Here is a 54,750-nt window from a genome sequence, read left to right as displayed (position 1 = left end):
CGTTGGCGCAGCGTGACGACCGGAGTCCTGGCCAGCCGACCACGGTAGGTGCGGGTCCGGATCGTGTGTGCGTCGACGAACGCGAAGTCATCCTTGCGCCAGACGACCGACCTGGTGCCGGCAGCGAAGATGCCGAAATCGGGTGCCAGGCGCCGGAACGTCCGGCGCGCCGGACGCTGGAGCTCCTGGAGGCCGGCGACGTCGATGCCGCTCCTGCGGAACAGCTTCACGGCTCGTTCGGTGCGCACCGTCGAGTGTGCGAACGCGGCGCGCCGAGGGTGGCGCCCGTCGGTGTGCGAGGCGAACAGGACGTTGAAGGTCGCCACCTTGAAGGGCGGACGGACAGGTCCAGCCGCCGTGGCTTCGCTCGTGGCTGACTGGGGCAGCGCCGCACCCGGTGCAGCGGTAGGGACCATCACCACGGCAACAGCCGAGGTGGCCAGGAACAGCAGCGCAGCCGTACGCGCCGCGGTCGCGACGGCGCCGGTTCTCCCATGGATGCTCATGGCCTCAGGCTGGGAGCTGCCGGTGAGTCGGCGGTGAGCATGACGTGAACGCCTTCTCACGCTTCGCGTTCTGGTCGGGGCAGCGTCCACGGCGTCACCGAGCTTCGCCGGATCACGCGGTCGACCTCGCATCCTCTTCCAGGAGCTGCCGACCCCTCAACGAGGGGAGGTGGCACCCTCGGGAATGCGCGGAGTCAGCCGACGTCCACGTTGACGCGCATGCTGACTCCACCGTCGCCCAGTCCGACGTAGCCACCCAACGCTCCTACGAGCACGCCGATCGCGACCAGCTGGCCGATGGGGGCCCCCTCGCGGGCGGCGGGCCGCGTCCGCTGCCAGGCGTACCAGTCACTGCGTCGGAACGTCGCGAGCCCGAGGAGGGACGCCACACTGGCTGCGAGCATGAGCACGGCATGGACCAGCCCGCCCGGGTCGTGCGCCCAGATCACCTCGGCGAGACCACCGACGAAGCCCAGCGTCAGCACGACCCACGCAAGGACGATCCGGATACGGCGGGCCCGGACCACGCCGGCGGACACGTAGCCGACGAGGAGCGCGCCTAGGACCATCGACACGACCTGCGACACGTCGTCGTCGACGCGGCCTCCGTTCCGGAGCACCAGCAGCGCCTGACCGGCCAGCGAAGCCCACGCGACCACCCAGATCGACCGGGGGAGCGGGGGTGCGCTCTCAGGCATCCCGCGCAGCCCGGCTCGCCGTACGCGTCACGAGGAGGGCGCCGAGCAGCACCGCGGAGTAGCCGAGGGCGAAGAGCCCGACGGTGACCGGGTGCGGCTGCTCGCCCTGGGGCAGCAGCGCGGAGACCGCGAGCGCGACGGCGAGTCCGACGACCACGCGGGCCAACGTGCGCGCCGGCCCGGCCGCGGCGCGATGGCCGGCAGCCCAGGCGCGGTCCGAGGCGCGCGTGGTGGACGTACGGATCCCGACGAGGCCGTTGCGGGGCAGGTCGCCCCGCTCGCCGACCCGCGCGACGAACCACATCGCCGCGGCGACCGTGACCAGTCCCCACGCACCGACCAGTGCCAGCACCATCGCCCCGTCCCCCTCAGTCCGTCGGCGTACCGCGTCCAGTCTCGCAGCAGGAGCCCCCGACCTGAGAAGTTCCTGTGGCGGGAACAGCGGGCCCGCGGTGCACGTTTGAACTGGTGTCACCCCGGCTAGAGTGGTGTGACGCGACAGGTGCCGTCACCATGACGGCGTCGGAGCCCCGGACACACAGGGGCGGCCTCCAAGGAGAGACCATGAAGAGCAGCAATCCCATTTTCAACCGTTCCGAGGAGTTCAACCGCTCCTCGAACGCCTACGGCAACCAGACGTACGCCGGTGGGGGCGCCGCCTACCCCGGCTACGGCGAGACCTCGAACGACCCCGCCACCTGGGGCACCGGCACGCCCGGCCAGGTCGACCAGGGCCGGATGAGCATCGACTCGGTCATCCAGAAGACCGCCATCTCGGTCGGGCTTGTCTTCGCGACCGCCATCATCACGTGGTGGTGGATCGGCGACTTCACCGGCACTGACGCCGAGGCCAACGCTGCCGCGTCTCGTGCCCTGACGCTGGCGGGCCTTGGCGCAGGCGGCGCGTTCATCCTGTCACTGGTCAACTCGTTCAAGAAGATGATCAGCCCGGCCCTCGTGCTGGCGTTCGCCGCTGCGGAGGGCGTGGCCCTCGGTGCGATCAGCAAGGTCTTCGAGGCTCAGTTCGACGGTGTCGTGACCAGCGCGGTCATTGGCACGTTCGGTGCCTTCGCCGGCACGCTCGCTGCCTACAAGTTCCTCAACATCAAGGTCGGAGACAAGTTCCGACGTGGCGTCGTGGCCGGCATGTTCGGCATGGTGGGTCTCGGCCTGCTGTCGCTGGTGCTCAGCTTCTTCGGCATCAACACGGGCCTCTACGGCATGGGCGGCCTCGGCTTCGTCTTCGCTCTCGCCGGCCTCGTGCTCGGTGTCTTCATGCTGATCCTCGACTTCGACTTCGTCGAGAACGGCGTTGCCGCCGGTCTCCCGGAGCGCGAGTCGTGGCGTGCGGCCTTCGGCCTCACGGTCAGCCTGGTGTGGATCTACACCAACCTGCTCCGCATCCTCGCGATCATCCGCGGTGGCGACTGATCACTGATCGGCCCCGCTGATCTACCTGCCTGATCCGCCGGCCCGCCCGAGTCCTCTCGGGCGGGCCGGCGGCATTTCAGCAGGGGGCGGACCTCAGGCGTCCTGCTGGACGGCTTCGTCCTCGTGCTCGCCCGGGGACTCCGCGTCCGTGGAGGGGCGACGACGGCGGTGGCGCAGCTCGACCCAGCGTCCGCGCAGGCCGCGCTGGTTGCCGCCGACCTCGGTGCCGTCGACCTCGGTGCCGGGCGTACGCGCGGCGCGCACGGCTGCAGCCGCCACGGGCAGGATGCCCTCGCGACGCAGCGGCTCGGGCTGGGCCTCGTCCTCGGGCAGCAGGTCGAGGGCCGCGAGGCAGGAGGGGACCAGCACGGAGGCGAGCTGCTCGTAGCCGTCGGCCGAGGGGTGGAAGCGGTCCGGTCCGAAGAGCACGGCAGGGGCGGCCTCGAACTCCGGGCCGAGGACGTCGCCGAGGGAGACCGTGCGACCGCCGTTCTCGACGACGGTGATCGTCTGCGCAGCCGCCAACCGACGCGACCACTCCCGCGCCACCTGCTTGAGCGGCGGCGGGATCGGGCGGATGGTGCCGAGGTCGGGGCAGGTGCCGACCACGACGTGGATGCCCTCCTCGCGCAGGCGGCGTACGCCCTCGGCGAGGTGGCGCACCGATGCCGACGGCAGCACGGTGTGGGTGACGTCGTTGGCCCCGATGAGCACGACGGCGAGGTCGGGGTGGGTCGCGATCGCGGTGTCGACCTGGTCGGCCAGCGCGCTCGACATGGCACCGACGACGGCGAAGGAGCGCAGGTGCACCCGTCGGTGGGCCTGGGCGGCGATGCCGCTGGCGAGGTGGGCGCCCGGGGTCTCCTCGACCCGCTCGACGCCGTAGCCCGCAGCGCTGGAGTCGCCCAGCAGGGCGATCCGGATGGCCGGGCCGGGGCGTCCGCGGCCGTACCAGCCGGTCGCGTCGGGCGGCGGGCCGTCGCCGATCACGCCGATGACCTTGCGCGCGAACCTCGCCTCGGCGACCAGGACGCCGTAGAGCCCGGCCCCGAGCACGGACAGTCCGCCCCCGCCCAGGGCGGCGGCCGACGCCAGCTTGCGTGCTGCTCCAGTTGCCCCCACGACCACGATGCTACGCAAGCGTCGTTGCGCGCTCCGGAGCGGTGGATGGGTAGCCTGACCGGGTGCAGTACGCGAACTCCGTCCTCGACCTCATCGGCAACACCCCGCTGGTCCGGCTCAGCCGCACCCTCGACCTCGCAGAGGGGGGTGACACGACCGCCGAGGCAGGCCCGCTGGTGCTCGCCAAGGTCGAGTACCTGAACCCCGGCGGGTCGGTGAAGGACCGCATCGCCACGCGGATGATCGAGGCGGCCGAGGCCTCGGGCGCGCTCCAGCCCGGCGGCACGATCGTCGAGCCCACCTCCGGCAACACCGGTGTCGGCCTGGCGATGGTGGCGCAGCAGAAGGGCTACAAGTGCGTCTTCGTCTGCCCCGACAAGGTCAGCGTCGACAAGCGCAACGTGCTCAAGGCCTACGGCGCCGAGGTCGTGGTCTGCCCGACCGCCGTCGCGCCGGAGCACCCGGACTCCTACTACAACGTCAGCGACCGGCTCGCCTCCGCGCCCGGCGCCTGGAAGCCGGACCAGTACTCCAACCCCCACAACCCGCGCTCGCACTACGAGACCACCGGTCCGGAGATCTGGGCGCAGACCGAGGGACGCATCACGCACTTCGTGTGCGGCATGGGCACCGGCGGCACGATCAGCGGTGTCGGTCGCTACCTCAAGGAGCAGGCCGCTCTCGTCGGGAGGGACGTCCAGGTGATCGGCGCCGACCCGGCCGGCTCGGTCTACTCCGGCGGCACCGGTCGCCCCTACCTCGTCGAGGGCGTCGGCGAGGACTTCTGGCCCGACACCTACGACCGCGGGGTCGCCGACCGCGTCATCGAGGTCTCCGACGCCGACTCCTTCGCCTTCACCCGCCGCCTGGCCCGTGAGGAGGCGCTGCTCGTGGGCGGCTCGTGCGGCATGGCTGCCTGGGCGGCCCGCCAGGTGGCGCAGGAGCTCGCCGGCACGCCGGAGGGCGAGTCCGCGGTCATCGTGGTGCTCCTGCCCGACTCGGGCCGCGGCTACCTCACCAAGATCTTCAACGACGAGTGGCTCGCCCAGTACGGCTTCGCGACCGGCTCCGGCGACGACTCGCGCACGGTCGGCGAGGTGCTGCGCGGCAAGTCCGGCCAGCTGCCCGACCTGGTGCACACGCACCCCGGCGAGACCATCGCCGAGGCTGTCCACATCCTGCAGGAGTACGGCGTCTCCCAGATGCCCGTGGTGCGGGCCGAGCCGCCGATCGTGGCCGCCGAGGTCGCCGGGTCGGTGTCCGAGCGGACGCTGCTCGACGCACTGTTCACCGGCACCGCCAAGATGACCGACCAGGTGGAGGACCACATGTCCGCGCCCCTGCCGACCGTCGGCTCGAGCGAGTCGGCCGCCGACGCCGTCTCCCTGCTGGAGAAGGCCGACGCGGTCCTGGTCCACGAGGACGGCAAGCCCATCGGGGTGCTCACCCGCCAGGACCTCCTCACCTTCGTGGCGGCGTCGTGAAGCGCCTGACGCGGGTGCTGCTCGCCCTGACGTGCCTCGGCGCCCTCGCGGCCTGCGGCGACGACGTGAACACCAGCACCGACCCGGTCGAGGTCGAGGTCGGCGAGGCCTTCGAGTGGAACGGCTTCACCGTCGACGACGGCTGGGAGATCAACGGGATCGACCGCGCGGTCAACATGGAGGAGGTGACCACCCCCGAGGTCAAGGGCACGATCACCAACACCCTCGAGGAGGAGCGCACCGCCATCTTCGAGATGGTGTTCTCCACCGATGGCGAGCCCGTCGCGACGCTCAGCTGCTCGGCCGCGAGCATGGTCACCGACCAGTCCCAGCAGTTCCTCTGCCCGGGCCTGAGCGCCGTCATGCCCGAGGACTACGACGCGGTGGTCGTCCAGGAGCTCGTGCGCTGACGTGGGGGACCTCTCGGGCGAGGTCATCGGCTTCCTGGTCCTCGCGGCCCTGGTGGCTGGCTTCGTCGACGCCGTCGTCGGCGGTGGCGGGCTGGTCCAGCTGCCCGCCCTGCTCGTCGGCCTGCCCGGGGCCTCGGTCGTCCAGATCGCGGCCACCAACAAGCTCGCGTCCTTCTGCGGCACGTCGATCAGCGCGGCGACGTACGTCCGGCGCATCCGCCCCGACCCACGGACGTTCCTGCCGCTGATGGGTGCGGCGTTCGTCGGCTCGGCGGGTGGCGCCCTGGTGGCATCGCTGCTGCCGCGCAGTGCCTTCGACCCGATCATCCTGGTCGTGCTGGTGCTCGTCGGCGGCTACGTCTGGTTCCGCCCCAGCGTCGGTGAGCTCACCAGCCTGCGGTTCGCCGGCGGCCAGCACCTGACCGCGGTCCTGCTCACCGGCCTGACGATCGGCTTCTACGACGGCGCCATCGGGCCCGGCACCGGCTCGTTCCTCGTCTTCGCCCTCGTCGGGCTGCTCGGCTACAACTTCCTCGAGGCCTCGGCCAAGGCCAAGCTCGCCAACTGGGCGACCAACCTGGCCGCGCTCATCGTCTTCGTGCCGCAGGGCGCGGTCATCTGGCAGCTGGCCCTGCCGATGGCCGCGGCCAACATCGCCGGCGGCTACCTCGGGGCCCGGCTGGCGATGGCGCGCGGCGCGAAGTTCGTCCGCGCGTTCTTCCTCGTCGTCGTCACCGGCTTCGTGGTCCGACTCGGCGGGCAGCTGCTCGGCTGGTGGTGAGCAGGCGCCGCTCACCCAGGCGGTAGCCTCCCCCCGTGGGAGCCGTGGAGTCAGTCGACGCGTTCCAGCGCCGCCACCCCGTCCTGGGCTTTCCCCTCGCGGTGATCTACAAGTACTTCGACGACCAGGGCCCCTACCTCGCGGCGGCGCTCACCTACTACGCCTTCATCGCGATCTTCCCGCTGATGCTGCTCGGCACGTCGATCCTCGGCATCATCCTGCGCGGAGAGCCCAACTGGCAGGAGTCGATCCTCGACTCCGCGCTCGCCCAGTTCCCGATCATCGGTGACGAGCTCGGCCGACCCGAGGGCCTCCAGGGATCGTTCGCCGGTGTCGCGGTCGGTGGCCTCGCCGCCCTCTACGGCGCGCTGGGGCTCGGCCAGGCGCTGCAGAACACCCAGCACGTGGCGTGGTCCGTCCCGCGCAACAGTCGCCCCAACCCCTTCTACGCCCGGGTGAAGACGCTGTTGCTGCTCCTGACCGCAGGCCTGTCACTGCTCGCCGTCACGATCGTCTCCACCATCGCCAGCACCACCGACGTGTTCACCGAGGTCATCGGCGACGGCATCAAGGGGGTGCTCCCGGTGATCACGGTCCTGGTCGTCGGCACCGGGCTGACCTACCTGTTCCGCTTCGCCGCGACCGGCCAGCACTCGTTCTGGCGTGCCGCGCCCGGCGGCTTCACCCTCGCCGTGCTGTGGCAGCTGCTCCAGCTCGGCGGCGCCGCCTACGTCGACCGGGTGCTGGTCAACACCTCGTCGATGACCAGCACCTTCGGGCTGGTCCTGGGCCTCATCGGCTTCCTCTGGATCGGCGCGGTCATGGCGGTGCTCTCGACCGAGGTCAACGTGGTCCTCGCGCGGCGGCTGTGGCCACGAGCCCTGCTCACGCCCTTCACCGACAACGTGCAGCTCACCGACGCCGACCGTGAGGCGTACGCCCTCTATGCCCGCATGCAGCGGCACAAGGGCTTCGAGAAGGTGGTGGTGCGCTGGGAGCCGGGGCCGGCCGAGCGGGAGCCCGACGAGGCGTCCGACAAGCCGGCGTGACGAGCTATCTCACCGTCGCCCGCGACGCCACCGGCGAGGTGGAGGACCGCGGCTCGCGCTTCCTGTGCACGCTGCGCCGCGTCGCCGACGAGGACGAGGCTCGTGCGCTCGTGGCGTCGCTGCGGCGCGAGCACTGGGACGCCCGGCACCACTGCTCGGCCTTCGTGCTCGGCCCGGACGGTGCCCTCCAACGCTCCTCCGACGACGGCGAGCCGGCCGGGACGGCCGGCGCGCCGATGCTGGACGTGCTCCGCGGCGCCGGGGTCACCGACGTCGCGGCGGTGGTCACCCGGTGGTTCGGAGGGACGCTGCTCGGCGCCGGCGGCCTGGTGCGGGCCTACGGGGACGCCGTACGCGCCGCGCTGGCCGAGGCGGGCACGCTGCGACGCGCACTGCTCACCGAGCTCGCGCTGGACCTCGACCACGCCGATGCCGGACGCGTGGAGGGCGAGCTGCGGTCGCGGGGCGTGACGGTGCTCGCGACGACGTACGACGCCCGGGTCCGGCTGCTGCTCGCCGCACCCGCCGACGAGGTGGACCGCGTGGCGGAGCTGGTCGCCGCCGCCACCGGCGGCGCATCGGCGCCCGAGGCCGTGGGCGAGCGCTGGGTCGACCTGTCTACGTGACGTCGCCGTCGACGTAGACCCACCGTCCGGCGCGCTGCTCGAACCGGCTCACCTCGTGCATCGAGCCGCCGTCCCAGGACGCCACGAACTCGACCGTGTCGCCCTCCGCGGCGAGGACCCGGAGACCGGTCCAGCGGATCGCCGGGTCGGGCGCGACGTCGTCGGGACGGGTGCGCGGGTGCCAGGTCCGGAAGAGGTGGTCGGCGTCGCCGCGGACGTTGGCGGTGTAGCGCGAGCGCATCAGCTGCTCCGGGCAGGTCGCCTGCACGGTGTTGGCCAGCAGCGGTCCGCAGCAGGCGTCGTACGCCTCGCCGGTGCCGCACGGGCAGGGGGTGGTCGGCACGGAGGTGAGCCTATCGACGTCGTTTGTGTTGCGATGTAATCATGTAAGCATGAAGACAGACGAGAGCCGCCGCGGTCGCCGCGGCGGGTGGCAGGTCGCCGACCTGCCCGACGCGAGCAGTGCGTCCGAGTGGTTCCACGGGCGCCTGCCCGAGGCATGGTTCAGCGCGGTCGACGTCACCGTCGACCGCGAGGAGATCCTGGTGGTGGGCACGCTCGCCGCCGACGACGTGAGCGGCGCCGAGGCGGAGGGCCGGATCAGCCGGTTCCGCTCCGAGACCCGCGCCGAGCGGATCGAGGTCGCGCTGGAGGCGCAGGAGCGCTACCAGCGCAAGGTCTCGTGGGGGGTGCGGCTCGGCGACACCGAGGTGCTCTTCACCCACGTGGCAGCGCCGGTGATGACGCGGCTGCGCCAGCCCGAGCGTCGGGTGCTCGACACCCTGGTCGACGCCGGGGTCGCGCGGTCGCGGTCCGACGCGCTCGCGTGGTCGGTCCGTCTGGTGGGGGAGCACGCCGACGAGTGGCTGGGACAGCTCCGGGACGCGATGGCCGAGGTCGACAAGCTCCGCGGCGAGGGGCCGGTGCTCTGACGCACTAGGTTCGGGCCATGACGATCGAGCGGCCCGCACCGCCCTACAGTGCCGACGAGGTGGGGATGCTGCGCGGCTTCCTCGACCACTACCGCGCGACGATCCGGCTCCAGGCCGCCGGCCTGAGCGACGCCCAGCTCGACCAGTCGCTCGCGCCGAGCGACCTCACGCTCGGCGGCATGCTCAAGCACCTCGCCTTCGTCGAGGACTACTGGTTCTCCTACAACCTCGCCGGCCGCGAGCCGGCCCCTCCGTGGGACACCGCGCCGTGGGACGACGACCCCGACTGGGACTGGCACAGCGCGTCGGGTGAGGCCCACGCCGAGCTCGACGCGCTGCTCGCCGCCGCGATCGTGCGCTCGGACGCGTGCCTCGACGCCGCGCTGGCCGCCGACCCGGACCTGGACCGGCCGGTCGCACGTCCGCGCGACCCGGCGAAGGGCGACACCGCGACCGTGCGGTGGGTCCTGGTGCACATGCTCGAGGAGTACGCCCGTCACGCCGGTCACGCCGACCTGGTCCGGCAGTCGATCGACGGCGCGACGGACGTCTGAGCCGTCAGGTCTGCTGCCCCGATCTCTCCCACCACGGACGGCTTGTCTGGTGGAATGTGCCGCATGGCCGAAACGATCCGCGTCTACCTCCTCGACGACCACGACGTCGTACGCCAGGGGCTGAGGTTCCTGCTCGAGCAGCAGGACGACATCGAGGTGGTCGGTGAGTCCGCCAGCGCCCTCGAGGCCACCGCGCGGATCCCCGCGCTCCGGCCCCACGTGGCGGTCCTCGACGCCCGCCTGCCCGACGGCTCGGGCATCGAGGTGTGCCGCGCGGTGCGGGCCGTCGACCCCACGATCAACGCCCTCATCCTCACCTCGTACGACGACGACGAGGCGCTCTTCGCCGCGATCATGGCCGGCGCCTCCGGCTACGTCCTCAAGGAGATCCGCAGCTCCGACCTGGTCACCGCGGTGCGCCACGTGGCGTCGGGGAAGTCGCTCATCGACCCGGCGATGACCGCGACCGTCCTCGAGCGGATCCGCAGTGGGCCGAGCACGCCCGACGAGCTGTCCTCGCTGACCGACCAGGAGCGGATCCTGCTCGGCCACATCGCCGAGGGCCTGACCAACCGGCAGATCGCCGAGAAGATGTTCCTCGCCGAGAAGACGGTCAAGAACTACGTCTCCAGCATCCTGGCCAAGCTCGGCCTCGAGCGGCGCACCCAGGCCGCCGTGCTGGCCTCCAAGCTGCTGGGGGACCAAGGTCCCTCCGGACGGTGACCGGAGACCCTGCTGCGCGCCTGCTCCTCACGCGACTCTGGTGGTGACCCAGAAAACACACCACAGAAGGAGGGGATGACGATGAGCGTCATCCACCGTCGCAGCGACGAGACCGATGCAGTTCAGGTTCCGGCCCACCACGACCAGAGCACCTGGTTCGACCGGGCCCTGGCCACCCTGCGGATCGCCTTCGGGATCACCTTCCTGTGGGCCTTCCTCGACAAGACCTTCGCGCTGGGCTTCCACACCGGCTACGACCAGGAGGGCAACCTCGACCGGTTCGGCGACGCAGCCTGGATCAACGGGGCGAGCCCCACCGAGGGATTCCTCAGCTTCGCCATCCCGGAGAACAACCCGTTCAAGGGCTTCTTCAACGGCCTCGCCGGCAGCGCCGTGGTCGACTGGCTGTTCATGCTCGGCCTGCTCGGCATCGGCGTCACCCTCCTCCTCGGTGTGGCCATGCGGATCGGCACCGCGGCAGGCGCGCTCATGTACGCCTTCATGTACGCCGCCGCGCTCCCGCTGGAGAACAACCCGGTCGTCGACGATCACCTCGTCGGCATCATCGTGATGGCGGTGCTCGCGCTCGGCGCGGCCGGCACCACGTGGGGGCTGGGTCACTGGTGGAACCGCACCGAGGTGGTCGAGAACCACCCCGTCCTGCGCTGACACCAGGCCCCCAGGGGCCCGGCGCCTCCCCGGCGCCGGGCCCTTCGGCATGTCCGGAGGTCCGGCTCAGCCCAGCGGGACGCGCCAGACCAGCACGGTCCCGCGATCGCCCAGCCGGGAGATCTCCAGCGTGCCGTCGAGGTCGGCGGCTCGGCGGCGTGCGTTGCGCAGCCCGCTCTCGGTGAGGTCGTCGGGCAGCCCGACGCCGTCGTCGGCGACCCGCAGCTCGAGCTGGTCGGAGGTCACCGAGACGTCCACCTGCGCGCTGTCGGCCAGTGCGTGCCGGGCCACGTTGGAGACCGCCTCGCGCAGCACCGCGAGCAGCTGCGTCCCGACCGCGGGCGGCACGACGGTGTCGACCGGTCCGGAGGTGCGCACGGCCGGCGCGAACCCCAGCACCGGGACGTACTCCTTGACCAGGCGGCGCACCGACGCGCGCAGCGAGTCGCCGCGGCGGTCCTGCAGCTCGAAGATCGTGCCGCGGATCGCCTTGATCGTGTCGTCCAGCTCGGCCACGGAGCTGTCCAGCCGCTCGGTGACGGCGCCGTCACCGGCCATCGCAGCGACGCCCTGGAGCTGGAGGCCGGTCGCGAAGAGCCGCTGGATGACGACGTCGTGCAGGTCGCGGGCGATCCGCTCGCGGTCGGAGATCAGGGCCAGCTCCTGCCGGTCGGCCAGCGCCTGGGTGCGGTCGAGGGACAGCGCGACCTGGTCGGCGAAGCCGGCGAAGAGGTCGCGGTCCTGCACGTCGAGCAGGCCGGCACCGTGTTTGGTCACCGCGACCAGCGCGGTCACCGGCGCGAGGTGGGAGCGCAGCGGCACGACCACCACGGGAACGCCGTCGACGGTGCTGGTGTGCACCGGCCCGCCCGCCTCCGGGGTGGCGTCCAGCCGGACGCGGGCGAGCAGCTCGTCCACCCGGTCGGGATTGGCGTCCGGGGCCACGCTCACGGTGTCGTGCTCCGGGCCACGCGAGGACCACAGGGCGACCGCGCGAGCGTGCGAGACCTGGCGTGCCGTGGACACGATCTGGTCGAGGGCGGTGGGCAGGTCCACCGGCGGCTGGAGCAGCTCGGACAGCTCGGCGGACGCCTCGAGCCACTGGCGGCGACGCTCGCTCAGCGCGAACGAGCGGGCGTTGCTGATGACGTAGCCGGCGGTGCGGGCCAGCTCCTCCACGAGGCGCTCGTCGGCCGCGGTGAACGGGCCGTCGCCGGCCTTCTCGGTGAGGTAGAGGTTGCCGAAGACGGTGCCGCGGATGCGCACCGGCATGCCGAGGAAGGACGTCATCGGCGGATGGTTCGGCGGGAAGCCGACCGAGGAGGGGTGCGCCGACAGGTCGGCCAGGCGCAGCCCGGACGGGTCGTCGATGATGACGCCCAGGATGCCGCGCCCGCGCGGCAGGTCGCCGATCAGCGCGCGGGTCCGCTCGTCGAGGCCGGTGGTGACGAACTCGACCAGCTCGCCGGTGCTGCCGAGCACGCCGAGAGCTCCGTAGCGCGCCCCGGTCAGCGCCGTGGCGGCCTCGACGATGCGGGTCAGCACGCTCGCGAGGTCGAGGTCGCTGGAGATCGCCGTGACTGCCTCCAGCAGCAGGCGTCCGTCGGCTCCGAGGTCGGGGGTCTGGGAAGGCGTCACGGACCCCAGTCTGTCCTCCGCGGGCGCGTGGTGTCAGCGCTCAGGCGAAACGGCGTACGGGCAGGTGCTCCCAGGGGTCCCAGCCGCCGCCGAGCTGGCGCCCGGTGACCTCGGTCCACGGGATGCGTACGACGAGGTGGCGCTGGCCCGACGCCCACGGCCGGGGCTGCCAGGTGCGGGCGATCTCGGCGAGCTCGTCCTGGTCGTCGACGAACGACGCCCGCCCGCGCACCACGACGCTCCAGCCGCGCTTGAGCTCGTAGTCGAACTGGTCGACCTCGAAGCACAGCAGCGCGTCGCGGCCGTAGGTCCCCAGCAGGCTGTAGGCGCTGGTGCGCAGCAGGATCGACTCGCCGTCGACGGCGTAGTTCACCGGGACGATGTGCGGACCGGTCGGCGTGACCATGGCCACCCGGCCGGCGACGCCGGCGGTGAGCAGACGCGCACAGTCCTCCCGGGAGAGGTCAAGGGTCGTGGTGGTCATCGTGCCTCCTTCAGCTGGACCTCCAGCCTTGCCCGGACCCGGGACACCGGGCAGGGTCGAAGGTCCCGAGGGGGAGGGGCCGGAGTCAGTCACTGGGCCGCCGGCCGCTCGGTCCCGCCTGCTTCGAGCGCGCTCGACGTTGACCCGCCGGTCTAGCGTGGAGGACGTGACCGACCTGCAGCAGACCCCGAGCCACCAGACGCAGCCTCCCGCAGCCAGCACCCTCGGCGAGCTCCGCGCGAGCGGCCACGAGCTCAAGCCGCTGCGCCAGGAGATCCGTGACAACCTCCTCGCGCGCCTGCGCGCCGGCGAGGACCCGTGGCCGGGGCTGCACGGCTTCGCCGACTCGGTGATCCCGCAGGTCGAGCGCGCGCTGCTCGCCGGGCACGACATCGTGCTGCTCGGCGAGCGCGGCCAGGGCAAGACCCGGCTGCTGCGCTCGCTGGTCGGCCTGCTCGACGAGTGGAGCCCGGTGATCTCCGGCTCCGAGCTCGGCGAGCACCCCTACGACCCGATCTCGGTGACCTCGCAGCAGGCCGTGGCGACCTACGGCGACGACCTGCGCGTCTCGTGGCGCCACCGCGACGAGAGGTACGCCGAGAAGCTCGCGACGCCGGACACCTCGGTCGCCGACCTGATCGGCGACGTGGACCCGATGAAGGTCGCGGAGGGGCGCCACCTCGGCGACCCGGAGACCATCCACTTCGGCCTCATCCCGCGCAGCCACCGCGGGATCGTCGCGATCAACGAGCTGCCCGACCTCGCCGAGCGGATCCAGGTCGCGATGCTCAACGTGATGGAGGAGCGCGACATCCAGATCCGCGGCTACGTCCTGCGGCTGCCGCTCGACGTGCTCGTGGTGGCCAGCGCCAACCCGGAGGACTACACCAACCGCGGGCGCATCATCACCCCGCTCAAGGACCGGTTCGGTGCGGAGATCCGCACGCACTACCCCCGCGAGATCACCGAAGAGATCGCCGTCGTGCGGCAGGAGGCCGACCTCGTCGCCGAGGTGCCGGCCTACCTGCTCGAGGTGCTGGCCCGCTTCACCCGCAAGCTGCGCGAGTCGCAGGCCGTCGACCAGCGCTCGGGCGTGAGCGCGCGGTTCGCCATCGCCGGTGCGGAGACCATCGCGGCGGCGGCGCTGCACCGCGCCACCACCCAGGGCGAGGACGAGGCGGTGGCCCGCGTGGTCGACCTCGAGACCGCGGTCGACGTGCTCGGCGGCAAGATCGAGTTCGAGACCGGCGAGGAGGGTCGCGAGACCGAGATCCTCACTCACCTGCTGCGCACCGCCGTCGCGGAGACCGTCCGCGCGCACCTCGCCGGCATCGACCTGCGCCTGCTCGTCGACGCCATCGAGGCCGGCGCCATGGTCAGCACGGGTGCCAGGGTCGGCGCCCGCGACTTCCTTGCCGGCCTGCCGGTGCTGGGGGAGTCGGAGCTCTACGACGAGGTGTGCGACCGACTGGGCGCCACCAACGACGGCGAGCGCGCCGCCGCCCTGGAGCTCGCCCTCGAGGGGCTCTACCTGGCCCGCAGGATCGGCAAGGACACCGAGGCCGGGGAGACCGTCTATGGGTGACTCGGCCGTTGCAGGGTCGGCCGTCCGGCTGCGTCCCGGCACGGCCGCGGACATCCCGGCCTTCCGCGCGCTCGGCGAGGCGGTGGTGCCGGTGACCTACGGGCCCATCGACGCTGCGTACGCCCAGCGGATGCTCGACGAGTGGTGGATCCCCGAGGTCTTCGAGAAGTCCCTGGAGCGCAACACCCACCTCGTCGCCGAGCGCGACGGGCAGGTCGTCGCGCTCGCCAACCTGGGCCGCCTGGCGAGGTCCTACCGGGAGTTCCCGCACGTCACCGGCGACCGCGAGGTGATGTGGAAGCTCTACGTCCACCCCGACCACCAGGGCCTCGGCATCGGCAGCCGGCTGCTCGCCGAGGTCGAGGCGCTCGTCGAGGGCGACGAGCTGTGGCTCGAGGTCGTCGACGGCAACGACCAGGCGTACGACTTCTACCTTGCGCGCGGGTTCGTCGAGGTCGAGCGGGTCAGCGACGGCCGCTGGCCCGACGACGTCTGGCTCCGCAAGAGCCTGGGGCGGACCGAGCGATGAGTCGCTTCACGAAGTACGACGGCGGCGACCCGCTCGCCCCGCCCGTCGACCTCGCCGAGGCACTGGACGCGATCGGCCAGGACGTGATGGCCGGCTACTCGCCCGAGCACGCGATGCGCGAGTTCCTGCGCCGCGGCAGCAGCGACCAGGCGGGCCTCGACGAGCTCGCCCGCCGGGTCGCGGAGAAGCGCCGCGAGATCCTCCAGCGCAACAACCTCGACGGCACGATGCGCGAGGTGCGCGAGCTCCTCGACAAGGCGGTGCTCGCCGAGCGCGGGCAGCTCGCCCGCGACACCACGATGGACGACTCCGACCGCATGCTGCGCGAGATGACGCTGGACAACCTGTCGCCGTCGACGGCAGCCGCGGTCAGCGAGCTGACGTCGTACGACTGGCAGTCCTCGGAGGCGCGAGAGGCATACGAGGAGATCAAGGACCTGCTCGGCCGCGAGCTGCTGGACCAGCGCTTCGCCGGCATGAAGCAGGCGCTCGAGGGCGCGACCGAGGAGGACCGTGCGGCCGTCAACGAGATGCTGTCCGACCTCAACGACCTGCTCGAGAAGCACGCCGCCGGGGGCGTCACCGACGAGGAGTTCGGTGACTTCATGGACAAGCACGGGGACTTCTTCCCCGACAACCCCCGTGACATGGACGAGCTGCTCGACTCCCTCGCCGAGCGCGCGGCCGCGGCCCAGCGGATGATGAACTCGATGACGCCCGAGCAGCGCCAGGAGCTCATGGAGCTCTCGCAGCAGGCGTTCGGCTCCCCGCAGCTGATGGAGCAGCTCGCGCGGATGGACGCCAACCTCCAGGCGCTGCGGCCGGGTGAGGACTGGTCGGGCTCGGAGAGCTTCGAGGGAGAGCAGGGCATGGGGCTCGGCGACGGGAGCGGTGCGCTGCAGGACCTCGCGCAGCTCGACGCGCTCGCCGACCAGCTCGCCCAGTCGCACAGCGGCGCGCGGCTCGACGACGTCGACCTCGACGCGCTCGCCCAGCAGCTCGGCGCCGACGCGGCCGTCTCGGCGAAGGCCCTCCAGGACCTCGAGCGGGCGCTGCGCGACAGCGGCTACCTCAAGCGCGGGTCCGACGGTGAGCTGCGGCTGTCGCCGCGCGCGATGCGCCAGCTCGGCAAGGCGCTGCTGCGCGACGTGGCGGAGCGGATGAGCGGACGCTCCGGCGCTCGCGAGACGCGTACGACCGGGCTCGCCGGCGAGCCGTCGGGCGCGAGCCGGCGGTGGGAGTTCGGCGACACCGAGCCGTGGGACGTGCCGCGCACCATCACCAACGCGGTGCTGCGCCAGCACGGCTCCTCGCCGGTGCGGATCCAGGTCGACGACATCGAGGTCGTCGAGACCGAGGCGCGCACCCAGGCGGCCGTCGCGCTCCTGGTCGACACGTCCTTCTCGATGGCGATGGACGGGCGGTGGGTGCCGATGAAGCGCACCGCGCTCGCCCTGCACCAGCTCGTACGCTCGCGCTTCCGCGGCGACGACCTCCAGCTGATCGCCTTCGGCCGCCACGCCCAGGTGATGGAGATCGAGGAGCTGACCGGCCTCGACGCGCGCTGGGACAAGGGCACGAACCTCCACCACGGGCTGCTGCTCGCCAACCGCTTCTTCCGCAAGCACCCCAACGCCCAGCCCGTGCTGCTGGTCGTCACCGACGGCGAGCCCACCGCGCACCTCGAGGCCGACGGCGAGGTGTGGTTCTCCTACCCGCCGCACCCGCTGACGATCTCGCACGCGGTCCGCGAGCTCGACGCGGCCGCGCGACTGGGCGCCCAGGTGACCTTCTTCCGGCTGGGCGAGGACCCCGGGCTGGCGCGCTTCATCGACTCGATGGCGCGTCGGGTCGACGGCCGCATGGTCAGTCCCGAGCTCGACGACCTCGGCGCCGCGGTCGTCGGGTCCTACCTCGGCTCGCGCGGTCCCGCGTCGTCGTACCGCGAGCACTTCGGCGACTGGGGCGGCGGGCGCGGGTTCTGGGTCTAGCGGATCAGTGGCCCGCGGCCTCGAGCATCCGCAGCAGCTCGGCGCCCATGTGCTCGATCACGGCCTGGAGCGCCTTGGCGGGGCGCACCATGACGGTGAAGTCGACGACCTGCCCGGCGGCGTCCCACGTGATCATGTCGATGCCTGAGACGTCGAGGCCGCCGACCTCGGTGCGGAACTGCAGCACGGCCGAGTCCTCGCCCAGCCACTCGCGCTCGTAGGTCAGCGCCGGGCCGAGGACGGTGAAGGCGGCGGTGAGGTAGCCGACGACGGTCTCGCGCCCGACCTGCGGGGTGTGGACCGCCGGGCTGCGGAAGACCGCGTCCTCCGCGATCAGGCCCGGCAGGCCGGCCGGGTCGCGGCTCTCGACGACGGCGTGCCAGCGGGCGAGGGCCTGCTCGGCCGGGGTGGCTGGGTCCATGCGCGCCATCGTGCCACGCCCCTGGCGCAGGCGACCGGCTGTGCGGTCACCGTGGTGCGCCTCCCGCACCACGGTGACCGCACAACGGTCGGGATCACCGCGTGGCCGGTGGACTACGGGGATCAGGCCTCCGCGAACCCCGGCAGCGACTCCTCGAGGATCTCGCGGAAGGGCGCGGTCGCCCCGAGCTGGCTGAGCAGGCCGATGGCGCCGATCCAGGTCCGGTGGATGAGGAGGTAGGACGTGGGGAGGTTGAGCTTCATCGCGAGCGTGAACTCCTCCGACCGGGGGTCGTTGACGCGCTCGAACTGCTCGCGCATCCACTCCCTCGTGAAGGTGAAGCGCTCCTGCGCGGCGGGCTCGACGAAGGGTGCGAGGTAGTCCATCACCTGGCGCGCGTCGACCTCGATCCGCTCCTTGATGAAGCCCTCGGCGCGCAGCCCGGCCACGAGCGACTCCTCGTCGGCGTCGAGCGCGATCCGCATCAGGCGGCCCGTGGCCGGTGGCATGCCGCCGTCCTCGAGGCGGGCCACGGCGCCGAAGTCGAGCACGCCGAGCCGGCCGAGGCCACCGTCGGGCCCGGGCAGGATGCGGAAGTTGCCGGGGTGCGGGTCCGCGTGGAGCATCCCGGTGAGCCGGGGACCCTCGAAGAGGAACCGCACGAACAGCTCGCCGTAGTGGTCGCGCTCCTCCTGGGTCCCCTCGCGGATGACGTGGGCGAGGGAGTAGGCGGAGTCCATCCACTCGGTGACGAGCACCTCGCCACCGACGGCGACCACCGGCGGCACCGAGATGTCCGGGTGCCCCTCGAACGCCTCGGCGTACGCCGACTGCGCCTCCGCCTCGAGGTGGTAGTCGAGCTCGTCGGCGGCGCGGGCCTGGAGCTCGGCCACGAGCGGCTTGATGTCGAGCCCGGGGAAGACGGGGGCGACGCCGCGCGCGAGCCGGGAGATCTGGCGCAGGTCGCTCATCAACGCCTCGCCGGCGCCGGGGTACTGCACCTTGACCGCGACCTCCCGCTCCTCGCCAGTCGTGTGGTCGAGCCACCGGCCGCGGTGGACCTGGCCGATCGAGGCGGCGGCCGTGGGTGCGCCGTCCAGCCACACCAGGCGCTTGGCCCAGTCGGCGCCGAGGTGGGTGGCGAGCTGCTGGCGCACGGTGGCGGTCGGCATCGGCGGTGCGGAGTCCTGGAGCGCGGTGAGGTGCTCGCGGTAGGGGGCGGCGACGTCCTCGGGCAGCGCGGCCTCGAGGACGCTCAGCGCCTGGCCGAACTTCATCGCCCCGCCCTTGAGCTCGCCCAGCGTGCGGAAGAGCTGCTCGGCCGTGCGCTGCTGCACCTCGGTGAGCACCGACTCCGCGGACCTGCCCCCCAGCCGCTTGCCGAAGCCCATCGCCGTTCGTCCGGCGTAGCCCAGTGGGAGGGCTGCGAGCCGGGCGGTGCGCGCGGCGGCCTTGCGGGGGAGCTCGGTCATGGGCCCATTGTCGTCGGTCCGCCAAACCCGTGCGTCCGTACGCCGTGACCCGGGCCGCGGTGCCTCGTTGACGGAGCAACCACACTCCAACCTCGGGAGGACCCCGTGCGTCCCAAGCCCCTCCTCGCCTGCGCGGCGAGCGTCCTCGCAGCCTCGGCGACCTTCGCCGCCGCCGGCACCGCCTCGGCCGCCGACCCCGCCGGCGCGACCACGACCCAGGCCAACGTCTCCGACTTCCTCGCCCGCCAGCTCACCACGCTGTCCGGCCGGACCACCGTGATGGTCCACGGCACCTCGCTTGCGGCCGCGCGTGACGCCGTGGCTGCGGCGGGCATGGCGAAGAAGGGCGAGTTCGAGTCGATCGGCGTCGTCATCGCCAACGCGACGAAGAGCCAGGTCCAGGCAGTGCGCAGCGCACCCGGCGTGACCTACGTCGAGGGCGGCGCGCAGCCGATCGAGTTCTTCCAGGAGACCTCCAACACCGCCACCCGCGGCGCCGAGGCGGCTGCCACCCTGACCGGCGCCGACGGCTCCGCGCTGACCGGCAGGGGCGTCAGCGTCGCGGTCATCGACTCCGGCGTCGACCCGACCCACCCCTACTTCAAGGAGGCCGACGGCTCGAGCGCCGTCGTCGCCAACCTCAAGGCGCTGTGCGAGCCCCTCACCGAGACCTGCTCGGTCCAGCGGCTGCCCAACGTCATCGACACCGACACCCTCTCCGTCGGCGGTCACGGCACCCACGTCAGCGGCATCGTCGCCGGCCGACCGACCACGCTGACCGACGGCGGCAAGCTCCAGGGCGCCGCACCCGGCGCCAAGCTGGTGTCCGTCTCGACCGGCGCCGGCATCGTCATCCTCGGCGCCGACTCCGCCCTCAACTGGGTCCTGGAGAACCACGAGGCGCCGTGCGGCGCCGGCGTCCCGGCGACCACCTGCCCGCCGATCAAGGTCACCAACAACTCTTACGGCCCCACCGGCGGCGGCGAGTTCGACCCGGAGTCCGCGACCGTGAAGCTCCAGCGCGCGCTGGCCGCCGAGGGCGTCGTGACGGTCTGGGCCGCGGGCAACGACGGCGGCGACGGCTCGACCAGCCTGACCAACCCGCCCGGCCAGGACCCGACCGGCGGCATCCTCTCGGTCGCCTCCTACTTCGACCAGGACACCGGCACTCGCTCCGGCATCGTCTCGGAGTACAGCTCGCGCGGCCTGTCCTCCGACGCCTCCACCTGGCCGGACATCTCGGCACCCGGCGAGAACATCACGTCCTCGTGCCGGCTCTACCTCGCCATCTGCTCGACCGGGCTGGACTTCCGCAACGGTCCGGGCGTGCTCGACCTCGGCACGTTCAACACCATCAGCGGCACCTCGATGGCAGCCCCGCACATCGCGGGCATCGTCGCCCAGCTCTTCCAGGCCGACCCGTCCGCGACGCCGGCCGAGATCGAGCAGGCGCTGAAGGTCTCGGCGCACAAGTACGCCGACGGCGCGGCCTACGAGGCCGGCCCTCTCGGCACCACGTCGTACGACAAGGGCTACGGCCTGGTCGACGTCGTGGCCGCCGTCGCAGCCCTCGGGTGATCCACCGGGGCTGACCACAGACCCTCTCCGGGGAGGGACACCGCGCAACAGGGGCGCGGTGGACCGGCGGGCGGGAGTTCTCGGACTCCCGCCCGCGTTCTGCATTTGGTTGGATGAACGCAGGGTGGGGTGAGGCATGGAGATCGAGTTCAGCGGCGAGGTCGTCGAGTGGCGCGGACCCGCGCCCTTCCACTTCGTACGCCTCCCGCTCGACGCGGCCTACCTCGTCGACGAGGTCAAGGCCGAGGTCGTCTACTGGGGCGTGGTGCCCGTGCGCGCCCGCATCGGGGACACCGGGTTCACGACGTCGATGTTCCCGCGGGAGGAGACGTGGTTCCTCCCCTTGAAGGACGCCGTACGCCGCGCCGAGCGTGTCGGGCTCGGCGACGTGGTCGACGTACGCCTCTCCGTCGGCAGGTAGTCAGGCGCCGGCGCGGACCGCACGGCTGCGACGCATCGTGAGGTGGAGGCTGAGCCCGACGTAGTAGACGACGTAGGCCACCGAGATCGCCAGCCACACGCGACTGGGATCGGGGAGCTGCACGAGGAGCACTCCGTAGCTCACCAGCCACAGGCAGGTGAGGGCGAGCGTCGTCCTCTGGAGCAACGTGGTGCGCGAGGGGTAGACGTAGCCGACGGGCACGAAGACGAGCACGGCGCACACCAGCAGCACGGCGGCGACGGCCGCGGGCCGCAGGTCGAGGACCACGACGTAGAACGCAGCGATGTTCCAGTAGCTGGGGAAGCCGAGGAACAAGTGGTCCTCGGTCTTCGCGTCGACCCGGCAGAACTGGTAGGCCGAGGCGAGCAGCGGCACCACCGCCAGCACGGTCGCCGAGGTGCCGTCGCCGAGGTGGCCGGTGCTCCACAGCAGCAGCACCGGCATGAAGGCGTAGGTGATGTAGTCGACGATGTTGTCCAGGAGCGCGCCGTCGAACCACGGGACGTGGCGCTTGACCTGCACCCATCGGGCGAGCATCCCGTCGGTGCCGTCGACGAGCATGGCGACGAGGAACAGCCAGAGCGCGCGGACGGTGTCGCCCTCCATCACGGCGACGAACATCAGGAAGGCCAGGACCACGCCGGAGGCCGTGTAGGCGTGGACCAGCCAGGCGGCGACGATGTGGCGGTACGACGATTCGGCAGGCACGCGCCGGATCATGTCAGGCGCGGATGACGATCGGAGGCAACCTCCGGCGGCGCGGCCGCGTCCTCACTGTGCGCCCCGGCCCGCGGGGCGCTCGTGGAAGAACGGAACAGCACCATGCGCACCACCATCCTCGGCTCCACCACCCTGGCGGTGGCGGCCACCCTCGCGCTGACCCAGCTCGCCCCGGCCAGCGCCGACAGCATCGGCGTCACGGATCCGAAGGACCTCGCCCACGGCGCCGACCTCCGTTCGGTGCAGGTCGAGCACAAGGCCCGCACCATCGTCGTCACGACGACCCACACCGACCTGCGCGAGTCCTTCCGGTCCGGCTCGTCCGGTGCGGTCTACCTCGACACCGACCCGACCGACCCGGGGCCCGAGCACGTCTTCGTGGGCGGCTACTTCGTTGGGACCGACTACCAGCTGCTGACCACGGACGGCTTCGGGAACGGGTCCTGGGGGGAGCCCGTCGAGGGGTCGTACGCGATGCGGATCGACTACGACGCCGAGCACGCGCGGATGCGGATCTCCCGCGCGGCCCTCGGCTCGCCGGACGAGGTCCGCGTCGCCGTGAAGGTCGCGGGCTCGCGCCCCGACGGCAGCAACACCCGCCGCGACTGGCTCGGCGAGCCGCGCAGCTTCACCGAGTGGGTGTCCTCCCCGGTGGTCGAGTAGGCGAGCGAGGAACGAGCGAGGCGTATCGAGACCTGCCGAGGCCCGGGCTACTTGACGACCCGGACCTCCTGCGGCCACCCGCACCCCTCGGCGACCCGGGCCGCCCACATCTTCGCGGTGTCGAGGTCGGGGACCTCGATGATCGTGATCCCCCCGAGCTGCTCGGTCGTCTCGGTGTAGGGCCCGTCGGTGACGACCATTGCCCCGCTGGTCCCGTCGGCGCTGAACGCCTGGTCCATGTCCTCGACGAGCCCGCCGGCGAAGACGAGGACGCCCGCCTCCTCCATCTCGCGGACCACGGCCGTGGACGGCTCGACCCGGCTCCGGAACCACTCCTCGTCGTGGTCCCCGACCCACTGCTGGTGGAAGTAGATGGCGTACCTGGTCATGGAAGATCCTCCGTCGCGGCCGCCCCGTGCGGCCTGTCACCACTGTGACGGACGAGGAGCAGCGAGATCGACATCCGGCGAGCCGTGGATCCGGCTTGACACAAATGGGGTATATGGGCGGGATTTATAAAGATCCGGTCAAGTTTCGTCGCAGCCAGTGTTAGCGTCCTGTGGTACCAGTCAAGACCCCAGGTGATGCGAGTGGTAGTTCGCCCGCGCTCTGGGGGTGACGGCCAGGACGCGCGGCCCCCACGGGGCCCGGTCCTGAGGACGCGGGTGTGCGCCTTCCACGGCGCCCGGACGCGTGTCGGGGGAGCTGTCGCCGAGAAGACCCGTGTCCACTGACAGCAATCTGGAGAGATTCCCCCATGACGTCCCCCCTCGCTGGCGCGAGCCCCGCCCGGCCTCGTACGGCGGTCGCCCTCCTGGCCACCGTCACGGCCGCTGCGCTCGCCTTCCTGCCCCTCACCACCGCCTCCCCGGCCCCGACGGCACTCGACTCGTCCCGCACGGCGGCGTACGGCATCTGGTCCGACTCGACCGTTCCTGCGGTTCCGTCCGCCAAGCGCGCGAAGAGCGCCACCCTGGGCCTGGTGTTCAGCAGCACCACCTCGGGTCGGCTGCGCGGTGTGCAGTACTACGCCGCCGGCGCGAACCGCCGGGCCACGACCGGCTCCCTGTGGAACGCCTCCGGTCGTCGGATCGCCTCGGTCAGCTTCCCGAGGACGACGAAGAACGGCTGGAAGACCGCGTGGCTCAGGTCGCCGGTGAAGATCCGGGCCGGCAAGAAGTACACCGTGTCCTACCGCGCGCCGAAGGGCCGCTACGCGGTGCAGCCCGACGTCTTCGCCGACGGCCGGACGCGGTCCGCGAACGGCCTCACCGCCCACCGCGGCACCATCGGCAACGACCGAGGCCGTCCCACCAAGGCACGGCGCGGCGCGCACTACTTCATCGACGTCGTCTTCGCGCCGTTCGGCACGACCTCGACCACGACGCCCACCACGACTCCCACCACGACTCCCACCACGACGCCCACCACGACGCCCACGACGACTCCCACAGGCGTGCCGGCGCCTGCCCACTTCCCGACCCCCACCTCGGTCGGCCCCGCCACCGAGCCGACGATCGCCTACGGCGGCGACTGCACCTTCGACGCCAGCGAGAGCAACCTGGTCATCGACAACCGGGTCGTCGACTGCGGCAGCACCGGTGTCCGGTTCGCCGCAGGGGCCACCGGCATCGTCTTCCGCAACAGCGTGATCCGCGGCCAGATGTTCACCGCCGGCAACGCGCCCGGCGACCCCGGGGCCGAGAACGCGAGCCGTGCACCGGTGTTCACCGTCGAGGACTCCCGCATCGTCCAGTCCTCCACCGCCAACGCGCAGGACCGGGCCCTGTGCTGCGCCCACTTCGTGGTGCGGAACTCGCTGGTCCAGGGCACCCACAGCGGACTGTGGGCCTACAACAACGCCACGCTGGTGGGCAACTACATCACCACCGACGGCACCGACTCCCACTCCAGCGGCATGCGCGTGCTGAAGAACACGACGCTGCGCGACAACACGGTCGTGTGCAAGCCGGTCACGCCCGGTCAGGACGGCGGCTGCTCGGCTGCCGCGGTGTTCTACCGCGAGTTCGGCGTCACGCAGAACCTGACGATCGAGCACAACTTCTTCAAGCTCGACCCGGTCGGCGGCCCGTGGTTCGCCACCCGGTTCGCCGGGTGCAACACGGCGGACGACTGCGTGAACATCCGCTTCACCGGCAACCTGTTCAGCCAGGGCTGGGGCGCGGACGGCGGGGAGTTCCCGAACGACGCAGGTGACGTGTGGTCGGGCAACTACTGGACGGACGGCACACCGGCCCTGTCGGACCAGTCCCGCTAGGGACGGACCGGTGCCACGTCAGGCGGTCTCGGGGAACTTCACTCCGGTGTTGGCGTGGCAGCGGTAGCCGAAGGGGTTCTTGGCCAGGTACTGTTGGTGGGCGTCCTCGGCGTAGAAGTACGGCGTCTCGCTCGACGGACGGATCTCGGTGGTGATCTCCCCGAGACCGCGGCGCGCGAGCTCCTCGCCGTACACCTTGGTCAGCTCACGGGCGGTCTGCTCCTGCTCGGGAGTCGTCCAGTAGATCGCCGAGCGGTACTGCGTGCCGACGTCGTTGCCCTGGCGCATGCCCTGGGTCGGGTCGTGGATCTCGAAGAACTTCTTGAGCAGGTCGGCGTAGGACACGACCGCGGGGTCGAAGACGATCCGGATCGCCTCGGTGTGTCCGGTGCGGCCGCTGCAGACCTCCTCGTAGGTCGGGTTCGGGGTGCTGCCACCGGCGTAGCCGACCGACGTGGACCACACGCCGGCCACCTGCCAGTAGATCTCCTCCGCGCCCCAGAAGCAGCCGAGGCCGAGGATCGCGACCTCGAAGCCCGCGGGTGCGTCGGGGGTGATCACCGGCGCGTCGAGGACCACGTGGTCGCCCAGGCTCCACATCGACTCCGAGCGGCCGGGGAGCGCCTGGTCGGGGGTGGGCAGGGAGGTGGGCTTGCCGAAACCGAACATGCCCCCATCCTCCCTCGGCGGACAAGTCCTGCGTGACGAGGCGGGCATCGGTGAAATTACGCGGTCTAGTCGTCGTACTGCCACGGATGCGCGCGCCGACGGCCGGGAGGACGGTGGGTCCATCAGCTCGTCTCGTGGAAAGGAACGCCCATGTCGTCTCGTCGATCGGTGAGGAGGGCCCTCGTCGCCCTCCTGGTCGGGGTCCTGGTCGGTGGCGGCCTGATGGCCGTCACGCCCGCCGGGGCCCAGGTCAGCAGCTCGGTGGCCACCAACTGGAAGAAGATCTGGAAGAAGAACCTCAAGCCCCTCGCGGACAAGCGCTACTACACCAAGGCGCAGAGCGACGCGAAGTACCAGCCGAAGGGGTCCTACGAGACCGCCGGCTCGGGCTACACCAAGGCCGAAACCTACTCGAAGACGGAGACCTACACGAAGGCGGAGATCGACGCGAAGGTCGCACCGCTCGTGAACTCCGTCGCCGCGACGGCCGGCGGGGAGCAGATCGTGGCGCTGACGTCGGCCGACCAGGTCGTCAGGTCGGTCAGCATCATGCCGCCGGCCAACGGCAACGTGATCGTGTCCTCCAGCGCGTACGTGTGGGCGTCAGCCGCGGGCGACCTGGGAGCCCGGTGCTCCCTCACCACGACGGACGCGGTCGACTTCGACTTCCTGCAGTACGTCAACCTCCCCGGAGCCCTGCTCGCGGAGAGCGAGGTCGTCTCCGGCACCCGCGGCTTCGCCGTGACCAAGGGGAACCTGCTGACCGTCAACCTGGTGTGCGACGAGTTCTCCGGGACCGCGACGCTCTCCGACAGCGCGTTGACGGCGATCTTCGCCCCCAGCTGACCGACCGCACCACAGTTCTCCAGGGACGAACGGCCGCCACTCCGGGGGGAGTGGCGGCCGTTCGTCTGCCTCCCGGTCGTCCTCTGCCGACGCCCCCGGGCGCCACGGGGTCTACGCTCGCACCGTGAGCCAGGAACATGCCTTCAAGGCCGGGTTCGAGACGCGTGCGATCCACGCCGGCTACGAGCCCGACGCGATGACCGGGGCGGTCAACCCGCCCATCTACGCCAGCAGCACCTACAAGCAGGACGGTGTCGGCGGCCTGCGCGGCGGCTACGAGTACAGCCGCTCCGCCAACCCGACCCGTACGGCCCTCGAGGGCGCGCTCGCGGCCGTCGAGGACGGCGAGAAGGGGTTCGCCTTCGCCTCCGGCCTCGCTGCCGAGGACGCCATCATCCGGGCGCTGTCCGCCCCGGGTGACCACGTCGTCATCCCGGACGACGCCTACGGCGGCACCTTCCGCCTCTTCGACAAGGTCGCGAGGCTCTGGGGCACCGCCTACACCCCGGCGCCCGTCGCGGACACCGACGCCGTGGCCGCCGCCATCGAGCCGGGCCGCACGAAGCTGGTGTGGGTCGAGACGCCCACCAACCCGATACTCACCATCGGCGACATCGAGGCGCTGGCGACGATCGCCCACGATGCCGGCGCGCTGCTCGTGGTCGACAACACCTTCGCCTCGCCCTACCTCCAGCAGCCGCTGACGCTCGGTGCGGACGTGGTGGTCCACTCCACGACCAAGTACGTCGGCGGGCACAGCGACGTGGTGGGCGGCGCCGTCGTGGTCCGCGACCTCGACCTCGCCGAGAAGATCGGCTTCCACCAGAACGCCATGGGCGCGGTGGCCGGGCCCTTCGACGCCTTCCTCACCCATCGCGGCCTCAAGACGCTCGGCGTACGCATGGACCGCCACTGCGACAACGCGGAGCGGGTCGTGGAGTTCCTCGACGGCGACCCGCGGGTCACCGAGGTCATCTACCCCGGCCTCGCCGCCCACCCGGGCCACGAGGTCGCAGCGCGCCAGATGAAGCGCTTCGGCGGGATGATCTCCTTCCGCGTCGCGGGTGGCGAGGAGCAGGCCCTCGCGGTCTGCGAGCGCGCGGAGGTCTTCACCCTCGGCGAGTCGCTCGGCGGCGTCGAGTCGCTCATCGAGCACCCCGGCCGGATGACCCACGCCAGCGTGGCCGGCACGGACCTCGAGGTCCCCGCCGACCTGATCCGGCTCAGCGTCGGCATCGAGAGCATCGAGGACCTGATCTCCGACCTCGACCGGTCGCTGGGCTGAGCCCGGTGACCGCTCCCGTCGAGCCCGACATCCGCTTCTCGCTCGCCAACGAGCGGACCTTCCTGGCCTACGAGCGCACCGCGGTCGGCCTGGTCGCCGCCTCGCTGGCGGTCTTCCACCTGCTCGAGCCGTCGTGGTCGCAGCGCCTGCTGGGCCTGCTGCTCCTCGCCTCCGCGGCAGTGGCGGCCGCGGGCGGCTGGCTGCGCTTCCGGCAGGCGGACCGCGCGATCCGCGCGGGCCGTGACCTGCCCGCCGGCACCACGGTCCACCTGATGGCACTCGCCGTCCTCGTCGTCGTCGTGGCCGCCGGCATCTCGGTGGTGGTGTGAGCGCCGCAGCGACCTCCGTGGTCTGCGTCGACTTCGGCTCGACCTTCACCAAGGCCGCCCTGGTCGACCTGGCGACCGGCGACCTGCTCGCCTCGGCCAGCCACCCGACCACCCTCCCGGACGCGGCCGGGGATGGTGACGTCCTCGACGGGTACGACGCCTGCATGAGCGCACTCGCCGAGCAGGACCCCCGCACCCCGGAGGCCGACGTGCTGGCCTGCTCCAGCGCCGGCGGCGGACTGCGCATCGCGGTCGTCGGCAACGAGGAGCTCGTGACCGCCGAGGCCGGGCGCCGCGTCGCGCTGTCCAGCGGCGGCAAGGTGGTGCTGGTGCTCCACGGAGGCCTCGACCCCGACAAGCTCGCCGCGCTCCGGCAGGCCGAGCCCGACGTCGTCCTGCTCGTCGGCGGCACCGACGGCGGCAACGCCGAGGTGCTCGAGGGCGACGCGGCGTTCCTGTCTGCGGCCCCGTGGGTGGGCCCCGTGGTGGTCGCCGGCAACGTCGACTCCCAGCTGCTGGTCGCCGAGCTGCTCGCGGCCTCACAGACGCCGCACGTCCTCGCCGACAACGTCGTCCCGCGCATCGGCGTGCTGGCCCCCGACAGCGCCCGGCGTGCGATCCGCGAGATCTTCCTCAGCCACGTCATCGGCGGCAAGCACCTCAGCAGCCGCACCGACGCCCGCGGCCGTGCCTTCACCGAGCTGGTCCGCGGCGCCACCCCGGACGTCGTGCTCACCGGCGTCGAGCTGCTCGCGCGCGGGCTCGACGACGCGCACCCCGGCGCGGGCGACGTGGTCGTCGTCGACGTCGGTGGCGCCACGACCGACGTGCACAGCGTCGTCGAGCTCGACCCGGAGGACAGTGGGCTCGCCCGCGAGGTGGTCGCCACGACGCCGGTGACCCGCACCGTCGAGGGCGACCTCGGGATGCGCTGGTCGGCGATCTCGACGGTCGAGGCCGCCGGCCGCGACGACCTCCACGCCGCCGCCGTACGCCGCCGCGAGCAGCCCGACTTCCTCCCCGAGGACGCCCACGAGCGCGACGCCGACCTCGAGATCGCCGCCGCGGCCGTGCGGATCGCGCTGGAGCGCCACGCCGGTCGCAGCAAGGTCGTCGTCAGCCCCGAGGGACGCGTCGTCGAGCGCAGCGGCAAGGACCTGCGCGAGGTCGACCTGCTGGTCGGCTCCGGCGGCGTGCTGCGCCACGGCGGCCCCGACGCCGTACGCCGGGTGCTGCTCCCCGCGACCGGTGACGCCTTCGAGGGCGGCTGGCAGCTCCCACGTGACCCGGAGGTCGTCGTCGACCGCGACTACGTGCTGGCCGCCGCCGGGCTGCTGGCCGAGCAGGACCCCCTTGCGGCGCACCGGCTGGTGCGCCGCCTCGTCACGGGCGGGGATCGCCTACCGTGAGCGACGTGAGCGACCAGCCGTCCCGACGCGACGGGACCGAGGAGAGCGAGGAGTCTCGGCGCCGACGGCTCTTCGCCGCCCTCGGCCGCGGTGACGACGAGGACGGCCTGACCGAGCGCATCGTCGCGCAGTGGGTCCAGGCCCGTGCCGAGCGCCGCAGCGAGCCGGCCTTCACGACCGGCCCCTCCAACTTCAGCCGGGCCCAGGTGCCGTGGGGCCTCGACCTCGCCGCGGCCTGGTCGTGGCGGCTCATCGTCATCGTCGTCGCCGGCCTTGGCCTGCTGTGGACGATGCGCTACTTCGCGGTCATCACGCTGCCGATCGCCATCTCGCTGCTCTTCGCCGCCCTGGCGGTGCCCCTGGTCAACGCGCTGCGGCGCATCGGCCTGCCGCGGGGGCCCTCGAGCGGGATCGTGATGGTCCTCGGCATCGGCACCATCGCGCTCCTGCTCACCTTCGTCGGCCAGCAGGTGGCCCAGGGGGCCAGCGACCTCGCCGACTCGGTCGTCACCGGCCTCGACCAGGTGCGTGACTGGCTGCGCAGCGGACCGCTCGCGGTCTCCGACTCCCAGCTCGACGGCTACATCAAGGAGATCCAGGGCGCCGTCACCGACAGCACCGGCACCGACGGCGTCGTCACCCGCGTCACCGAGGTGGGCACCGCCGTCGGGCACGTGGTCGCCGGCTTCTTCATCGTGCTGTTCTCGACCTACTTCTTCCTCGCCGACGGCGACCGCATCTGGTCGTGGCTCGTGCGGCTGGCGCCCCGCGCCGCCCGCGAGCGCGTGGACGCCTCCGGACGGGTGGCGTGGGTCTCCCTCACCCAGTTCGTCCGTGCCACGGTGCTGGTGGCGATGGCCGACGCGATCGGCATCATGGCCGTCGCCTGGTTCCTCGACGTGCCCTTCGTGGTCGCCATCGGCGTGCTGGTCTTCCTCGGTGCCTTCGTCCCGATGATCGGTGCGACCATCGCCGGCAGCGTCGCGATCCTCGTCGCGCTCGTCGACCAGGGTCCGGTGACCGCGCTCTTCATGCTCATCGGCGTCATCGTCGTCCAGCAGATCGAGGGCCACATCCTCCAGCCCTTCCTGATGGGCCGCTTCGTCTCGCTCCACCCGCTCGGCGTGATCGTGGCCATCGGCTGCGGCGTGCTCGTCGCCGGCATCGCGGGCGCGCTCATCGCCGTACCCCTCGCCGCGGCCGCCAACGCCGTCGCGCAGCACCTCGCGACCTACACCGGCGTCGGCGACGAGGCCGACGAGGCGCTCCTCGACGACCTCGCCACCGACGGGATCCCACCCGACGCTGTGCCCGACAACGACAGCCCGGTCGGGGAGTCCGCGGAGCGGGAGAACCACCCCGATCTCCAGCCCGACCTCCAGCCCGACCCCGCCCCGCACAAGGACCCGTCATGACCGAGCAGGTGACCCTGGCCGACATCGTGGCCGCGCGTGAGCTCCTCGAGGACGTCACCGTGACCACGCCGATGGAGGAGTCGCGCTGGCTCTCCGCGCTCGTCGGCGGCCGGGTGTCGCTGAAGTGCGAGAACCTCCAGCGCACCGGGTCCTTCAAGTCGCGCGGCGCCTACGTCCGCATCGCCGGGCTGTCCGCCGACGAGCGTGCCCACGGCGTGGTGGCGGCCTCGGCCGGCAACCACGCGCAGGGCGTCGCCCTCGCCGCGACCACGCTCGGGATCGCCTCGACGGTCTTCATGCCCGAGGGGGCGCCGATCCCCAAGGAGAAGGCGACCCGTGGCTACGGCGCCGACGTCGTCTTCCACGGCCGCTACCTCGAGGACTCGCTCGCCGCGGCGCGCGCCTTCGCCGAGGAGACGGGGGCGGTGCTGATCCACCCCTTCGACCACGTCGACATCGTCGCCGGCCAGGGCACGCTCGGTCTCGAGGTGCTCGAGCAGGCGCCCGACGTACGCACCGTGCTGGTGCCGACCGGCGGCGGCGGGCTGCTGGCCGGAATGGCGATCGCGATCAAGGCGCTGCGCCCCGACGTACGCGTGGTGGGCGTGCAGGCCGAGGGTGCCGCCGCCTACCCGGGCTCCCTCGCAGCGGGGGAGCCGGTCGCGCTGGAGTCGATGCAGACGATGGCCGACGGCATCGCGGTCGGTCGCCCGGGCGACATCACCTTCGCCGCCGTCCGCGACCACGTCGACGAGGTCGTCACCGTGTCCGAGGAGTCGCTCTCGCGCGCCCTCCTCGCCCTCATCGAGCGCGCCAAGCAGGTGGTCGAGCCCGCCGGCGCGGCCGCCGTCGCGGCGCTGCTGGACAACCCGACCGGCTTCGAGACGCCGGCCGTCGCGGTGCTGTCCGGCGGCAACATCGACCCGCTCCTGCTGAGCAAGGTGATCCGGCACGGCCTCGCCGCCGCCGGTCGCTACCTCTACCTCCGCGTCTGCATCCCCGACCTCCCCGGTGGGCTCGCCTCGCTGCTGGCCGAGGTCGGCGCCGAGGGCGCCAACGTGCTCGAGGTCGCCCACGAGCGGATCTCCCCGTCGCTGACCCTCAACGAGGTCGAGGTGCGGATCCAGCTCGAGACCCGCGGCGAGGCGCACGCCGAGCACCTGAAGTCGCGGCTGCGCGAGCGCGGCTACCGCCTCGCCGACTGAGCGGTGGGTGACGCAGGTTCTGCGGTGTCGGACGCTGCCTCACGCACCGCTCGTCCGCCGAAATGCCGAGGAGCGGTGAGTGGTGCAGGTTCTGTGGTCCCAGAACCTGTCCCACTCACCGCTCCGAGGAGTGGCAGCAGCCGTGAGGCTCAGGCCTTGTAGGGCTCCGCATCGACGATCGTCACGCTCAGCTCCTTGCCGGTGGGCGCGGTGTAGGACACCTGGTCGCCCTTGGACTTGCCGTTGATCGCGGCGCCCATCGCCGACTCGGGCGAGTAGACGTCGAGGGTGTCGCCCTCGGAGAGGTTCTCGCGGGCGCCGAGGAGGAACTTCTCGGTGTCGCCGCCGCCGAAGTCGACGGTGACGACCATGCCCGGCTCGACGACACCGTCGTCGGGAGGGGTCTCGCCCACCTCGGCACGCCGCAGCATGTCCTCGAGCTGGCGGACCCGGGCCTCCTGCTTGCCCTGGTCGTCCTTGGCGGCGTGGTAGCCGCTGTTCTCCTTCAGGTCGCCCTCGTCGCGCGCGGCAGCGATCTTCTCGATGATCTCCTGGCGCTTGGGGCCCTTGAGGTCGTCGAGCTCGGCCTGCAGCTTGTCGTAGGCCTCCTGGGTCAGCCAGATGGTGCCCTGGTCGGTCATGTCGTTGCTCCTGCTTCGCGTCGGACCACGTGCGGGTGTGCCTCAGCGGCCCCGCACCGGGTCGGTTGGTGTCATCCGTCCGATCGGAGTCGGCGCGGCGGACATCGGCCAGCGCACCCGGACGGGCAGAACGATCAGGTTAGCAAGTCGGGCGCGAAAGCGCAGGCCGAGCGTCAGCGCGGGCGCGGTTGGTCGGGCGCGGTGCAGCCCAGCTTCTCCACGCTCGTGGCCCGCCGCTCGGTGCGGATGACCACCTCGTTGACGCCCGCGACGGGCGAGAACTCGAGCTCCCCGACGGCCGTCTTGTCCTCCGCCAGGGCGCGCAGCCGGCAGCTGGCGTCGACGCCGTCGTCGAGCTGCACGTCGAGGCGGGCGGCCACCTCGTAGTCGCTGGTGACCTCGAAGGTGATCAGCTCGGACGTCGTCGCCGGGGTGCTGTGGAACCAGGCCGTCCAGCCCAGCCAGCCGAGGCCGACCACGGCGAGGGCCACGGCGAGGGTGATGGTCACCGGTCGTCGCCACCGGGCGGGAGCGCCGTAGCGGTCGGCGAGGTCGGTGGTCACGCGTCCAAGCCTAAGCGGCGCCTCCTAGACTCACGCCCATGGCCCAGCCCCCTGCCGCCGAGCCCCGCACGGGGTTCCGGCTCATGCACGTCCACGCCCACCCCGACGACGAGTCGAGCAAGGGCGCCGCGTCGACGGCGAAGTACGTCGCCGAGGGCGTCGACGTCCACGTCGCCACCTGCACCGGCGGCGAGCGCGGCTCGGTGCTCAACGCGAAGATGGACCGCCCCGAGGTGTGGGAGAACATCACCGAGATCCGGCGCGAGGAGATGCACCGCGCCCGCGACATCCTCGGCATCCGCCAGGACTGGCTCGGCTTCGTCGACTCCGGCTGGCCCGAGGGCGACCCCAAGCCCCCGTTGCCGGAGGACTGCTTCGCGCTCGTCCCGCTCGAGGAGGCGACCGAGCGCCTGGTGCGGCTGATCCGCGACTTCCGCCCCCACGTGCTGACGACGTACGACGAGCGCGGCGGCTACCCGCACCCCGACCACATCCGCTGCCACGAGGTCTCCGTCGCCGCCTATCACGCGGCCGGGGACCCCGAGCGCTTCCCCGACGCGGGGGAGCCGTGGCAGCCGCTGAAGCTCTACTACCACCACGGCTGGAGCTGGGCGAAGACCAACGCCCTGCACGAGGCGATGCTCGCCCACGACCTCGAGTCGCCCTACGCCGAGCGCCTCGCCAACTGGGAGCGCGAGCCCGAGTGGGACGACCGCATCACCACCCGCGTGCCGTGCGGTGAGTGGTTCGGTGTCCGCGACCAGGCCCTGCTGGCCCACGCCACCCAGATCGACCCCGACGGCATGTGGTTCGCGATCCCGCGCGAGATCCAGCAGAAGGTGTGGCCCACCGAGGACTACGAGCTCGTGCACTCCCAGGTCGAGAGCGCCCTGCCCGAGGACGACCTCTTCGCCGGCATCCCGACGCCTGCACCCTGAGGGATGGGTGGGAGACTGGAGCCATGCTCGACCTGATGCTCATCCTGCTGGTGGACGACCCGACGCCCGAACCGACCCAGGTAAAGGCCGGTCCGCTCGGCTTCGCGGTCTGGATCTTCATGATCCTCGCTGTGGTGGCGATCGGCTTCTTCATGGTCAGGCAGCTGCGCAGGGCCCAGGCGAACAAGGACGCCGGGATGTTCGGTGACGAGCCGGTCGACCGGTCCGCCACGCCGAGCGACTCCGAGGACCGCTAGGCCCCCTCGGGCGCCCGGACCACCCGCACCAGGCAGTCCCAGGCCGTACGCCGCTCCGTGCCGCCGTGCTCGTCGGCGGCGCTGACCGCCCGGGCCACCCGCTCCGCACGCACCACCTCGACCTCGATCCCCTCGAAATCGGCCAGCACGTCCTCGGCGCTCATCAGCACCGCCGGGTCCTGCGGGCCGCCGGTGCCCTCGGCGAGGTTGGTCGAGTCGTGCGCGACGAGCAGCAGCGTGCCACCCGGCGCCAGCATCGTGGCGGCACCGCGCACCGCCCGGCGACGGTCCTCGGCCGGCACCTGGAAGTACGCCATCACGACGAGGTCCACGGGTGCGGGCGGCTGCCACGTCGTGGCGTCGGCGCGGACCCACGTGACGTCGAGGCCGTCGGCGAGCCGGGCGCCCTTGTCGAGCGCCACCTGGGAGAAGTCGACGGCCGTCGCCGACCAGCCGCGTGAGGCCAGCCAGATCGCGTTGCGCCCCTCGCCGGCGGCAAGGTCCACCGCCGTGCCGGGCGGCAGGTCGGCGAGCTCGGTCGCGACGAACTGGTTGGGCTCGCGCGACCAGACCAGCTCGCTGGCGGTGTAGCGCTGGTCCCAGGCGTCGGCGTCCATGTCCAACAGCCTAGGCCGCTCCGCCGTCAGGCGATGGCCACCAGCCGCAGCACCCGAGCCTCCTCGGGGTCGAGCACGGGGAGGGCGACGCCGACGGTGGCCAGCACGCGACCACCGAGCTCCGCGCCGCGCGCCGACCAGGTCCCGCTGAGGTCCGCGCCACCCGGAGCGGGCGGCAGCTCCTCGGAGAGCCGGTAGGTGCGGTCGGGGTCGAGCCCCGTGAGCAGCAGCGGTGCCGGGTGCTGGGTCGCGGTCGCCGCGACCGTCGCCACGACGTACCACGCCTCCGAGCGGTCCTCGGCCACGACGCCCGTCACCAGCACCGCCGGGTCGGGGTGGTCCGGGTGCACCAGCGAGCCGGTGCCGACGAGCGGGCGGACCTGCTTGTGCAGGTCGATCCAGGCGGCCAGCTCGGCGAGCGTCGCCTCGTCGAGGCGCGACATGTCCCACTCGATGCCGAAGGAGTGGAGCAGGGCGGTGGCCGCGCGGTAGCGCAGGGCGTGGGTGCGTCCGGTGGTGTGCGACGTGGCCGGTCCCACGTGCGAGCCCATCAGCTCCGGCGGCACCAGCAGCGACGTCCACCGCTGGAGGTGCTGGCGCTCGAGCGGGTCGTTGGTGTCGCTCGGCCAGATCCGGTCGGTGCGGGTGAGCACCTCGGCGTCGACGCGGCCGCCGCCCGACGAGCAGGACTCGATCTGCAGCGCCGGGTGGGCGTCGCGCAGCTCGTCGAGGAGCCGGTAGGCCGCGAGCGTCTGCCCGTGCACCGCCGGGCGGCCGGCGTGCGTGACGTCGGTGAGGTCGCGGTTGTGGTCCCACTTGAGGTAGGCGATGTCGAGGTCGTCGAGCAGCGAGATCAGCGCGTCGCGCAGGTCGTCGTACGCCCCCTCGTCCTGGAGGTCGAGCACCTGCTGCTGGCGCCACGACGGCGGCACCTCGGTCCGCCCGCGCAGCACCCGCTCGGGATGCTGCCGGGCGGTCTCGGAGTCGAGGTTGACCATCTCCGGCTCGACCCACAGGCCGAACTCCATGCCGCGGCCGGTGACGTGCTCCACGAGCGGGGCCAGGCCCTGCGGCCAGACCTCCGCGTCGACCTGCCAGTCGCCGAGGCCGGCGGTGTCGTCGCGGCGGCCGAGGAACCAGCCGTCGTCGAGCACGAAGCGCTCGACCCCGACCGACGCCGCGGTGTCGGCCAGCTCGGCGATGCGCTCGAGGGAGTGGTCGAAGTAGACCGCCTCCCACGAGTTGGCGATGACCGGCCGCTCGGTGCGCGCCCGCGGCGTCACCGCGCGCAGGTGGGCGTGGAGGCGGTGGCTCATCGCATCCAGGCCGGCCCCGGACCAGGAGCCGAGCAGCCAGGGGGAGCGGTAGGTCTCGCCCGGCGCGAGCACCACCTCACCGGGCTCGAGCAGCTCGCCACCGCCGACGAGGCAGTCGCCCTCGGGCGTGCGCTCGGCGTAGTGGGTGTGGTTGCCGCTCCAGGCGGTGTGCACCGCCCAGACCTCGCCCGAGCCGAAGGTGAAGCCGGGCGTCCCGGCGACCATCAGCAGCGTGGCGTCGTGGCCGGTGCGGCCGTGGCGGGCGTCGCGGCGGTGGGTGCCCTGCACCCAGCGGTGCCGCTGGGGGGTGCGCTCCTTGCACCAGCGCCCGGTGAGGTCGAGGAGCTCGGTGGCGTGCGCGGCGACGGGCAGGGCGGTGAGGGCCGACGCGAGGTGGAGGTCGCCGTCGGCGGTGTTGGTGACCGAGGTGCGCGCGTGGAGCAGCCCGGCGTCGTCGAGGCCGAGCTGGAGCGTCACCGACCACCCGGCCTCGTCGTCGTCGGACGTGGCGGTGATGGCGGCGTCGCCGACGAGGACCTCCCAGTCCACGAGGCTCGGTGCGGCGGCACTCGCGCCGCCGCCGACCCGGTGGCCCGACAGCGCGGGGGTGCCGGAGAACCCGCGCGTCACGTCGGGGACCACGCCGGTGCGGCGCGGGACGTCGTACGACGAGCGCGAGACGCCGGGGCGGTGCGCCGCGGTCAGCGCGGTGAGGGCTCCGTCGTCGAGGTCACCGAGGGCGGCTCCCCAGTGGACGACGAAGGGGATGCCGGCGTCGTCGCGCGCCAGGACGACGCTGACGCCGCCGCGGGTCAGGTGGACGGGATCGCGGCTCATGCGTCGTGCGCCTCCTCGAACGTGTCGTCGTCATCGTCGACCGGGTCGACGACGACCAGCTCGCCGACGTGGTCGGCGAGGGCTCCGCTGGCCTGCGCGGAGAGGCCGGAGTCCGTGACCAGCACCGCAGCCTCGGACAGGGCGGCCATGCTGCTGAGTCCCACCACGCCCCACTTGCTGGAGTCCGCACAGACGATCAGGCGGCGCGAGCGCTCGATCATCGCGCGGTTGGTCTCGGACTCGAGCAGGTTGGGGGTGCTGAAACCGGCGCGCACGTCCATGCCGTGCACGCCCATGAAGAAGGCGTCGACGTGCAGGCTGCGCAGCGACGACACCGCGACCGGCCCCACGAGGGCGTCCGAGGGCGTGCGGAGGCCACCGGTGAGCAGCACCGACGTGGTGGCCTCGCCGGTGCGGTGCAGCACGTCGGCCACCCACACCGAGTTGGTCACCACCGTGAGGTGGGGGATGCGGGCGATGTGCTCGGTGAGCGCGTGGGTGGTGGTGCCGGCGGAGACGGCGATCGCCATGCCGGTGTGCACCAGCTCGGCCGCGGCGGCGGCGATGGCCTCCTTCTCGCGCCGGCGCTGCACCGACTTGGCGGCGAAGCCCGGCTCGGACGACGAGGGCTCGGCCACGGCCAGCGCGCCGCCGTGCACCTTCTCCAGGAGGCCGTCGCGGTGCAGCGCCACGAGGTCGCGCCGCACCGTCATGTCGGAGACGCCGAGCAGCTCGACGAGGTCGGTGACGCGCACCGTCCCGTCGCGGCTGAGCTCGGCCAGGATCCGGCCCCGGCGCTGGGCGGCGAGCATCAGGCCTCCCGGTCCCCGGCGGCCTCGCGCACCACGGCGACCCCTCCGGCGGGCACGACGAGGTCGCCCTCGACCGCCCTGCCCGTCACCAGCTCCTGGCCGTGGACGGGCACCGGGGCGTCGGCGTCGCCGTGGTTGATCACGAAGAGCCAGCTCGCGTCGTCGCCGACCCGCCGCGTCACCTCGACGTCGGGGGCGGCGCCCGGAAGCTGCTCGAGGCCCGCCTCCGCGACCAGCCGCTCGACGAGGCGGTCGGTGCCGGCCGGGTCGAGGCGGGTCGCGACGTACCACGCGGTCCCGCGGCCGGCATCGCGGCGGGTGATCGCCGGCAGCCCGGCGGCGGGTCCGTCGGCGTACGTCGCCACGGCCTCGGCGCCGGCGAGCTCGAGGTCCTCGGCCCAGGTGTCGGCGCCGACCGTGCCGCCGAGTCCCTCGACCTTCACCTGCTCGCCGGTGAGCAGCGGCAGGAACTCGGTCGTGCGGACGCCGAGCAGGTCGCGGAACGCGCCCGGGTAGCCGCCGAGGCGGATGTGGTCGTGCTCGTCGACGATGCCGCTGAAGTAGGTCACGACCACGGTCGCGCCGGCCTCGGCGGCCGCCTCGATCGAGGCGACGGTCTCGTCGCTGACGAGGTAGAGGGTGGGCACCACGACGAGGCGGTACGCCGACAGGTCGGCGCTGGGGTGGACCACGTCGACGCCGACGCCCTGGGCGGACAGCGCCCGGTGCAGGTCCTCGGCGCGGTCGCGGTAGCGCACGTCGACGCTGGGGTGGGAGTCGAGCTCGCAGCCCCACCAGGCTTCGTAGTCGAAGAGGATCGCCGCCTGGTTGCGCGCCGTGCTCCCCGTGACGTCCTGGACCGCGTCGAGGACGCGGGAGAGCTCGACCACCTCGCGCCACTGGCGGGTGTCGGTGCCGGCGTGGGGGAGCAGCCCGGAGTGGAACTTCTCCGCCCCGGCGCGGGACGCGCGCCACTGGAAGAACAGCACCGCGTCCGCGCCGTGCGCGACGTGGGAGAGGCTGTTGCGGATCATCTCGCCGGGCTTCTTCGCGCGGTTGCGCGGCTGCCAGTTGACCGCGCTGGTGGAGTGCTCCATCAGCAGCCACGGCTTGCCGTCCGCGGTGCCGCGGGTGAGGTCGGCGCTGAAGGCGAGCTCGCGGTGCGCGTCGCCCTCCGCGGCGATGACGTAGTGGTCGTTGGAGACCACGTCGAGCTCGCGGCCCCAGCGCAGGTAGTCCATCTCCATCGTCTGGCGCATCACCATGAAGTTCGTGGTCACCGGGACGCCGGGGGACAGCCGGTGCAGGACGTCGCGCTCGACGACGAAGTTGTCGAGGAGCTGGTCGGAGGAGAAGCGCAGGAAGTCCAGCTGCTGCGTGGGGTTGGCGTGCGCCGGAGCCACCCGCGGCGGGAGCACCTGCTCGAAGTCGTCGTAGCGCTGGGACCAGAAGGCCGTGCCCCACGCGTCGTTGAGGTGGGCCACGTCGTCGTAGCGCGCCCGCAGCCAGGTCCGGAACGCCTCCGCGCTCACGTCGCAGTAGCACCGCGCGTTGTGGCAGCCGATCTCGTTGGACACGTGCCACAGCGCGAGGGCCGGGTGGTCGCGGTAGCGCTCGGCGAGCGCGGTGCAGAGCGCGAGGGCGTGCTCGCGGTAGACCGGGGAGCTGGGGCAGAAGGCCTGGCGGCCACCGGGGGACAGGGTGCGCCCGTCCTGGGTCACCGGCAGCATCTCCGGGTGGCGGTGGGTCAGCCACGGCGGCGGGGAGGCGGTGGCGGTGGCGAGGTCGACACGGATGCCCGCGGCGTGCAGCTCGTCCATCTGCGCGTCCAGCCACGCGAAGTCCCACGTGTCGGCGGTGGGCTGGAGCCACGCCCACGAGAAGACGCCAAGGGTGACCAGGTCGACCCCGGCCTCGCGCATGAGGTCGCGGTCCTCGACGTGGTCGTCGCGGGACCACTGCTCGGGGTTGTAGTCGCCGCCGAAGGCCAAGGGGGGCAGGGAAGTCGGCATGGCAGCACTGTGTCGACCCTCACACGCGAAAGTCAACGTCTGATCGCCCAAAAGGGTTCGGAAATGTTGGAACTGGTGCGAATTCTCCCCCGTGTGACCCCTTGACGGGGGTGTGCTGGTCGTCACATGCTGTCCATCCCTGTTTGGTTTTGTCTCAGGAGGCACCCGTGTCACTTTCCCGTTCCAGCGCCATCCCCCGCTCGGCGCTCACCACCATGGCCGCATCACGCCGCTCCGTCCTGCGGGGCATGGCGCTGAGCGGCCTGGCGGTCGGCGGGGCCAACCTGCTCGCCGCCTGCGGTGGCGAGTCCGGACCCGCCACCGGCTCCGGGGCCACGGTGAAGTTCGGCATCAACGAGGCCGAGGGTGTGGGCGCCGCCTACGACCGCCTCAAGGCGATCGCCGACGCCTACGCGAAGGAGAGCGGCACCGAGGTCGCGCTCAACGCCGTCGACCACAACACGTTCCAGGAGAGCATCAACACCTACCTCCAGGGCACCCCTGACGACGTCTTCACCTGGTTCGCCGGCTTCCGGATGTCACAGTTCGCCGAGAACGGGCTGATCACCGACCTGAGCGACCAGTGGCCCATCGACGGCCTCGGCGACTCCTTCAAGCAGGCCGCCACCGCCTCGGACGGCAAGCAGTACTTCGTGCCGATCAGCTACTACCCGTGGGCGGTGTTCTACCGGAAGTCCGTCTTCGAGAAGAACGGCTGGGCGCCGCCGGAGACCAACGACGACTTCATGGCCCTCATGGACGACATGCAGGGCAAGGGCGTCACCCCGTTCGCCTTCGGCGACAAGGACGGCTGGCCCGCGATGGGCACCTTCGACATCCTCAACATGCGCCTCAACGGCTTCGACTTCCACATGAGCCTGATGGCCGGCGACGAGCAGTGGGACGGCGACGAGGTCAAGCTGGTCTTCGACACCTGGCGCCAGCTGCTGCCCTACCACCAGGAGGACCCGCTGGGCCGCACCTGGCAGGAGGCCGCGACCGCGATGGGCAAGGGCGAGTGCGGCATGTACCTCCTCGGCACCTTCGTCGTCGACGCCCTCGGCGAGAACGGTGAGGACCTCGACTTCTTCACCTTCCCCGAGCTCGACTCCTCCATCGGCTCCGACGCCCTCGACGCCCCGATCGACGGCTTCTGCGTGTCGTCGGCCGGCCAGAACGTGGAGGCCGGCAAGGCGATGGCGAAGTGGCTCGGCAGCGCGGCTGCGGCCGACGCCGGCAACAACGCCGCGGACGCCCCCTTCATCGCCGCCAACGAGAATGCCAGCACCTCGACCTACAGCGACCTGCAGAAGAAGTCGGCCGAGGTCGTGGGCGCGGCGGCCAACATCGCGCAGTTCATGGACCGCGACACCAACGCCGACTTCGCCAACACGGTGATGATCCCCTCGATCCAGGACTTCCTGAAGAACCCCGACGACATCGACGGGATCACGGCCAGCATCCAGGAGCAGGCCGCCTCGATCTTCGGCTGAGCCATGGCACACATCGACGAGGCGCCGCCCCGGGAGCAGACGAGCGCACCGCCCCAGGGCCGGGAGAAGAAGCTCCCGGGGCGGGACCGGTTCACCGTCATCACGATGGTGGCGATCCCGCTGTTCCTGGTGCTCGCACTGGTCTGGGTCCCGGCGCTGCTCTCGGTGGTGCTGTCCTTCGGCAAGTGGAACGGCTTCGGCGACCTCGACACCATCGAGTGGGTCGGCCTCCAGAACTACGAGGACATCGTCACCATCTACCCGGCCTTCTGGCCCGCGATCCGGCACAACCTCATCTGGTTGGCGTTCCTGTTCTTCCTGCCGACCCTGTTCGGGATGTTCCTCGCGGTCCTGCTCGACCGTGAGGTGCGCGGCAGCCGGATCTACCAGACCGCGTTCTACATGCCGGTCGTGCTGTCACTGGCCCTCATCGGCTTCATCTGGCAGCTCTTCTACTCCCGTGACCAGGGCCTGATCAACGACGTCTTCGGCTCGCAGGTCGACTGGTACGGCGACCCCGACGTCAACCTGTGGGCGGTGCTGGTCGCCACGGCCTGGCGCCACACCGGCTACATCATGCTGATCTACCTGGCCGGCCTGAAGGGTGTCGACGCCAGCCTCCGCGAGGCCGCGGCGGTCGACGGCGCGAGCGAGGTGAAGACGTTCTTCCACGTGATCTTCCCGGTGATGCGGCCGATCAACATGGTCGTGATCGTCATCGTCGTCATCGAGTCGCTGCGTGCCTTCGACCTGGTGTGGGTGGTCAACAAGGGGCGCAACGGCCTCGAGCTGATCGGTGCCCTGGTGGCGCAGAACGTCATCGGCGAGGCGACGAGGTACGGCTTCGGGTCGGCGCTCGCGGTGATCATGATGCTGATCTCGTCGATCTTCATCACCATCTACCTGCGCAACGTCTTCCGTGAGGAGCGTCGAGGATGACCACCCAGGCAGTCCCGCCCACGACGGGCCCGACCCCGTCGACGGACGCCGCGCGCTCCACCCCGCCCAGGCGCGTCGAGGGCGGCGTGATGAGCAAGCCCCGCGGCGTCGTGGTCACCGTGATCATCGCGCTCCTGGCCCTGGCCTGGCTGTTCCCGTTGCTGTGGGCGCTGATCAACTCGTTCCGCGAGTACGAGTACACCCAGGTCAACGGCTACCTCTCCTTCGGCGGGTGGACCACGTCCAACTACGAGGAGGCGTGGTCGCGCGGCAACTTCGGGCTCCACATGCGCAACTCGCTGCTCATCACGATCCCGGCCGTGCTCCTGACGCTGTGGCTGTCGTCGATGGTCGCCTTCGTGCTCGCCCGGTTCAGCTACCGCTTCAACCTGACGCTGCTCGGGGTCTTCCTCGCTGCCAACCTGCTCCCTCCGCAGGCGCTGCTGATCCCGGTGTTCCGGATGTTCCGCGAGATCCCGCTCCCGCTGTTCATGAGCGACTCCGGCTCGATGCTCAACAGCTTCTGGGCGCTGATCCTGGTCAACACCGCGTTCCAGATGGGGTTCTGCACCTTCGTGCTCAGCAACTACATGAAGACGCTGCCGCACGAGATCTACGAGTCCGCCGAGCTCGACGGCGCCAGCGTGTGGCGTCAGTACTGGCAGCTCACGATGCCACTCGTACGCCCCGCGCTGGCGGCCCTGGCCACCTTGCAGGTGACGTGGGTCTACAACGAGTTCTTCTGGGCGACGGTGCTCATCCAGCAGGGCAACAAGCTGCCGGTGACCTCGGCGCTGAACAACCTGCGCGGGCAGTTCTTCACCGACACCAACCTCGTCGCGGCCGGCTCGATCATCGTCGCGCTGCCGGTGCTGGTGGTGTTCTTCGCCCTGCAGAAGCAGTTCGTCTCCGGGCTCACGCTCGGGTCGACCAAGGGCTGAGCCAGACCCCGGCTCGCATCACGCGCCCGACCTCGAGGTCCTCGTCCAGGACCACGAGGTCGGCGCGGCGGCCGGCCTCGAGCGCGCCGACGGCGTGCAGGCCCCACGCGCGCGCGGGCGCCGTGCTGGCGGCGTACGCCACCTCCAGCAGGGGCAGGCCGGCGGTGCGCACGGCATGGCGGACCGCCGCGTCCATCGTGAGCGTCGAGCCGGCGAGGGCGCCGCCATCGCGTCGGTGACCAGCAGGCACCGACCCGGCTTGGCGGCGAAGACCGCCCGCAGCACCGAGGGGTGCAGAAGCACGCCGTCGGCGACGAGCTCGACGTCGACCGGTGCCTAGAGCAGTGCGCCGACCGGCCCGGGGTCGCGGTGGTGCACGCCGGGCATGGCGTTGAAGAGGTGGGTGCCCACTCGCGCGCCCGCATCGATCGCGGCCCGCACGAGGTCGTACGACGCGTCGGTGTGACCGATCGCGACGACCACGCCGGCGTCGGCGAGTCGGCGTACGGCGTCGAGGCCGCCGGGCAGCTCGGGAGCGATCGTGACCATCCGGACGGTTCCCTCGCCCGCGTCGATCAGCGCGTCGATGCTCGCAGCGTCGGGCGCGGTGAGCAGGTCGCGACGGTGGGCTGCCGGTGTCGAACGACGCCCCGCCGCCGCCGTGCACGTGGAGGTCGACGAAGCCGGGCACGACCGTGGCTGCACCCAGGTCGAGGTCCGGGGAGCGCGGTGGTGTGCCGTCGGCGACCTCGACGATGCGCTCGCCCTCGACGAGCAGCCACCCCGGCGCGAGGACCCGCGTCGGGGTCACCACCGCAGCGGCCGCGAGGAGCATCAGTCGACGGCGCCGTTGCCGACGGTCCGCGCGTGCGGCCGGCCGGGGTCGTCGAGGGCCGGTGTGGTCTCGCCGGCCCGCAGCGCCTCGAGTTGTGCGCAGACCGCGGTGCCGTAGAAGAACGCGATCGACGACAGCAGTGCCCACAGCAGCAGGGCGAAGATGCCGGCCAGCGGGCCGTAGACGCTGCCGAACGACCCGCTCAGCGACACGTACGCCGCCAGCCCGGCGGTCGCGACGGCGGTGAGTGCCACCGCGATGCCCGAGCCGAGGGCCAGCCAGGAGAGGGCGGGTTGCCGGCGTCGCGGGGCGTGGTCGAGCAGCACCGCGATGGCGAACACCAGCAGGCCGAGGCCGAGCGGCCAGCGGAGGATGTTCCACCACAGGACGGAGCGCTCGGACCAGCCGTAGTTCTCGGCCATCGCGTCGCCCAGCGCGTTGCCCCCGACGATCATCACGAACCCGATGCCGACCGGCACCGCGAGCACGGCCGTCAGCACGGCGGCGCGGCCGTACTTGTGCAGCGCCTCGCGGTCGCGCCGGATGCCGTAGATGCGGTTGGCGCCGCGCTCGACCTGGGCGAAGGCGGTCGTCATCGAGAGCAGGGCGAAGCCGAGGCCGAGGACCAGCGCCACCTCGCCCGCGGTCTCGGAGGTGTCGGAGTCGTCCACCGCGGTGGCCAGCGCGTCGCCGTCGCCGGAGCCGGGGGAGAGGGCGTCGACCACGTGGGCGACGACGGCCGCCGGACGCTCCTCGTCGATGTCGGAGGCGAGACCGGTCAACGCGAGCATGAACGGCACGACCGCCAGGCACGCCTGCAGCGCGAGCGCGCGGGAGTTGGTGAACCCGTCGCCGTAGCGGAACCGGACGAAGGACTCGACCGCGATCTTGCGCAGGCCGTGGTGGCGGGCCAGGTGCCAGGCGTCCTCGGCGTCGAGCTCGTCACCGTCCATCTCGGTGGTGACGGGCACGGTGCGCGCGGTGGTCATGGCGGCAGACTAGGCGTTCCGTCGGGTCGCGCTGCACGCAGTGGCCCGGCAGCCCCCACCTCGAGGAGCACCTGTGAGCACGCCCGACCGCAGCCGCCGGACCAACTGGTCCGGGAACCTCACGTACGCGGCTCGGGAGCTCGTCCGCCCGGGGAGCGTCGCCGAGCTCCAGGACGTGGTCGCCGCCGCGGCCGCCGCCGGCGACCGGGTGCGGGCGCTCGGCTCCCGGCACTCCTTCTCGAACGTGGCCGACACCGACGGGGTGCACGTCAGCACCCGCGACCTCGGCCTGTCCGTCGAGATCGAGGGCGACGACGGTGCGGTTGCCGTCGTGCCCGGCGCGATGACGTACGCGGAGGTCGCTCCCGTGCTCCAGGCCCGAGGCCGTGCGCTGCACAACCTCGGCTCGCTGCCCCACATCAGCGTGGCGGGCGCCTGCGCGACCGGCACGCACGGATCCGGCGACGACCTCGGATCGCTGGCGACCGCCGTGGTCGCGGTCGAGCTCGTGACCGCGTCGGGCGATCTGGTGCGCCTCGACTCCGCGCACGCCGACTTCGCCGGTGCCGTGCTCGCGCTCGGCGCGCTGGGCGTGGTGACGCGGCTGTGGCTGCGCACCGAGCCGACCTACGAGGTCCGCCAGCGGGTCTGGGAGGGGCTGCCCGCGACGGAGGTGGCCGAGCAGATGCTCGCCGTCCTGGGCAGCGGCACCAGCGTGAGCGTCTTCACCGACCTGTCTGACCCGGCCACGGTCTCCTCGGTCTGGGTCAAGGAGCGGCTCGACCACCCGGGCACCCCGGCGCCGTGCCTGGCCTCGCGCGCCCCGGCCACCCGCGAGGTGCACCCGGTCCCGGGCGTGGACCCGTCCGCCGCCTCCCCCCAGCAAGGGTCGCCCGGCCCGTGGCACGAACGCCTCCCGCACTTCCGCGCCTCGCACCTGCCCAGCGTGGGCGAGGAGCTCCAGAGCGAGCTCTTCCTGCCCCGGGAGGCCGCCCCCCACCTGCTGCCCACGCTCGCGCGCATCAGCGACGTCGTCGCACCCGCGCTGCTCGTCCACGAGATCCGGTCCGCCGCCTCCGACGACCTGTGGCTCAGCCCGCTGCGGGGTCGCGACTCGGTCATGGCGCACTTCACCTGGCGACCCGACCCCGACCTGGTGATGCCGGCGCTCCGGGCGGTCGAGGACGCCCTGGCGCCCTGGGAGCCGCGGGCGCACTGGGGCAAGATCGCGGCCACCCCGGAGCTGCGCACACCGGCCGGGGCGTACGACCTGGCCGCCTTCGATGCCCTTCGCCGGCGTCTCGACCCGGACGGCGTCTTCCGCAACGACCTGCTCCTGCCGCCGCACTGAGTCAGCCGACGGCTCGCTGGGTCAGCCGACGGCGTCCTCCAGCGCCGCCACTGCCGCGGTGACGTCCGGCAGGGCGCGTACGTCGTCGGCCACCGCGGCGCAGCGAGCGCGCATCGCGTCGTCCCGCAGCACGGTGCCCACGTGCGCGGCGATGGCCTCCGGGGTGGCGTCGGCCGCGTCCAGCGTCGACGCGAGCCCGAGCTCGGCCGCGCGGACCGCGTTGTGCGGCTGGTCGGCGCCGAGCGGCAGCAGGACGGACGGGAGGCCGTGGGCGAGCGCGGCGACCAGGCTCCCGGAGCCGCCGTGGGAGACCACCACGTCGACTCCGGGCAGCACCTCGGACTGGGGCACGAAGGGCACCACGCGCACGTGCGGGGGCTGCGCGCCGAGGTCGGCGGGATCGAGGCCGCGGCCGATCGAGACGACCACGTCGGCGTCGAGGGCGCCCAGACCGTCGAGGAGGCGCTCGAAGAGGTCGCCGGAGGTCTTGTTGAAGATGGTGCCGAGCGTGGCGTAGACGCGAGGCCGGCTGCCCGTGCGGTGCGACCGCACCGCGGCGCTCGACCGGTAGTGGGTGGGCTCGAGGCGCAGCGGCGCGTGGGGGCTGCGGAAGCCGGGAGGCGCGTCGGACAGGACGAGGCCGGAGGTCAGGCGGCTCAGCCCGGCGTCGGCGTCCAGCCCGTGCTCGAGGCGTACGGCGTCCAGCTCCGGGGCTACCAGCTCGGGACGCACCAGCAGGCCGGAGGCCAGCACGAGGTGGGTCGCGACGGGCACGCCGGTCAGCTCGGCGGCGACGGTCGTGCCGAGGTCGGTCTCGTCACGCAGCACGAGGTCCGGCCCGAAGTCCTCGATGACCGCAGGGATGGCGCCCGCCATGCGTCGGGCGCCCCTGCTGGCGAAGTTCTGCGCGAACTCCACCTCGCTCGCCCGGGCGCCCATCACTGCCAACGGTGCGGGATCGCGGCTCGTGGCCGCTCCGTGGTGGGACGTCTCGCTGGTGGCGTACGCCGCGAAGCCCTCCTCCTCGATCCGCGGCACCAGCCCGCCGGACCCGGCGATCGCCACCTCGTGGCCGGCGTCCCGCGCGGCGCGGGCCACGGGGAGGAGCGGGGCGAGGTGTCCGAGCCCGCCGACGAAGGTGCAGAGGAGGCGCATGGTGGCGCCACCCTACGGACAGATGTCGGTCCGGCGCGCCACACTGGATGGATGAAGGCTCGGGAGCGCGTCAGCCGGATGGCCGACCAGGTGGAGCAGCAGGTCAGCCGGTTCTACGACGGCGGCACGCTGCCCCGCGAGGGTTTTCCGGGCCAGCCGCCCGACCCGGCCGAGGAGATGCGGATCGTCCTCGAGCGCCACGCCGAGGAGGGCATCGAGACCTTCTCGCTGGAGCGCCGCCTGGCCTACCGCGACCGCCACCTCGGTGAGCTGCTGGTGCCGGCCGACGCAACGTTCCGCACCGACCTGACCTCGGTGCCGGCGCTCTTCACCTGGCTGGTGCCCAAGACCGGTGCCCACCTGCCGGCGGCGCTGCTGCACGACGCGCTGGTGGCCGGGCGCGACGACCCGACGTCCTACGTCTCCACCGACGGGCGCACCGTCGACCGGGTCGAGGCCGACCGGGTCTTCCGTGACGCGATGGCCGACACCGGCACCGGTGTCATCCGCCGCTGGATCGTGTGGACGGCAGTGACGGTCGCGACGATCTTCGTCGGTCGCGCCGTGCCATGGTCGCGGGCGCGCCACTGGTCCTACCGGGTGGCGGCGGCCCTCACCATCGTGACGATCCTCTGGCTCGGCTGGAGCGCCACCAGCGACCTGTTCGACCGGTCGTGGTTCGGCGCCGTCGACGTGCCGTGGATGGGGGACCGGCCGTGGTGGCAGGAGCTGTTCGGCGGGCTGTCGGGGGCGATCGTGCTGCCGCTCGCGCTGAGCCTGCTGTGGGGGCGGCTGCGGATGGCCGGCGCCATCGCCGGGGTGATGCTCGCCGTCCTGCTGCACGTGACCGTCGGGGTCGCCGTCATCGGGGCGACCTACCTCGCGCTCGAGCGGCTCGCCCGCCGATCCGCCCTCCTGGCGTGGGCGCTGGCCGCGGTGGTCGTGGTCGGGGCGCTCGCCGTGTTCGCCGTCCTCTCCGGGGTCAGCCTCGCCTGACGCCGACGCCGATCTCGGCGAGCCAGCGCGCGGCGAAGGTGTCACGCGGGAGGTCGCGGGTCAGCAGGTCGACGCCGGTGTGGAGGGCCACCGCGACGAGACCGAGGGCGGCTGCGGTCACGAGCATGCCGTTCACGTTGCGCGGGAAGCGGCTCGGGACCGTGCGCACGCGCTGCCACCCGCCCACGAGGCCGGAGGTGACGACCGCCGACACCACGCTGGCGAAGGCCGCGCCGACGACCGTGCCGAGCAGGCCGATCTGGCTGCTCAGGATCGCGGCGGTGGCGGCGGCCACCGCACCGGCGACGAGCTGGGGCAGGGACAGGTCGAGGAGGGGCTTGCGGGCTTCGGGCTGCGTCTTCTCGGGCTGCGTCTTCTCGGGGCGGGTCATCTCACGGGTTCGGGTCGGCGACAGGGCGTACCCCTGTACGACGCCCGCGACCCGACGATCGTTTCCGATCGTGAGCGACCTCACCCGTCGCGCGGACGCCTCAGCGCAGGGAGTACGTCGCCAGCGAGACGCCGACGTAGTGCGCGGCGAAGGCGAGCACGGTGAAGGAGTGGAAGACCTCGTGGAAGCCGAACCACCGCGGTGACGGGTTCGGGCGCTTGAGGCCGTAGACCACGCCACCGAGGGTGTAGAGGATGCCGCCCGCGGCGACCAGGACGAGGGTGGCGATGGCGACGCCGCTGCTGAAGCGGTCGGCACCCTCCATGAACTGGGGGATGAAGAAGACGGCCGCCCAGCCGAGGGCGATGTACATCGGCGTGTAGAGCCAACGCGGCGCGTCGGTCCAGAAGACGCGGAAGACCACGCCCGCGATCGCAGCCGCCCAGACCACGACCAGCAGCGTCGTGCGCGCCGTGCCGTCGAGGAAGAGGAGCGCGTAGGGCGTGTAGGTGCCGGCGATGAGCACGAAGATGTTGGCGTGGTCGAAGCGCCGCAGGAACGCCCACGTGCGCGGGGACCAGTTGCCGCGGTGGTAGATCGCGGACACGGTGAAGACCAGCAGGGCCGACAGGGCGAAGGCCAGGGAGCCGATGCGGGTCAACGGGGTGGGCGACAGGGCCACGAGGACGATGCCCGCGGCGAGGGCCAGCGGTGCGGTCCCGGCGTGGAGCCAGCCGCGCAGGTGGGGCTTGACCTCGGCCATCTTGTCGGCCATGACCTCGCCAGCACGCTCGACGGCGTGCTCGACACGGTCGCGTGGCGTCATGTCGTGGTCTCCATGGGACGAAATTACCGGTTGAGCGGTGACGCGCGCACGCGAGCGACGCAGAGGGCTCCGTCACACGGCGCTACCATCGGTGGGTGGTGAGGCTCAAGGACGCGGTGCGACGGGTGCTCTACCCGGCCTACGAGTCCCGGGTGGTGAAGTTCCTCCCGACCGAGATGATCCCGAAGCACGTCGGCGTGATGCTCGACGGGAACCGGCGCTGGGCCAAGGCCGTCGGCCTCAACACCGCCGAGGGCTACCAGGCCGGTGCCGACAACATCCGCCCGCTCCTGGGCTGGTGCGAGGAGGTCGGTGTCGAGGTCGTCACGCTGTGGCTGCTGTCCAGCGACAACCTCACCAACCGCCCGCCCGAGGAGCTCACCGGACTGCTGACGATCATCGAGGGCGCCGTCGAGTCGCTGGCCGAGGCCGGTCGCTGGCGCATCCACCCTGTCGGCGCCCTGGACCTGCTGCCGCCCGAGACCGCCGCCAGGCTCAAGGCCGCCGAGGAGGCGACCAGGGACATCGACGGGATCCTGGTCAACGTCGCGGTCGGCTACGGCGGTCGCCGCGAGATCGCCGACGCCGTACGCGCCCTGCTCGCCGAGCACGCCACGCGAGGCACCTCCCTGGAGCAGCTCGCCGACCTCATCGACGTCGAGCACATCGCCGAGCACCTCTACACCAAGGGCCAGCCCGACCCCGACCTCGTGATCCGCACCTCGGGCGAGCAGCGCCTGGGTGGCTTCCTGCTGTGGCAGTCGGCGAACTCGGAGTTCTACTTCTGCGAGGCGCTGTGGCCCGACTTCCGCCGCGTCGACTTCCTGCGCGCGATCCGTGCGTACGCCGCGCGCGAGCGCCGTTTCGGCGGCTGACCCGCCCGTCGGCAGACGTCATCTGACCGTCACCTCGCGTTCGGGCGTGTCGCCCCGGATCGGCCCGCGCGCGGGCGTACTTTCGCGACATCGGCAGGTGGGGAAGCCTGCTGAACCGGGAGGCAGCCTTGAGCACTCGAATGGGAGCTCTCCGGTCCGTTGAATGACACGGGCCGGGCGAGGAGTGTGCGCGCCGACCCGCAGCAAGGGGTTAGTCGTGGCCAGCAAGTCCTCATCCAGCTCCGCATCGCCCGGCTCCACCAGCGGTGAGCGTCAGACCTACGTCCTGGACACCAGCGTCCTGCTCGCCGATCCAGGCGCGCTGACCCGCTTCGCCGAGCACGAGGTCGTGCTCCCCGTGGTGGTGATCACTGAGCTCGAGGGCAAGCGCCACCACCCCGAGCTGGGCTACTTCGCCCGGGCGGCGCTGCGGGCGCTCGACGACCTGCGGGTCGTCAACGGCCGCCTCGACGAGCCGGTCTCGATCGGCTCGCAGGGCGGCACCCTGCGTGTGGAGCTCAACCACACGGACGCCGCCTCGCTGCCCTCGGGCTTCCGGCTGGGCGACAACGACACCCGGATCCTCGCCGTGGCGCGCAACCTGGCCAATGAAGGCCACCGCGTCACCCTCGTCTCCAAGGACCTCCCGCTGCGGATCAAGGCCTCGGCCGTCGGCCTCGACGCCCAGGAGTACCGCGCCGAGACGATCAGCGACTCGGGCTACACCGGCATGACGGAGCTGGAGGTGCCGGCCGCCGATCTCGACGAGCTCTACGAGGACGGTGTCATCGACCTCGCCGACGCACGCGACCTGCCGTGCCACAACGGCCTCGTGCTGCTCTCCGAGCGCGGCACGGCGCTGGGGCGGGTCGGCGCGGACAAGCGGGTGCACCTGGTCCGCGGCGACCGCGACGCCTTCGGGATCCACGGCCGCTCAGCCGAGCAGCGGGTGGCGCTGGAGATGCTCCTCGACCCCGAGGTCGGCATCGTCTCCCTGGGTGGGCGGGCCGGCACCGGCAAGTCCGCGATGGCGCTGTGCGCGGGCCTCGAGGCCGTGATGGAGCGCCGCCACCACAAGAAGGTCGTGGTCTTCCGTCCGCTCTTCGCCGTCGGCGGCCAGGAGCTCGGCTACCTCCCCGGCTCGGAGAACGAGAAGATGTCCCCCTGGGCCCAGGCCGTCTTCGACACCCTGGGCGCGCTCACCGGCAAGGACGTCATCGACGAGGTGATGGACCGCGGGATGCTCGAGGTGTTGCCGCTGACCCACATCCGCGGCCGGTCGCTGCACGACGCCTTCGTCATCGTCGACGAGGCGCAGTCGCTGGAGCGCAACGTCCTCCTGACGGTCCTCTCGCGCATCGGCGCCAACTCCAAGGTCGTGCTCACCCACGACGTCGCCCAGCGCGACAACCTGCGGGTCGGACGCCACGACGGCATCGTGGCGGTGGTCGAGAAGCTCAAGGGCCACCCGCTCTTCGCGCACGTCACGCTCACCCGCTCCGAGCGCTCGCCCATCGCGGCGCTCGTGACGGAGATGCTGGAGGACGTCACGCTCTGAGGTGTTGTTGCCTCGTCTCGCCTCGTGCGGGAGTCCCCGCTCAAGCGGGGACTCCCGCGCTGTTGGGGTGTTGCAACGCCCCAACTCCGCAAGACTTCCCCCACCTGGCCCGCCGGGCGTGTGACAGGTGGGAGCAAAGCGGCGCCAGTGGCTCATGTGACGAATGAGGCGCGAGCAGTTGTGGGGTTCGGTTTGCACGCCCTCCGCGCCTCATGCATGGTGGCTCGTGACCGTTTCGTGATCTTGGTCGTCGGCAGGGTCGGGGGACCCCGCCAGGACCTCGTTCCACCGCCCGGGTCCGGGACGGTCGTCCGCGCGTCCTCGCGACGCGTGCACCCCCGTCGTCGACCCCCCGTGAGCTCTCGTGCCCAAGCCTGACAAGTACGTCCCCACGCACCGCGCCCCCGGCAAGCACAAGGCCGCGCGTGCCTCGCGTCGAGCCCTGCGCACCGGCCTCGTCCTGTCCGGCCTCGCGGCCGCGGCGACCGGCGTGAGCGTCAGCGGCGGCCTGGCAGCGCAGGACCCGGACGTGCTGACCCCGGCGGCGGCAGACGTCGCCGCGCCGACCGGCACCGCGACGTCCAGCAGTACGCCGACCACCGACGCGTCCGGCGTCGCCGGCGCCGGCGCCGGCGCGGCGGCTCCCGAGCAGCCCCGGGAGCGCACCACGGTCTCCCGCTCCGCGCGGCGCACGGACGCCACCAAGGCCGCCGCGCTTGAGATGTCGGCCGGCTCCGCGGTCACCCGCTCCGAGACGCTGTCCGAGGGCGACCCGCGCGACATCGCCCGCGCGCTGCTGCCGGCGTACGGCTTTTCCTCCGACCAGTTCTCGTGCCTCGACCAGCTCTACGTCAGCGAGTCCGACTGGCGCGTCGACGCCGACAACCCGACGTCGTCGGCGTACGGCATCCCGCAGGCGCTGACGCAGCTCCACGACCTCCCGGCCGACTACATGACCTCCGCGGAGTCGCAGATCCGGTGGGGCCTGGAGTACATCCGGGACACCTACGGCACGCCGTGCAGCGCGTGGAGCTTCAAGCAGGGCAACAACTGGTACTGAGCCGGTCGGTCCTCAGCGGAGCGCCGGCGCCGAGTGCGGTGAGGCCGGCTCCGCGCCGAGGTCGTCGGCGACGGACACCACGAGCCCGCCGAGCATGAAGGCCGCGATGGCGGCCACCAGCGTCGGTGTCGCCAGCTCGGGGATGAAGCGACGGGCCCCGGTCGGCTCGGCGCCGTGGTACTCGTGCGTGAGTGCATGGCCCTTGCCGCGGGCGAGCAGGTAGCGGTTGACCGGCCAGGCTGCGAAGAACGCCACCGTCAGGGCCAGCATCATCGACAGCCAGAAGACCGGATTGACCAGGCCGGCCTCCATCGCGCCCGGCACGAGTGCCATGACGGAGTTGTCGACCAGCTCCATCGTCGCGATCGAGAGGGTGTCGGCGGCGAGCACGATGCTGAGCGCGGTGCCGACGCCGAGCCCCGCCCGCAGCAGCGGCAGGGTCGACAGCGCGTAGCCGAACAGGAAGGCCAGGCTGACCGCGAGCGCGATGGTGGTCCACGTGCCCAGTCCGAGCGCGGTGCCGATCATCAGCCCCAGGATCTCGCCGATGGCACAGCCGGTGAGGCAGTGGAGGGTGGCGGAGAGCGCCATCGCGTTGGTGCCCATGTCGTGGTGCGAGTCGTGGCGCCCCTCGGGGTGCACGTCGTGGCGAGTGGTGTGCTCCATGCTTCGGAACATACCCCCGGGGGGTATCTGGGTCAAGGGGACGACGAGACCCGCGCCGGCTCAGCGTCCGGTCATCGACTCCACGTCGAGTGCTGCGTCGAGCTGCTCCTCGGTGAGGTCGCCGCGCTCGACGAAGCCCATCGCGACCACCGTCTCGCGGATGGTCGCGCCGTCGGCGAGCGCCTTCTTCGCGACCTTGGCAGCCTGCTCGTAGCCGATGTGCGCGTTGAGCGGCGTGACGACCGACGGCGACGACTCGGCGTAGCGACGCATCCGGTCGGCGTCGGCGGTGATGCCGTCGACGCAGCGCTCGGCGAGCAGGACCGTCGAGGTGGACAGCACGTGGACCGACTCCAGCAGCGCGTGCGCCATCACCGGCATCATCACGTTGAGCTCGAAGCTGCCGGAGGCGCCGGCCCAGGCGATCGTCGCGTCGTTGCCCACCACCCGCGCGCACACCATGAGCGTCGCCTCGGGCAGGACCGGGTTCACCTTGCCGGGCATGATGCTCGACCCGGGCTGCAGGTCGGGCAGGTGGATCTCGGCCAGGCCCGTGGTCGGGCCCGACGACATCCAGCGCAGGTCGTTGCAGATCTTGGTCAGGCCGACGGCGACCGTGCGCAGCACTCCGGACAGCTCGACGAGCGAGTCCCGGGTGCCCTGGGCCTCGAAGTGGTCGCGGGCCTCGGTGAAGGGCTGCCCGGTGCGCTCCGCCAGCGCCGCGATGGCGCGCTCCGC

At 72.0% G+C, this 54,750-nt stretch carries 59 protein-coding genes (2 of these 59 running past the window's edge); 33 read left to right on the top strand and 26 right to left on the bottom strand.

Annotation, left to right across the window (positions count from 1 at the left end):
- The 3 genes from IRX98_RS05700 to IRX98_RS05690 form a co-directional block, all read right to left on the bottom strand.
- Nucleotides 1-506, bottom strand: the 5' portion of a protein-coding gene (locus tag IRX98_RS05700) for an endonuclease/exonuclease/phosphatase family protein (protein ID WP_224274652.1). The gene continues 391 nt to the left of window position 1, outside the view; only the first 506 of its 897 coding nucleotides appear in the window; its start codon is at nt 504-506; its stop codon lies beyond the left edge, outside the window.
- A gap of 194 nt (nt 507-700) precedes the next feature.
- Nucleotides 701-1,204 (bottom strand): hypothetical protein, encoded by a 504-nt coding sequence (locus tag IRX98_RS05695; protein ID WP_224274650.1) that lies wholly within the window; start codon nt 1,202-1,204, stop codon nt 701-703.
- Entirely contained in the window at nt 1,197-1,559 is a 363-nt protein-coding gene (locus tag IRX98_RS05690; RefSeq protein WP_224274648.1) for an SdpI family protein, read from the bottom strand. Before IRX98_RS05690 ends, IRX98_RS05695 begins: the two co-directional genes overlap by 8 nt.
- Before the next feature lie 209 nt (nt 1,560-1,768).
- On the opposite strand from IRX98_RS05690, the gene IRX98_RS05685 reads away from it, so the two are divergent.
- Nucleotides 1,769-2,635 (top strand): Bax inhibitor-1/YccA family protein, encoded by an 867-nt coding sequence (locus IRX98_RS05685; RefSeq protein WP_224274646.1) that lies wholly within the window; start codon nt 1,769-1,771, stop codon nt 2,633-2,635.
- Between the two features lie 93 nt (nt 2,636-2,728).
- Here IRX98_RS05685 and IRX98_RS05680 read toward each other — a convergent pair whose 3' ends face one another.
- Nucleotides 2,729-3,757: an SGNH/GDSL hydrolase family protein gene (locus IRX98_RS05680; protein WP_224274643.1), complete on the bottom strand. Its 1,029-nt coding sequence runs from the start codon at nt 3,755-3,757 to the stop codon at nt 2,729-2,731.
- A 62-nt stretch (nt 3,758-3,819) separates the two neighbouring features.
- Between IRX98_RS05680 and IRX98_RS05675 the strand changes: the two genes are divergently transcribed.
- From IRX98_RS05675 to IRX98_RS05655, 5 genes are read left to right on the top strand one after another with little or no spacing between them, the layout of a single operon-like run.
- Nucleotides 3,820-5,241, top strand: coding sequence for a cystathionine beta-synthase (locus IRX98_RS05675; RefSeq protein ID WP_224274641.1), 1,422 nt, complete (start codon nt 3,820-3,822; stop codon nt 5,239-5,241).
- Entirely contained in the window at nt 5,238-5,651 is a 414-nt protein-coding gene (locus tag IRX98_RS05670) for an LptM family lipoprotein (protein ID WP_224274638.1), read from the top strand. The genes IRX98_RS05675 and IRX98_RS05670 overlap by 4 nt, the downstream gene beginning before the upstream one ends.
- Nucleotide 5,652: 1 nt before the next feature.
- On the top strand, nt 5,653-6,432 hold the full coding sequence (locus IRX98_RS05665; protein ID WP_224274636.1) for a TSUP family transporter: 780 nt from the start codon (nt 5,653-5,655) through the stop codon (nt 6,430-6,432).
- Nucleotides 6,433-6,467: 35 nt separating this feature from the next.
- Entirely contained in the window at nt 6,468-7,481 is a 1,014-nt protein-coding gene (locus tag IRX98_RS05660; RefSeq protein ID WP_224274633.1) for a YihY/virulence factor BrkB family protein, read from the top strand.
- On the top strand, nt 7,478-8,107 hold the full coding sequence (locus IRX98_RS05655; protein ID WP_224274631.1) for a YigZ family protein: 630 nt from the start codon (nt 7,478-7,480) through the stop codon (nt 8,105-8,107). Before IRX98_RS05660 ends, IRX98_RS05655 begins: the two co-directional genes overlap by 4 nt.
- Here IRX98_RS05655 and IRX98_RS05650 read toward each other — a convergent pair.
- Nucleotides 8,100-8,450 carry a YchJ family protein gene (locus IRX98_RS05650; protein ID WP_224274629.1) on the bottom strand — a complete coding sequence of 117 codons (351 nt, stop codon included), beginning with the start codon at nt 8,448-8,450 and terminating at the stop codon, nt 8,100-8,102. The genes IRX98_RS05655 and IRX98_RS05650 overlap by 8 nt on opposite strands.
- A gap of 49 nt (nt 8,451-8,499) precedes the next feature.
- Between IRX98_RS05650 and abmR the strand changes: the two genes are divergently transcribed.
- The 4 genes from abmR to IRX98_RS05630 all read left to right on the top strand — a co-directional run bounded on the left by abmR (nt 8,500) and on the right by IRX98_RS05630 (nt 10,985).
- Nucleotides 8,500-9,039, top strand: a complete 540-nt coding sequence (gene abmR, locus IRX98_RS05645) for an ATP-binding transcription factor AbmR (protein WP_308044400.1) — start codon at nt 8,500-8,502, stop codon at nt 9,037-9,039.
- A 17-nt stretch (nt 9,040-9,056) separates the two neighbouring features.
- Nucleotides 9,057-9,593: a mycothiol transferase gene (locus IRX98_RS05640; RefSeq protein ID WP_224274626.1), complete on the top strand. Its 537-nt coding sequence runs from the start codon at nt 9,057-9,059 to the stop codon at nt 9,591-9,593.
- Nucleotides 9,594-9,647: 54 nt separating this feature from the next.
- A complete protein-coding gene (locus tag IRX98_RS05635) occupies nt 9,648-10,316 on the top strand; it encodes a response regulator (protein ID WP_372456027.1) in 669 nt (222 codons plus the stop codon).
- An 81-nt stretch (nt 10,317-10,397) separates the two neighbouring features.
- Nucleotides 10,398-10,985 carry a hypothetical protein gene (locus IRX98_RS05630; RefSeq protein WP_224274621.1) on the top strand — a complete coding sequence of 196 codons (588 nt, stop codon included), beginning with the start codon at nt 10,398-10,400 and terminating at the stop codon, nt 10,983-10,985.
- Between the two features lie 66 nt (nt 10,986-11,051).
- Here the strand turns inward: IRX98_RS05630 and IRX98_RS05625 are convergent, their stop codons facing one another.
- Complete coding sequence (locus tag IRX98_RS05625) at nt 11,052-12,623, bottom strand: GAF domain-containing sensor histidine kinase (protein ID WP_224274618.1); 1,572 nt, start codon at nt 12,621-12,623, stop codon at nt 11,052-11,054.
- Nucleotides 12,624-12,663: 40 nt separating this feature from the next.
- On the bottom strand, nt 12,664-13,107 hold the full coding sequence (locus IRX98_RS05620) for a pyridoxamine 5'-phosphate oxidase family protein (RefSeq protein ID WP_224274616.1): 444 nt from the start codon (nt 13,105-13,107) through the stop codon (nt 12,664-12,666).
- A gap of 166 nt (nt 13,108-13,273) precedes the next feature.
- On the opposite strand from IRX98_RS05620, the gene IRX98_RS05615 reads away from it, so the two are divergent.
- The 3 genes from IRX98_RS05615 to IRX98_RS05605 are packed head-to-tail and all read left to right on the top strand — an operon-like array spanning nt 13,274 to nt 17,212.
- Nucleotides 13,274-14,692, top strand: coding sequence for a sigma 54-interacting transcriptional regulator (locus IRX98_RS05615; protein ID WP_224274614.1), 1,419 nt, complete (start codon nt 13,274-13,276; stop codon nt 14,690-14,692).
- The gene (locus IRX98_RS05610) at nt 14,685-15,221 is read left to right on the top strand and encodes a GNAT family N-acetyltransferase (protein WP_224274611.1); all 537 of its coding nucleotides are present in this window, start codon (nt 14,685-14,687) and stop codon (nt 15,219-15,221) included. The genes IRX98_RS05615 and IRX98_RS05610 overlap by 8 nt, the downstream gene beginning before the upstream one ends.
- A complete protein-coding gene (locus IRX98_RS05605) occupies nt 15,218-17,212 on the top strand; it encodes a VWA domain-containing protein (protein WP_224274609.1) in 1,995 nt (664 codons plus the stop codon). The genes IRX98_RS05610 and IRX98_RS05605 overlap by 4 nt, the downstream gene beginning before the upstream one ends.
- Nucleotides 17,213-17,216: 4 nt before the next feature.
- Here the strand turns inward: IRX98_RS05605 and IRX98_RS05600 are convergent, their stop codons facing one another.
- Complete coding sequence (locus IRX98_RS05600) at nt 17,217-17,633, bottom strand: nuclear transport factor 2 family protein (RefSeq protein WP_224274606.1); 417 nt, start codon at nt 17,631-17,633, stop codon at nt 17,217-17,219.
- A 122-nt stretch (nt 17,634-17,755) separates the two neighbouring features.
- On the bottom strand, nt 17,756-19,105 hold the full coding sequence (locus IRX98_RS05595; protein WP_224274603.1) for an ABC1 kinase family protein: 1,350 nt from the start codon (nt 19,103-19,105) through the stop codon (nt 17,756-17,758).
- 105 nt (nt 19,106-19,210) lie between these two features.
- Between IRX98_RS05595 and IRX98_RS05590 the strand changes: the two genes are divergently transcribed.
- Nucleotides 19,211-20,683, top strand: coding sequence for a S8 family serine peptidase (locus IRX98_RS05590; RefSeq protein ID WP_224274601.1), 1,473 nt, complete (start codon nt 19,211-19,213; stop codon nt 20,681-20,683).
- A 136-nt stretch (nt 20,684-20,819) separates the two neighbouring features.
- Nucleotides 20,820-21,104: a DUF1905 domain-containing protein gene (locus IRX98_RS05585; RefSeq protein WP_224274599.1), complete on the top strand. Its 285-nt coding sequence runs from the start codon at nt 20,820-20,822 to the stop codon at nt 21,102-21,104.
- Here the strand turns inward: IRX98_RS05585 and IRX98_RS05580 are convergent, their stop codons facing one another.
- A complete protein-coding gene (locus IRX98_RS05580; RefSeq protein WP_224274596.1) occupies nt 21,105-21,833 on the bottom strand; it encodes a CDP-alcohol phosphatidyltransferase family protein in 729 nt (242 codons plus the stop codon). It lies immediately after the preceding gene.
- Nucleotides 21,834-21,947: 114 nt separating this feature from the next.
- Here IRX98_RS05580 and IRX98_RS05575 point away from each other — a divergent pair, with 114 nt between their 5' ends.
- A complete protein-coding gene (locus tag IRX98_RS05575) occupies nt 21,948-22,508 on the top strand; it encodes a hypothetical protein (protein WP_224274594.1) in 561 nt (186 codons plus the stop codon).
- Nucleotides 22,509-22,555: 47 nt separating this feature from the next.
- On the opposite strand, the gene IRX98_RS05570 is transcribed toward IRX98_RS05575, so the two are convergent.
- Nucleotides 22,556-22,897, bottom strand: coding sequence for a YciI family protein (locus IRX98_RS05570; RefSeq protein WP_224274592.1), 342 nt, complete (start codon nt 22,895-22,897; stop codon nt 22,556-22,558).
- A 368-nt stretch (nt 22,898-23,265) separates the two neighbouring features.
- Between IRX98_RS05570 and IRX98_RS05565 the strand changes: the two genes are divergently transcribed.
- Nucleotides 23,266-24,786 carry a DUF4082 domain-containing protein gene (locus tag IRX98_RS05565; protein ID WP_224274590.1) on the top strand — a complete coding sequence of 507 codons (1,521 nt, stop codon included), beginning with the start codon at nt 23,266-23,268 and terminating at the stop codon, nt 24,784-24,786.
- Between the two features lie 18 nt (nt 24,787-24,804).
- Here the strand turns inward: IRX98_RS05565 and msrA are convergent, their stop codons facing one another.
- Nucleotides 24,805-25,455, bottom strand: a complete 651-nt coding sequence (msrA, locus tag IRX98_RS05560; protein ID WP_224274587.1) for a peptide-methionine (S)-S-oxide reductase MsrA — start codon at nt 25,453-25,455, stop codon at nt 24,805-24,807.
- A gap of 150 nt (nt 25,456-25,605) precedes the next feature.
- On the opposite strand from msrA, the gene IRX98_RS05555 reads away from it, so the two are divergent.
- From IRX98_RS05555 to ilvA, 6 genes are all read left to right on the top strand, one after another.
- Nucleotides 25,606-26,301 carry a hypothetical protein gene (locus IRX98_RS05555; RefSeq protein WP_224274585.1) on the top strand — a complete coding sequence of 232 codons (696 nt, stop codon included), beginning with the start codon at nt 25,606-25,608 and terminating at the stop codon, nt 26,299-26,301.
- A gap of 124 nt (nt 26,302-26,425) precedes the next feature.
- Entirely contained in the window at nt 26,426-27,586 is a 1,161-nt protein-coding gene (locus tag IRX98_RS05550; RefSeq protein ID WP_224274583.1) for a cystathionine gamma-synthase, read from the top strand.
- Nucleotides 27,587-27,591: 5 nt separating this feature from the next.
- A complete protein-coding gene (locus IRX98_RS05545) occupies nt 27,592-27,915 on the top strand; it encodes a DUF202 domain-containing protein (RefSeq protein WP_224274581.1) in 324 nt (107 codons plus the stop codon).
- Nucleotides 27,912-29,324, top strand: coding sequence for a glutamate mutase L (locus IRX98_RS05540; RefSeq protein WP_224274578.1), 1,413 nt, complete (start codon nt 27,912-27,914; stop codon nt 29,322-29,324). The genes IRX98_RS05545 and IRX98_RS05540 overlap by 4 nt, the downstream gene beginning before the upstream one ends.
- 5 nt (nt 29,325-29,329) lie before the next feature.
- The gene (locus IRX98_RS05535) at nt 29,330-30,739 is read left to right on the top strand and encodes an AI-2E family transporter (RefSeq protein WP_224274576.1); all 1,410 of its coding nucleotides are present in this window, start codon (nt 29,330-29,332) and stop codon (nt 30,737-30,739) included.
- Complete coding sequence (gene ilvA, locus IRX98_RS05530) at nt 30,736-31,944, top strand: threonine ammonia-lyase (RefSeq protein ID WP_224274574.1); 1,209 nt, start codon at nt 30,736-30,738, stop codon at nt 31,942-31,944. Before IRX98_RS05535 ends, ilvA begins: the two co-directional genes overlap by 4 nt.
- A 149-nt stretch (nt 31,945-32,093) precedes the next feature.
- Here ilvA and greA read toward each other — a convergent pair whose 3' ends face one another.
- Together greA and IRX98_RS05520 are read right to left on the bottom strand one after the other, a co-directional pair.
- Nucleotides 32,094-32,585 carry a transcription elongation factor GreA gene (greA, locus tag IRX98_RS05525; protein WP_224274571.1) on the bottom strand — a complete coding sequence of 164 codons (492 nt, stop codon included), beginning with the start codon at nt 32,583-32,585 and terminating at the stop codon, nt 32,094-32,096.
- 173 nt (nt 32,586-32,758) lie between these two features.
- Nucleotides 32,759-33,148, bottom strand: coding sequence for a DUF4307 domain-containing protein (locus tag IRX98_RS05520; RefSeq protein WP_224274569.1), 390 nt, complete (start codon nt 33,146-33,148; stop codon nt 32,759-32,761).
- 38 nt (nt 33,149-33,186) lie between these two features.
- On the opposite strand from IRX98_RS05520, the gene mca reads away from it, so the two are divergent.
- Together mca and IRX98_RS05510 are read left to right on the top strand one after the other, a co-directional pair.
- Entirely contained in the window at nt 33,187-34,086 is a 900-nt protein-coding gene (gene mca / locus IRX98_RS05515) for a mycothiol conjugate amidase Mca (RefSeq protein WP_224274566.1), read from the top strand.
- Nucleotides 34,087-34,109: 23 nt separating this feature from the next.
- Nucleotides 34,110-34,343, top strand: coding sequence for a hypothetical protein (locus IRX98_RS05510; RefSeq protein WP_224274563.1), 234 nt, complete (start codon nt 34,110-34,112; stop codon nt 34,341-34,343).
- On the opposite strand, the gene IRX98_RS22980 is transcribed toward IRX98_RS05510, so the two are convergent.
- The 4 genes from IRX98_RS22980 to IRX98_RS05490 are packed head-to-tail and all read right to left on the bottom strand — an operon-like array spanning nt 34,340 to nt 39,937.
- A complete protein-coding gene (locus IRX98_RS22980) occupies nt 34,340-34,960 on the bottom strand; it encodes a class I SAM-dependent methyltransferase (protein WP_268928721.1) in 621 nt (206 codons plus the stop codon). The genes IRX98_RS05510 and IRX98_RS22980 overlap by 4 nt on opposite strands.
- A gap of 26 nt (nt 34,961-34,986) precedes the next feature.
- Nucleotides 34,987-37,113 carry an alpha-galactosidase gene (locus IRX98_RS05500; RefSeq protein WP_224274560.1) on the bottom strand — a complete coding sequence of 709 codons (2,127 nt, stop codon included), beginning with the start codon at nt 37,111-37,113 and terminating at the stop codon, nt 34,987-34,989.
- Nucleotides 37,110-37,925: a DeoR/GlpR family DNA-binding transcription regulator gene (locus tag IRX98_RS05495; RefSeq protein ID WP_224274558.1), complete on the bottom strand. Its 816-nt coding sequence runs from the start codon at nt 37,923-37,925 to the stop codon at nt 37,110-37,112. The genes IRX98_RS05500 and IRX98_RS05495 overlap by 4 nt, the downstream gene beginning before the upstream one ends.
- Nucleotides 37,925-39,937: a beta-galactosidase gene (locus IRX98_RS05490; protein ID WP_224274556.1), complete on the bottom strand. Its 2,013-nt coding sequence runs from the start codon at nt 39,935-39,937 to the stop codon at nt 37,925-37,927. The genes IRX98_RS05495 and IRX98_RS05490 overlap by 1 nt, the downstream gene beginning before the upstream one ends.
- Before the next feature lie 167 nt (nt 39,938-40,104).
- Between IRX98_RS05490 and IRX98_RS05485 the strand changes: the two genes are divergently transcribed.
- From IRX98_RS05485 to IRX98_RS05475, 3 genes are read left to right on the top strand one after another with little or no spacing between them, the layout of a single operon-like run.
- The gene (locus IRX98_RS05485) at nt 40,105-41,430 is read left to right on the top strand and encodes an ABC transporter substrate-binding protein (protein WP_207082517.1); all 1,326 of its coding nucleotides are present in this window, start codon (nt 40,105-40,107) and stop codon (nt 41,428-41,430) included.
- A 3-nt stretch (nt 41,431-41,433) separates the two neighbouring features.
- Nucleotides 41,434-42,369 (top strand): carbohydrate ABC transporter permease, encoded by a 936-nt coding sequence (locus tag IRX98_RS05480; RefSeq protein ID WP_207082516.1) that lies wholly within the window; start codon nt 41,434-41,436, stop codon nt 42,367-42,369.
- Nucleotides 42,366-43,310 carry a carbohydrate ABC transporter permease gene (locus IRX98_RS05475; RefSeq protein ID WP_207082515.1) on the top strand — a complete coding sequence of 315 codons (945 nt, stop codon included), beginning with the start codon at nt 42,366-42,368 and terminating at the stop codon, nt 43,308-43,310. Before IRX98_RS05480 ends, IRX98_RS05475 begins: the two co-directional genes overlap by 4 nt.
- Here the strand turns inward: IRX98_RS05475 and IRX98_RS05470 are convergent.
- The 3 genes from IRX98_RS05470 to IRX98_RS05460 all read right to left on the bottom strand — a co-directional run bounded on the left by IRX98_RS05470 (nt 43,285) and on the right by IRX98_RS05460 (nt 45,134).
- Nucleotides 43,285-43,560 (bottom strand): amidohydrolase family protein, encoded by a 276-nt coding sequence (locus tag IRX98_RS05470; RefSeq protein ID WP_224274554.1) that lies wholly within the window; start codon nt 43,558-43,560, stop codon nt 43,285-43,287. The two genes, IRX98_RS05475 and IRX98_RS05470, sit on opposite strands and share 26 nt — an antisense overlap.
- Nucleotides 43,561-43,646: 86 nt before the next feature.
- Nucleotides 43,647-43,859: a hypothetical protein gene (locus IRX98_RS05465; protein ID WP_224274551.1), complete on the bottom strand. Its 213-nt coding sequence runs from the start codon at nt 43,857-43,859 to the stop codon at nt 43,647-43,649.
- A 285-nt stretch (nt 43,860-44,144) separates the two neighbouring features.
- The gene (locus tag IRX98_RS05460) at nt 44,145-45,134 is read right to left on the bottom strand and encodes a YihY/virulence factor BrkB family protein (RefSeq protein WP_224274549.1); all 990 of its coding nucleotides are present in this window, start codon (nt 45,132-45,134) and stop codon (nt 44,145-44,147) included.
- Between the two features lie 73 nt (nt 45,135-45,207).
- Between IRX98_RS05460 and IRX98_RS05455 the strand changes: the two genes are divergently transcribed.
- Nucleotides 45,208-46,485, top strand: coding sequence for an FAD-binding protein (locus tag IRX98_RS05455; RefSeq protein WP_224274547.1), 1,278 nt, complete (start codon nt 45,208-45,210; stop codon nt 46,483-46,485).
- Nucleotides 46,486-46,506: 21 nt separating this feature from the next.
- On the opposite strand, the gene IRX98_RS05450 is transcribed toward IRX98_RS05455, so the two are convergent.
- Nucleotides 46,507-47,640, bottom strand: a complete 1,134-nt coding sequence (locus IRX98_RS05450) for a glycosyltransferase (RefSeq protein ID WP_224274545.1) — start codon at nt 47,638-47,640, stop codon at nt 46,507-46,509.
- A gap of 51 nt (nt 47,641-47,691) precedes the next feature.
- On the opposite strand from IRX98_RS05450, the gene IRX98_RS05445 reads away from it, so the two are divergent.
- Entirely contained in the window at nt 47,692-48,636 is a 945-nt protein-coding gene (locus tag IRX98_RS05445) for a DUF1353 domain-containing protein (RefSeq protein WP_224274542.1), read from the top strand.
- Here IRX98_RS05445 and IRX98_RS05440 read toward each other — a convergent pair.
- On the bottom strand, nt 48,623-49,027 hold the full coding sequence (locus tag IRX98_RS05440) for a hypothetical protein (protein ID WP_224274540.1): 405 nt from the start codon (nt 49,025-49,027) through the stop codon (nt 48,623-48,625). The two genes, IRX98_RS05445 and IRX98_RS05440, sit on opposite strands and share 14 nt — an antisense overlap.
- 100 nt (nt 49,028-49,127) lie before the next feature.
- Nucleotides 49,128-49,853, bottom strand: a complete 726-nt coding sequence (gene trhA, locus IRX98_RS05435) for a PAQR family membrane homeostasis protein TrhA (protein WP_224274538.1) — start codon at nt 49,851-49,853, stop codon at nt 49,128-49,130.
- Nucleotides 49,854-49,948: 95 nt separating this feature from the next.
- On the opposite strand from trhA, the gene IRX98_RS05430 reads away from it, so the two are divergent.
- The 3 genes from IRX98_RS05430 to IRX98_RS05420 all read left to right on the top strand — a co-directional run bounded on the left by IRX98_RS05430 (nt 49,949) and on the right by IRX98_RS05420 (nt 53,346).
- Entirely contained in the window at nt 49,949-50,728 is a 780-nt protein-coding gene (locus tag IRX98_RS05430; RefSeq protein WP_224274536.1) for an isoprenyl transferase, read from the top strand.
- A 163-nt stretch (nt 50,729-50,891) separates the two neighbouring features.
- On the top strand, nt 50,892-52,286 hold the full coding sequence (gene phoH2, locus IRX98_RS05425) for an RNA 5'-3' helicase PhoH2 (RefSeq protein WP_372456025.1): 1,395 nt from the start codon (nt 50,892-50,894) through the stop codon (nt 52,284-52,286).
- A 364-nt stretch (nt 52,287-52,650) separates the two neighbouring features.
- The gene (locus tag IRX98_RS05420; RefSeq protein ID WP_224274531.1) at nt 52,651-53,346 is read left to right on the top strand and encodes an aggregation-promoting factor C-terminal-like domain-containing protein; all 696 of its coding nucleotides are present in this window, start codon (nt 52,651-52,653) and stop codon (nt 53,344-53,346) included.
- A 12-nt stretch (nt 53,347-53,358) separates the two neighbouring features.
- On the opposite strand, the gene IRX98_RS05415 is transcribed toward IRX98_RS05420, so the two are convergent.
- Together IRX98_RS05415 and IRX98_RS05410 are read right to left on the bottom strand one after the other, a co-directional pair.
- Nucleotides 53,359-54,012, bottom strand: coding sequence for a DUF4396 domain-containing protein (locus tag IRX98_RS05415; RefSeq protein WP_224274529.1), 654 nt, complete (start codon nt 54,010-54,012; stop codon nt 53,359-53,361).
- Between the two features lie 60 nt (nt 54,013-54,072).
- Nucleotides 54,073-54,750: the 3' portion of a class II fumarate hydratase gene (locus IRX98_RS05410; protein WP_224274528.1), read on the bottom strand. 738 nt of this gene lie beyond the right edge of the window; 678 of the gene's 1,416 nt are visible here — the last part of the coding sequence; its start codon lies beyond the right edge, outside the window; its stop codon occupies nt 54,073-54,075.

It is taken from the genome of Nocardioides lacusdianchii, assembly GCF_020102855.1.
GTDB classification, from domain to species: domain Bacteria; phylum Actinomycetota; class Actinomycetes; order Propionibacteriales; family Nocardioidaceae; genus Nocardioides; species Nocardioides lacusdianchii.
Note: the sequence above shows the minus strand (reverse complement) of the source record. Positions and strands in the feature narration are given on the sequence as shown.

Bases quoted from the DNA above. Each gene is read 5' to 3' on its own strand.
- IRX98_RS05695 (WP_224274650.1), bottom strand. From the start codon at position 1,204: ATGCCTGAGAGCGCACCCCCGCTCCCCCGGTCGATCTGGGTGGTCGCG.
- IRX98_RS05690 (WP_224274648.1), bottom strand. From the start codon at position 1,559: ATGGTGCTGGCACTGGTCGGTGCGTGGGGACTGGTCACGGTCGCCGCG.
- IRX98_RS05685 (WP_224274646.1), top strand. From the start codon at position 1,769: ATGAAGAGCAGCAATCCCATTTTCAACCGTTCCGAGGAGTTCAACCGC.
- abmR (WP_308044400.1), top strand. From the start codon at position 8,500: ATGAAGACAGACGAGAGCCGCCGCGGTCGCCGCGGCGGGTGGCAGGTC.
- IRX98_RS05640 (WP_224274626.1), top strand. From the start codon at position 9,057: ATGACGATCGAGCGGCCCGCACCGCCCTACAGTGCCGACGAGGTGGGG.
- IRX98_RS05635 (WP_372456027.1), top strand. From the start codon at position 9,648: ATGTGCCGCATGGCCGAAACGATCCGCGTCTACCTCCTCGACGACCAC.
- IRX98_RS05630 (WP_224274621.1), top strand. From the start codon at position 10,398: ATGAGCGTCATCCACCGTCGCAGCGACGAGACCGATGCAGTTCAGGTT.
- IRX98_RS05620 (WP_224274616.1), bottom strand. From the start codon at position 13,107: ATGACCACCACGACCCTTGACCTCTCCCGGGAGGACTGTGCGCGTCTG.
- IRX98_RS05610 (WP_224274611.1), top strand. From the start codon at position 14,685: ATGGGTGACTCGGCCGTTGCAGGGTCGGCCGTCCGGCTGCGTCCCGGC.
- IRX98_RS05605 (WP_224274609.1), top strand. From the start codon at position 15,218: ATGAGTCGCTTCACGAAGTACGACGGCGGCGACCCGCTCGCCCCGCCC.
- IRX98_RS05600 (WP_224274606.1), bottom strand. From the start codon at position 17,633: ATGGACCCAGCCACCCCGGCCGAGCAGGCCCTCGCCCGCTGGCACGCC.
- IRX98_RS05595 (WP_224274603.1), bottom strand. From the start codon at position 19,105: ATGACCGAGCTCCCCCGCAAGGCCGCCGCGCGCACCGCCCGGCTCGCA.
- IRX98_RS05585 (WP_224274599.1), top strand. From the start codon at position 20,820: ATGGAGATCGAGTTCAGCGGCGAGGTCGTCGAGTGGCGCGGACCCGCG.
- IRX98_RS05575 (WP_224274594.1), top strand. From the start codon at position 21,948: ATGCGCACCACCATCCTCGGCTCCACCACCCTGGCGGTGGCGGCCACC.
- IRX98_RS05570 (WP_224274592.1), bottom strand. From the start codon at position 22,897: ATGACCAGGTACGCCATCTACTTCCACCAGCAGTGGGTCGGGGACCAC.
- IRX98_RS05565 (WP_224274590.1), top strand. From the start codon at position 23,266: ATGACGTCCCCCCTCGCTGGCGCGAGCCCCGCCCGGCCTCGTACGGCG.
- msrA (WP_224274587.1), bottom strand. From the start codon at position 25,455: ATGTTCGGTTTCGGCAAGCCCACCTCCCTGCCCACCCCCGACCAGGCG.
- IRX98_RS05555 (WP_224274585.1), top strand. From the start codon at position 25,606: ATGTCGTCTCGTCGATCGGTGAGGAGGGCCCTCGTCGCCCTCCTGGTC.
- ilvA (WP_224274574.1), top strand. From the start codon at position 30,736: ATGACCGAGCAGGTGACCCTGGCCGACATCGTGGCCGCGCGTGAGCTC.
- greA (WP_224274571.1), bottom strand. From the start codon at position 32,585: ATGACCGACCAGGGCACCATCTGGCTGACCCAGGAGGCCTACGACAAG.
- mca (WP_224274566.1), top strand. From the start codon at position 33,187: ATGGCCCAGCCCCCTGCCGCCGAGCCCCGCACGGGGTTCCGGCTCATG.
- IRX98_RS05510 (WP_224274563.1), top strand. From the start codon at position 34,110: ATGCTCGACCTGATGCTCATCCTGCTGGTGGACGACCCGACGCCCGAA.
- IRX98_RS22980 (WP_268928721.1), bottom strand. From the start codon at position 34,960: ATGGACGCCGACGCCTGGGACCAGCGCTACACCGCCAGCGAGCTGGTC.
- IRX98_RS05500 (WP_224274560.1), bottom strand. From the start codon at position 37,113: ATGAGCCGCGATCCCGTCCACCTGACCCGCGGCGGCGTCAGCGTCGTC.
- IRX98_RS05495 (WP_224274558.1), bottom strand. From the start codon at position 37,925: ATGCTCGCCGCCCAGCGCCGGGGCCGGATCCTGGCCGAGCTCAGCCGC.
- IRX98_RS05490 (WP_224274556.1), bottom strand. From the start codon at position 39,937: ATGCCGACTTCCCTGCCCCCCTTGGCCTTCGGCGGCGACTACAACCCC.
- IRX98_RS05480 (WP_207082516.1), top strand. From the start codon at position 41,434: ATGGCACACATCGACGAGGCGCCGCCCCGGGAGCAGACGAGCGCACCG.
- IRX98_RS05475 (WP_207082515.1), top strand. From the start codon at position 42,366: ATGACCACCCAGGCAGTCCCGCCCACGACGGGCCCGACCCCGTCGACG.
- IRX98_RS05465 (WP_224274551.1), bottom strand. From the start codon at position 43,859: ATGGTCACGATCGCTCCCGAGCTGCCCGGCGGCCTCGACGCCGTACGC.
- IRX98_RS05460 (WP_224274549.1), bottom strand. From the start codon at position 45,134: ATGACCACCGCGCGCACCGTGCCCGTCACCACCGAGATGGACGGTGAC.
- IRX98_RS05450 (WP_224274545.1), bottom strand. From the start codon at position 47,640: ATGCGCCTCCTCTGCACCTTCGTCGGCGGGCTCGGACACCTCGCCCCG.
- IRX98_RS05445 (WP_224274542.1), top strand. From the start codon at position 47,692: ATGAAGGCTCGGGAGCGCGTCAGCCGGATGGCCGACCAGGTGGAGCAG.
- IRX98_RS05440 (WP_224274540.1), bottom strand. From the start codon at position 49,027: ATGACCCGCCCCGAGAAGACGCAGCCCGAGAAGACGCAGCCCGAAGCC.
- trhA (WP_224274538.1), bottom strand. From the start codon at position 49,853: ATGACGCCACGCGACCGTGTCGAGCACGCCGTCGAGCGTGCTGGCGAG.
- phoH2 (WP_372456025.1), top strand. From the start codon at position 50,892: ATGACACGGGCCGGGCGAGGAGTGTGCGCGCCGACCCGCAGCAAGGGG.
- IRX98_RS05415 (WP_224274529.1), bottom strand. From the start codon at position 54,012: ATGGAGCACACCACTCGCCACGACGTGCACCCCGAGGGGCGCCACGAC.